The organism is Bradyrhizobium sp. th-b2 (assembly GCF_000426785.1).
In the GTDB taxonomy this organism is placed as follows: Bacteria; Pseudomonadota; Alphaproteobacteria; order Rhizobiales; family Xanthobacteraceae; genus Bradyrhizobium; species Bradyrhizobium septentrionale.
This window is the reverse complement of the sequence record NZ_AUGA01000047.1, coordinates 1-56,179: the sequence shown is the minus strand read 5'-3', so window position 1 is coordinate 56,179 and position 56,179 is coordinate 1. Positions and strand designations below refer to the sequence as shown.

Sequence of the window (56,179 nt, the reverse complement as noted above, 5' to 3'; positions counted from 1 at the left end):
GCTCCGGCGTCGGCAAGTCGGTGCTGCTGTCGATGCTGGCGCGCAATGTCGATGCCGCGATCTCGGTGATCGGGCTGATCGGCGAACGCGGCCGCGAGGTGCAAGAATTCCTCCAGGAAGACCTCGGCGAGGAGGGGCTGGCGCGCTCGGTCGTGGTGGTCGCCACCTCGGACGAGCCGGCGCTGATGCGGCGCCAGGCGGCGTACCTCACGCTCGCCATCGCGGAGTATTTCCGCGATGAGGACCAGGACGTGCTGTGCCTGATGGACTCGGTGACGCGCTTTGCGATGGCGCAACGCGAAATCGGCCTCTCGGCCGGCGAGCCGCCGACCGCCAAGGGCTACACGCCGACCGTGTTCACCGAGCTGCCGAAGTTGTTGGAGCGGGCCGGGCCGGGTACCGGCGACGGTACCATCACCGCGATCTTCACCGTGCTGGTCGACGGCGACGACCACAATGAGCCGATCGCGGACGCGGTGCGCGGCATCCTCGACGGTCATATTGTAATGCAGCGGGCAATCGCCGAGCGCGGCCGCTATCCCGCGGTCAACATCCTCAAGTCGGTCTCGCGCACGATGCCGAAGTCGGCCGATCCGAACTTCCTGCCCTACATCAACAAGGCGCGGCAGGTGATGGCGACCTATGCCGACATGGAGGAATTGATCCGGCTCGGGGCCTACCGGCCGGGTTCCAGCCCCGAGGTCGACGAGGCGATCCGGCTGCATGAGCCGCTCGAGGCCTACCTGCGCCAGGCCAAGGAGGAGGCGACCAGCCTTGGCGACGGCTACCGGCAACTCGCTCAAATCCTGTCGGGTTTGGAAACGGAACGCTAACTTTGTCAGGCCATCATCTCCGGCACACCATAGCTATGCCGGCGGGGCCCAGGGGGGTGCCGGCTCTGTCCCGCGTTCAGAATTGGGACTTCTGGGGAGTATGAGTCGATGAAGTCACGTGAAACGCTGATCCGCCTGAAGAAGTTTCAGGTCGATGAAAAGCGCCGTCGGGTTACCCAGATCGAAGGCATGATCGCCGACTTCCAGCGCATGTCCGTCGAACTCGAGCGCGAGATCCAGACCGAACAGGAGCGCGCCGGGATCAACGACCCCACGCACTTCGCCTATCCGACCTATGCCAAGGCCGCGATCCAGCGCCGCGAGAACCTGACCCGCTCGGCCGACGAACTGCGCGCCCAGCTCGACGACGCCAAGGCGCTGCTGTCGGAGGCTTTCGAGGAGCTGAAGAAGGTCGAACTGCTCGACGAGCGCGATCAGGCGCGCGAACGCGCGGAGGAGAGCGCTCGCGAACAGGCCGACATGGATTCGATCGGCCTGATGCGGGCCCGTCTCGGCGTCATCGCCTGATATCTCGCTCCCTCCGCTGACCAGATTGAGAGCCCGGGCCGATCGCCCGGGCTTTTTGTTGGGCGCTGTCCACAAGCCGGCCACTTGGCGCCTACTTGGCGGATCGTGGTGTCCCAAAATATGCTACCACCGGTCCGGACCGGACGATCGGCGGCACGGTGGCAATGAGGCGATGGGGGATGCAGGCTTGATGCAGGCTTGGGGGGCGCAAGATGCTGACGCCGGCTGAGCTGGTCTGGCTAATCGCCGCCGTCGCGAGGGGGGATGAGGCCGCCTTTGAGCGGTTGTACGCCGCGACCCGCGCGAAACTCTTCGGCGTCGTGCTCCGTATCTTGCGGCGACAGGACCTCGCAGAGGAGGTCATTCAGGAGGCTTACGTCAAGATCTGGAACAGCGCCGGGCAGTTCAACCCAGCCCTGTCGTCCCCGATCACGTGGATGACGTCGATCGCGCGCAACCGCGCCATCGACGTTGTGCGCAAGCGAGGCGAGTCCTCGCTGGAAGATGAGCCGGCCGCGATGGAAGTCGCCGCCGACTCACCCGATCCGCTGGCGCGACGGGAAATGACGGAAGAGTTGAAGCGGTTGTTGGAGTGCGTCGGTCGTCTGGAGCCGGATCGTCAGAAGCTCGTGCTGCTCGCCTATTACAACGGCTGGAGCCGCGAACAGCTCGCCGCAAAGTTCGAGACGCCGGTGAACACGGTGAAGACCTGGCTGCGCCGCAGCCTGATGGATATCCGGGAGTGTCTTGGACTCTGATTGATGGCCACTAGTGAAGACCATATCGCGCTCGCCGCGGAATATGCGCTCGGTACGCTCGACGCCGAGGAGCGCGCGCAGGTCGAGACCATGATGGCCGTCGACAGCGAGTTCGCAGCCCTCGTGCAGGCCTGGGAGTTCAGGCTCGGGCCGCTCAACCAGATGGTTGGCTCGGTCGAGCCGCGCCCGGTGGTCTGGGACAACATCAAGGCGGCGATCGGCCATGCGAGCGCGCCGCAGGCGCCGCTGGTGCTGCCCGAGCCGCCGGCCGCGACGGTGACACCGCCGCCACCGAAGCCGATCATGGACGATTCCGAATTCGGCTCAGCGTTCGATCCGGACGAGCCGCAGCAGCCGCGGGCGATACCGCAGCCAACCGAGATCCGGCGGCCACGGGTCAGCTTCGGTGACAGCAACGTGGTCGCGCTGACGAGCCGCGTGAAGCGCTGGCGCGGCATCGCGTCGGCTGCGACTGCGATCGCGGCCGCGTTGCTGGTGACGCTCAGCCTGCAGATCTTCCGGCCCGACGCCTTGCCGAACGCGATCCGGCCGAAGCCGCGCATCCAGACCGTGGAAGTGAAAACGCCGGCGCCGGCATTCGCGCCGTCCGCGCAATATGTCGCGCTGTTGCAGGGGCAGAATGGCGGACCCGCCTTCATCCTTACCATCGACGGCGCGACCAAGAACTTCACGGTCCGCAAGGTCGGCGCCCCGTCGGAGCCCGGCAAGAGTTTTGAGCTGTGGCTGATCTCCGACAAGCTGCCGCAGCCGCGATCGCTCGGCGTGATCGGCGCCGATGATTTCACCGCGCGCCCGGTGTTGTCGGGCTATGACCCCGACGTGATCAACGGCGCCACCTATGCGGTGACCGTCGAGCAGGCCGGCGGTTCGCCGAACGGCCAGCCGACTTCGGCACCGATCTTCACCGGCAAGCTGATCGAGACCGTGCCAGGCGCGTCGGGTTCGACGCCGCGGTAAGCCCAGCGCAATATCGGTGTTCTCCGTCATGGCCGGGCGCGTCCCGGCCATCCACGTCTTTGGGCCGCCGAGGTGAGCAAGACGTGGATGCCCGGGACAAGCCCGGGCATGACGAGTTGAAGTGTTCTTGCCGATTCAGCGATCAGCACAATCTCGAACGGCGCTGTTGCCATCCGCACAAAAAAGAAAACGCCCGTGGGGAGCGGGCGTTTTCGGTAGTCAACTTGGGGGTAGTTGGGGGTCTTAAATATCCACGCAGCGACTTTGGGGGGCTGTAAAGAACACTACGTGAATTCGTGAAACTCTCCTGTTAGCGAGCTGGCTGATCAGCGGACCAGCGAGTTGCTCGAGCTTGTGATCGCGACCGGCTTGCCGGCCTTCATGACCCGCGCCGTCTGCGTATAACCCTCGTCCGACGAATTGTGCGCCGCGATGCCGAAACCGGCGACCAGGATACCGGCGAACAACGCCACGACCACAATCTTCAGGTGCGTCATACGATCGGCGCTGTAGATCGAGTGGTTCATGGAAGTCTCCTGCCGCCTTCCTGCTCTGTTAATCTGTCGGTCTGCTCTGTTGCCCGGTTCAACGTCTCGTGCCCCACCAACGTAGGATTTGCCGATTCCGTTCCCTAGAGGTCATCACAAGCTGGTGATGAGACGTGATCCGCCGCGATCGAAAGTCGCCTCGAGTCACCGAGATAAACATTAATTACTCGTAATATCAGTATCTTGCTGGAGTGTCGGGCGCCGATCACCAAGATAGGCCCGTTCCAGACAGTTCCGCACAAATCAGTTGCCTGTGGCGAGAAAACACAGGCGAAAACGCGAATGATTTGCGCCCGCTAGAGCGTTTTCGAGCGAAGTGGACGCCGGTTCGCGTGAAGAAAACGCGTCAAACAAGAAGCTCTACACGCTGCCGACCGTCTTCAGCCGGGCTCGGGGATGGATCTCGGCCTGCGACAAAACGGTGGTCTGCGAGCGGAAACGTTCCACCAGGGAGCGAACGAACGGCCGGATCGCGGCCGACGTCACCAGCACCGGTGCCTCGCCTTCGCGCGCCGCTTGTTCGAAGGCGTTGCGCACGGCGGTCATGAACTCCGATAGCTTTGAAGGCTGCATCGCCAGGCTGCGGTCGTCGCCCTGACCGACGATCGACTCGGCAAACGCCTGCTCCCAGCGCGCCGACAGCGCGATCAGCGGCAGATAGCCGTTTGGCGAGGTGTTCTGGGCGCAAATCTGCCGCGCCAGCCGGGCCCGGACATGCTCGACCATGGCGGACGGATTGCGCGAGAACGCCAGCGCGTCGGCGATGCCTTCGAGGATGGTCGAGAGATCGCGGATCGAGATGCGCTCGGCGAGCAGCAGCTGCAGCACGCGCTGGATGCCCGACATCGTGACCTGGCTCGGCACGATGTCCTTGATCAGCTCGCCCTGCTCCTTCGGCAGGTCCTTCAGCAGCTTCTGCACCTCGCCATAGGACAGCAGGTCCGCCATGTTGGTCTTGAGCAGCTCGGTCAGATGCGTCGACAGCACGGTGGCGGCGTCGACCACGGTGTAGCCCTTCAGCGCGGCCTCTTCCTTCAGGCCGGCATCGACCCAGGTCGCCGGCAGGCCGAAGGTCGGCTCGATGGTGTGGATGCCGGGCAGCTGTACCTGGTTGCCGGCGGGGTCCATGACCATGAACTGGCTCGGCCAGATCTTGCCGGTGCCGGCGTCGACTTCCTTGATCTTGATGACGTAGCTGTTGGCCTCGAGCTGCACATTGTCGAGGATGCGCACCGCCGGCATCACAAAGCCCATCTCGATCGCGAGCGAGCGGCGCAGCGCCTTGATCTGCTCGGTGAGGCGGTCGGTGCCGTCGGGTCCGTTGACCAGCGGCAGCAGCGCGTAGCCGAGCTCGATCTTGAGGTCGTCGATCTTCAGCGCGGCGGCGATCGGCTCCTCCGCGGCGGCGGCTGCCGCGGCCGCGGCCGCAGCGGGGGCGGCGGCTTCGGCGGCCTCGGCGGCCTTCGCCGCCCGCTTGTGTTTGCGCGCGTTCCAGGCCAGCGCCGCGGCGCCGGAGCCCAGCGCCAGGAACGGCAGCGTCGGAATGCCCGGCAGCAGCGCCAGCATCAGCATGACGCCGGCCGACATGCCGAGCGCCTGCGGATAGCCGGAGAGCTGGCGCATCAGCGCCTTGTCGGCGGCGCCGGTGATGCCGGCCTTGGAGACGAGCAGGCCCGCGGCGGTCGAAACGATCAGCGCGGGCACCTGGGTGACGAGGCCGTCGCCGACCGTCAGCACGGTATAGGTGCGGGCGGCTTCGCTGAAGGAGAGGCCCTGCTGGGCGACGCCGATGATGATGCCGCCGACGATGTTGATGCCGACGATCAAAAGGCCGGCGATGGCGTCGCCGCGGACGAATTTCGAGGCACCGTCCATGGCGCCGAAGAAGCCGCTCTCGTCTTCCAGCGCCTTGCGGCGTTCTTTGGCCGCTTTCTCGTCGATCAGGCCGGCGGACAGGTCGGCGTCGATCGCCATCTGCTTGCCGGGCATCGAGTCCAGTTGAAAGCGCGCCGCGACTTCGGCGATGCGGCCCGAACCCTTGGTGATGACCACGAAGTTCACGATCACCAGGATCGCGAACACGATGATGCCGATCACGAAGTTGCCGCCCATCACGAAGTTGCCGAACGCCTCGATGACGTGGCCGGCCGCCGCCGTGCCCTCATGACCGTGGCTCAGGATCAGCCGGGTCGAGGCCATGTTCAGCGACAGCCGCATCATGGTCGAGATCAAGAGGATGGTCGGAAACGACGAGAATTCCAGCGGCGCCTGGATGAACAGCGAGGTCATCAGGATCAGGATCGAGATCGTAATCGAGACCGCCAGGAACAGGTCGAGCACGATCGAGGGCAGCGGCAGGATCAGCACCACCAGGATGGTGAGGACGCCGATCGCCAGCGCGATATCGCCGCGCTTCAGGATCTCGCCGATCTCGCCGAGGCTCGGCAATCCGCTCTTGCCTGCCGTGCCCTGACCCGCCGTGACGTCGACCATGGTAGCCGCTCTCCCCCGCGACTGGCGGCCGCGGCCGCCAAGCGTCTGCGCGACGGCCGCAGGGCCGCCGTTCCGAAAGTGAGGCACCGCGCTGGCGTCCACGGGGATCTCCACCCGCTATACGCGTTCGACGACACTCGACTTCACTGGGCAATTCTTGCCGGGTGTATGGTTAGCAAAGGGTTAATAAGTGCCTCTGCGGGGCCGCGCGGGTCGTCGCAGGCGCCGGGCATGGCGGATTTCCGGCCGGGAGCGCGGGCGGACGGCTCGGCCGTTCGGGGACGGGGTTCGCAGCCTCTATCTGAAAGCACCGAGCATGACGCCTGATGCGGCGATCAGGCCGAGGGTGATGACGCTGGTGCGCCACAGCAATTGCTGCCGCGCGGCACGCCGGTCGTGGAAGGCCAGCCAGTCGCGGACAAAGCCTGCGGGAACATCGAATACCACCGCGAGCTCGTCGCGATGGTGGGTCTCATGCTCGCAATACATCGTCCGGACTGTCGCCACGCCCAGCCGCTCGAGCTCGCAATGCCACTGCCAGGCATGCTTGCCGTTGGTCCAACGATTTTCGAAAGGGATCACGTGTGATTCCATGACGAGCCTCCTGGCCCACCCTTGAACCTCACGCGGCAATTCTAGCTCAAGATGCGGATCGGTGCGAGATCGGCGTCGGCCGTCCCGGACCGATCATGACGGCGCTAATTTGCCGGACGCATCCAACTGCGCCAATGCGTCGGCTGGATATCGAGGTGCTTGCTGCTGGCATGATCGACCCATTCGGCGCCGTCCCGGTGGCACGGGAACATGAGCGCGTGGACCATGCCGTCATAGTCGATGACACAGACCTCGAGCTCGCGGTCCGCTGGTGCTGACGCAACGGGCAACCACTCTGCAGACGACGAATGCATGATGACCCTCCGACAGTATGCGCTTCGATCCTTTATCTTGCGAACTGCGTGATATCCCGGCGAAATGATAGTTCGGGTTGCGCGCCGCCAGTGTGAACCGGTTCGCATTATAGCAGCTTTCTTCATCAGCATGGATCACCGTTCGACCAGCGATATTCCCGAACCGGCGGAGCCGGAGAATTGAACTTGCCGGACCCGGCGCCGACCAAATGCAACGTAAAGGTCATTGTGGATGCCGAATGCCAAACCAGATGCGCCGCACCATTGCGATGATTGACAGGCGCGGGTTCGTGAGGCGCGGCCTTGTCGCGGCCATATCCCTTTGCGTTGCGACCGCGGCGTTCGCGAAACCGCCCGGTGCCGAGGCCGTGATGATCCGCATGATCGCCTGCGAAGGCGAGGGTGTCCGGATGGAGGTCTATCTGCCGCTATCGGTCGATCGCCATATGCGGGGCGGACAATCGGTGATTGGCTACTACACGCTGGACCTGACGGATGTGAACAAGGGCAAGCCGCTCGAGCCGGTGCGCGTCACCCTGAGCGCCGACGAGAAGACCGTGACCGTCGATCAATACCTCCGTGGCCTGCCGCCGACCCGGATTCCCGTCGCCGGCGGCACCGTCGACTTCGACCAGCGGTTCGCCAGGCACGCGAAGTGCGGCGCATTCCAGTCGCAGGATCCCAATTTCGGGAACTGATCCGTCTCACATGCCGGCGCGGGTGCGCGTCCCGTTGCTGGCGCATGCCTAATCTCTCGGCAATGTGGCTTGACCCGGAGGCAAATGCCGACGAAGTTCCGCTTGCCGTGGCAATTTCTTCTGAATTTTCCCCTGAAGTCGCAACGTTCATTCCCGACTCGCGCCGGGCGTGGCTGCGCCTTGCTGTGGCCGTGGCGATCGGCTCGCTCGGCAGCGTCGGCATGTGGTCCGTGGTGGTGGCGCTGCCGGTGGTGCAGACCGACTTCGGCGCCACCCGCGGAACGGCCTCGCTCGCCTTCACCATGGTGATGCTCGGCTTCGGCATCGGCCAGGTCGTGACCGGCAAGATCAGCGACCGCTACGGCATCGTCGCGGCGATCGGCGCCGGAATCGGCATCCTCGGCCTCGGCTATGTCGGCGCCGGCTACGCGCCGTCGATCTGGGCCTTCATCCTGCTGCATTTCGCCATCGGCCTGTCGTCGGCCGCGACCTTCGGCCCGCTGATGGCGGAGGCGTCGCACTGGTTCGAGCGCTACCGGGGGCTGGCGGTCGCGATCGCCGCCAGCGGCAATTATGTCGGCGGCACGGTGTGGCCGCCGCTGGTCAATTTCGGCATGCAGAGCGTCGGCTGGCGCACCACCCATGTTGCGATCGGCATCTTCACCGCGATCGCGATGACGCTCGCGCTAATGGTGCTGCGGCTGTTGATGGGCGCGGCTGTCAGGCGCAGCCATGTCAACGCGGCGCCGCCGCGGGTCGATCTGCGGCTTTCCACCAACGCGCTGACCGCGATCCTGGCGCTCGCGTCGATCTCCTGCTGCGTGGCGATGTCGATGCCGCAGGTCCACATCGTCGCCTATTGCGGCGATCTCGGCTACGGCGTGGCGCGCGGTGCCGAGATGCTGTCGCTGATGCTCGGCTTCGGCATCATCAGCCGGATCGGCTCCGGCTTCCTCGCCGACCGGATCGGCGGCATCCGCACCTTGCTGATCGGCTCGATCGCGCAGGGCTCGGCGCTGTTGTTCTATCTGTTCTTCGACAGCCTGACCTCGCTCTACGTCATCTCCGCGATGTTCGGCCTGTTCCAGGGCGGCATCGTGCCGAGCTATGCCATCATCGTGCGCGAGGCGATGCCGGCGTCGGAGGCCGCGACCCGGATCGGCATCGTGATCTTCGCCTCGGTGTTCGGCATGTCCTTTGGCGGCTGGATCTCAGGCGTGATCTTCGACGCCACCGGCTCTTACGCCGCGGCCTTCACCAATGGCCTCGCCTGGAACCTGCTCAATGTCAGCATCATCCTGCTGCTTCTGATGCGGGCGCGGCAGCGGCTGGCGCTGGCGTAGCTTTGCTGCATCAGATCACACCGCCTGGCCGGCTTTCAGCAGCGAGCAGCCGGTGATCTTCAAACTGCCGTCCGCCTGCCGCTCCAGCGTGTAGAGTGCCTCCCACGCCTCGCCATTTGCATCGACGATATGGACGCGTTGCGCGATCCGGTCGCCGTCGCTCTGCGCCGCGCCGAACTCGAAGCTCCTGTGGCGATAGACCGGCGCGTACTGGCTCTGCACCATCGACATGAAGATGTCGGGCTGCGGAAAGATCTGCCGGATCGCGGGCGCGGCATAGGAATAGGCGGAAGCGGCATCGTCGCGGCCGAACGCCTGCTCCTGGGCGCGGATCACGTCCTGCGCGGCACCAACGTCGTCGGCGGCAACTGATGAGACGAGGGCGAACAGAATGGCGGCAATGAGTGCGATCGCGCGCATGCGGGGTTCCATCTCGGATACCTGCTGTTACGCATGACACCCCAGGCCGGTTTCCGCTGCAAGCGACAAAGGTGTCGCGTGCGTCAGCGCGGGACGCCGCGCGGCGGCCTGGCCGCTAGTCCGGCATCCCGTGCAGGCTCGGTTTCCCTGGCCACCGCTGGCTCGCCGGAAAAATAGAACCGGTCTGCGATCGGCGAGGCGGCGACCCAGGGCAATTGCCGGCCATGGGTTGCCTTCTCCACCGCAAGCCCGACCTCGTTGAAGGTCCTGAACAGGCCATAGCCCTGATGCCGCATGGTGGCGGCCAGCGCGCGCGTATAGGGGCTGTGGCCGTTGTCACCATCGAGCGCGACGCTGCGCGGCTGGGTCGCAAACGAGATCAGCGTGCCCGCCGGCGCCTGCATCTGCGCCAGCCCGCCGGTGGCGGAGCGCACGCCGCGATCGCGAAACGGATTGTTGCGGCAGGCATCGAGCAGCACGAGATTGATCCTGGCGCCGGATTTCTCCATCTGGTCGAGCACGCCGGCCATGGCGATGCCCTGCATGAACACGTCACCCTCGTTGGCGGGATCGGCGTCGACCGGCACCAGATAATTCAGGCCGTGGGTCTCGACGCCGTGGCCGGCATAATAGAACAGCGCCACGTCGGCGCCGACCAGTTCGCGGCCGAAAGCCTGCAGCACATCGTCGAAGCCGGTTTTGGTCAGGTCGACCTGCGCGCCGCCGCCGACCACGAGGAAGCCGAGCGACGACAGCGTGTCCGAGACCAGCCTGGCATCGCCGGCCGGGTTCGGCAGCTTCGGCGCGCTCCGATAGGCGGAATTGCCGATCACCAGTGCGACCCGCTTCTCGGCCTGAACGGCGGTGCCGATGCACAGCACGAATGCCGCGACGATCAGGCGCGACAGGATGCCGTTTCGGCCGGACATGGTGATGCACTCCGCGGGGCGGGACGTCGGGCTGTTATGGATTGGTCTTTCCGGATCGCCTCCGGTTCGAACGAAGCTGCCGCCCGTTATCGGGCGTGCACCCATCCAGATTGAGGAGCGATGTCAGTTGACGCGCCGGTTGCGGCGCAGCAGCGCCTCGGCGGTCGGGCATCCGGTCCGCCGCGCTGAGGGCGTCGCGAAGGGCCGCTCTATGGTGACGATCTGGCAGCCGTGCTGCGCCGAAACGTCGGCCACGACGCTCGACACCGCGTCGTCGATCCGTGAGCCGGGCAGATGGGCGACGATCAGGTCGCTGATGCTGAGCCGCTTGCGGACGCGCAGGTCGCTATCGACGCGGTAGCTGAACAGGGCATGGATGACGCCGCGGCGATCGCGGATCGCGATCAGCCCGGTCTGGAGCGAGCTGCCGCGGCTGCGCCGGCGCACGAACCGCAGCCATTGCTGCGTGGTAATACTGGCATCATGCATGAACACCAGCGGATAGGCCGCGATGGCGTCCTGATGGTCGATCGGAAGTGCTTGGAAATGCTCGTTCATCGTCGGTTTCCCCGAACACGGACGAAATTGCTGGGGAACGGGCGGCGCAGCATTGATCTGCATCAATGACCCCGGCGGTTGATCCAGATCAAATCGCGGCTGATAGTGTCGACATCGAAACCATGCGGACCCCCGAAGCCATGAGCATCGCCGAACCACTGCAGGATTCGTGTGCCGGCACGACGCCGTGCGACTGCATGCACGGCCGCGCCACCAATGGCTGCGAGGACTGCAAGGTCAGGCTGTTCAGCGTCTGCGCTGCACTGGAGCCGTCCGAGCTCGAGGAGCTCGACCGGATCAGCCAGGCCAAGCAGGTCCCGGCAAGAACGACGCTGTTCGAGCAGAGTGCGCCGGCGGGGAGCGTGTTCAACGTCACCGACGGGGTCGTGCGGCTGTACAAGTCATTGCCCGACGGCCGCCGCCAGATCGTCGGTTTCGCACTGCCGGGCGACTTCCTCGGACTTGCGCTGCAGGACCGCTACGGCGTCACCGCGGAGGCGGTGAGCCAGGTCGCGGTGTGCCGTTTCGCGCGATCGACGTTCCTTGCCTATGTCGACGGCAAGCCGCATCTGCTGCGCCGCCTGCATGAATTCGCCGGGCACGAACTCAGCCTGGCGCAGGACCAGATGCTGCTGCTCGGGCGGCGCAGTGCCGAGGAAAAGATCGCCGCGTTTCTGCTCAACATGCAGACGCGACACGCCCGGATCGGAAGCATGTCCGTCACCGTGCCGCTGCCGATGAGCCGGCAGGACATCGCCGACTATCTCGGTCTCACCATCGAGACGGTGAGCCGCACCCTGACCCGGCTTGCGCGCGAGAAGGTGGTGCTGATCGTGCCCGATGGTGTGCGGCTGCTCGACCTCGAACGGCTCAAGCTGAGCGGCGCGAGCTGACGCTGCGGCGCCGGCTTTTTGATCCAGCACAAGGCGATGCGCGCGTGAGCGCGCTAGGTCTCTCCATCATATGCAGGAGACGACCCATGCCCCTCGACACCATCCTTGTCATGATCGCCGTCACCGCGATGTTCGCCACTATTGCAATCGTCATTGCGTGGGGCGACCGGCAGACGCGCGATCTGTGACGCTGTCCGCGCTTTAGCGGATCGCGCCCTTGAATTTGTCGATGTCCGGCGACGGGCGGGCGGGAAACAGCCGCGCGGTCGAGGAGATGTCGAGCCGGCGCCGGCATTTTGCCTCGTCGGCGCTATCCTCGGCGCCGTCCTTGCCGGTGCGCTTTTTGGCGAAGACGTCGTCCATCCGGTTGACGATCAGCATGGCGTGGTCGCGCTCGAGCGTATCGGGGTTCTTGCGCCGCTCGTCGGAGCGAAACACGCCGGCCACGATCTTGCCCGTCATGTCGTAGTCGCAGCCGGCCTTCCAGTCGCCCTGGTCCCACTTCCATCCCGTGGCGCTCAGGGTGCCGTCGCTGTCGGCGGTGACCTTGATGACGGCGTTATAGGCGAGCCAGATGCCGGCGAGCCCATTGCGCTTGTCGTCAAAGCCTTCGAGCAGCGCGAGGCGTTCGCGCTGCAATCCGTCGACATGGTCGCGGGCACCGACGGTGTCGTGCACCTGCGAGGTCTGCTTCTCCCAGGCGGGATGCAGGAATTCCGGATACTCCTCAGTCTGGCTCTTCACCCAGTTGCGCTGGTCGTCGATCAGCGCGCGCCGCGTTGGCTCGTCGAGCCGCGGCTGCAAAGCTTTCCAGGCCCGGTTCAGGCGCTGGTCATTGTCGGCCAAATCAGGGTCGGCGCAGATTTCCTCATCGGTCGCGGTCTCCGGCCTGGTGCAGTCGAAGGTCGGGGTGACGAAAGTGGTATCGGCCTTGTCGGATGCCGCGTCCTTGCCGGCGGCAAAATAGCTGCCGGTGATCTGCCCCATGGATTCGCATGCGGCGAGGCCGCCCTCGTCGTCGCCCAGGATCGCAACGATGCGCAAGCTCTCTCCCTGGCGGCGGACCTTCAACGACGGTGGCTTTGCGGTTTCGGCGGTCTTGGCCGGGTCGGTGAGTGCGGGGCCGGACAGCCAGCCGCTCGCGGCAGGCTTGACCAGCGCGGTCAGCTTGCAAGTCCGCCGCCGGTCGCCGCCATAGTCGCCTCGCAGATCGGCGGCGAGGCGATAGGCGCCGGCTTCGGCCGGCGTCAGCGTGATGTTGCCGAACGCGTTGACCCAGCTGCCGGCGAGGCCCGGCCGGCCGGATGCCATTCCGTCAAGCGCTGCGGCGCGGCGGCGCAGGGCCTCGGCGAAACTCTCTTTTAGCTCGTCCGCATCGGCGTCGGCCATGACCTCCGCGGCGTCGATGATCATCTCGTTGAACCAGGCCTGGTCGCGCTTCAGCAGCGGCTTGATGTTGGCCGGCATCTTTGCCAGCGCCGCATCGAATGCCTTGTCGATCTGCGCCACGAGCTTGTCATAACCGGCCTTCGTGCAGTCGGCGGTCTTGATCGTGCTGTCGCCGGTATCGCCGCACAGCCTGATCGCGGTCGGCGCGCTGCTCGATGCGCGCAGATAATCGTCCATCGCAATGGACGGACTGGACGCCAGGACCGTGATGGCCGCTGAGATAGCTACGAGCCGTGGGGAGCAAGGCATGGGCGATAACCTGCAAGGCCGCGGCATGCGGCCCTTGCGCCTTGGGTCGCCGGCCGCCCGCGCCCGGTTCAAAATGTCGGCGGCGTGCAGGCCGAGATCACCTCGCACGGCTTGGCGCCGATGCAGCGGAAGCGGTGCGGGCGGCGGCTTTCGAAATAATAGGCGTCGCCGGCGTTGAGTACCCGACGCTCGTCGTCGACCGTGACCTCGAGCCGGCCCGACACCACGATGCCGCCTTCCTCGCCCTCATGCACCAGCGGCACCCGGCCGGTGTCGCTGCCTGGCTCGTAGCGCTCCTTCAGGATCTGCAACGCCCGGCCGAACAGGCTGTCGCCGATCTGGAGGTAAGAGATCGGCTTCTTGCCGATCTCGGTCAGCTCGTCGGCGCGGTAGAATGCCTTGCGCGGCCGCTCCGGCTCGATCGCGAAGAATTCGGCGAGCCCCATCGGGATGCCGTCGAGGATGCGCTTCAGCGCGCCGACCGACGGGTTCATCTGGTTGGATTCGATCAGCGAAATCGTCGAATTGGTCACGCCGGAGCGCTTGGCGAGTTCGCGCTGCGACAGCTTGTGCCGCGCACGGATGAATCGCAGCCGCCCGCCGATGTCGACGCTCATGACAGTCCCTTTGGCAAAATCGCTGTTGCAGGTGTTGCGGATCGAACAAATCTTCGCAGACCGCCTCAACAAGATCAATGGCTTGCCGTGCGACAGAAAAGGACTTGTTGAGTGCCGGGAAGAGTGGTCCGACTAGGCATCGTCAGCAATGGAGCGCGCCGTGACCGTTCATCAGATTCCGAACACCATCAAGACCGAATCGCTCTGGATGCCGTTCACGGCCAACCGGCAGTTCAAGAAAGCGCCGCGGCTGTTCTCCTCCGCCAAGGGCATGTACTACACCTCGGTCGACGGCCGGCAGGTGATCGACGGCTCCGCCGGTCTCTGGTGCGTCAACGCCGGCCATGGCCGCCCGCAGATCGCGTCCGCGGTCGAGCGGCAGCTGACCACGCTGGACTTCGCGCCCTCCTTCAACATGGGCCACCCGCTGGCGTTCGATTTCGCCGAGCGCCTCGCCGAGATCGCCCCGAAGGGGCTGGATCGCATCTTCTTCACCAATTCGGGCTCTGAATCGGTCGACACCGCGCTCAAGATCGCGCTGGCCTATCATCGCGCCGCCGGCCAGCCGACCCGTACCCGCCTGATCGGCCGCGAGCGCGGCTATCATGGCGTCGGCTTCGGCGGCATGTCGGTCGGCGGCATGGTCGCCAACCGCCGCCAGTTCGCGACCCATCTGCCTGGTGTCGACCATATCCGCCATACCCATGATATGGCGCGCAACGCCTTCGCCAAGGACATGCCGGATCACGGCGCCGAGCTTGCCGATGACGTCGAACGAATGGTGGCGCTGCATGGCGCCGACACCATCGCCGCCGTGATCGTCGAGCCGGTGCCGGGCTCGACCGCGGTGCTGCCGCCGCCGAAGAATTATCTGCAGCGGCTGCGCGAGCTCTGCACCAAGCACGGCATCCTCCTGATCTTCGACGAGGTCATCACCGGCTTCGGCCGCCTCGGCACGCCGTTCGCCGCCAACTTCTTCGGCGTGACGCCCGACATGATGACCACCGCCAAGGGCATCACCAATGGCAGCGTGCCCTGCGGCGCGGTGTTCGCAACCCGTCAGATCCATGACGCGCTGATGACCGGCCCCGAGGGCATGATCGAGCTGTTCCACGGCTACACCTATTCGGCGCATCCGGTGGCCTGCGCCGCCGGTATTGCCACGCTCGACATCTACAAGGATGAAGGCCTGCTGACGCGCGGCGCGCAGTTTGCCGATTATTTCCGCGATGGCCTGCATTCGCTGAAGGGACTGCCGAACGTCGTCGACATCCGCAATATTGGCCTGATGGGCGCGGTCGAAGTCGCGCCGCGCGATGGTGTCGTCGCCGCGCGCGGCTACGACCTCATGGTCGACTGCTTCAACAGCGGGCTTTATCTGCGCATGAGCGGCGACTCGCTCGCGGTGTCGCCGCCCTTGATCGTCGAGAAGAAGCATATCGACGACATGGTCTCGATCCTGAGCGATGCCATCAAGCGCGTGGCCTGATAATTGCTAGCTATTCGTCGCTAGCTCTACAAATTGCTGTCGCCGTTGCGGAGCAGAGTGGTTTCGCAGCGGCGATTGCGTTTGTTGCTGCAGGATGTGAGGAAAAGTGAAGGTTCTTGTTCTCGGCAGTGGCGTGATCGGCGTCACCTCGGCCTATTACCTTGCGCGCGCCGGCCACGAGGTGACGGTGATCGACCGTCAGCCGAAGCCCGCGCTGGAAACGTCGTTCGCCAATGCCGGCGAAGTGTCGCCGGGCTATTCGTCGCCCTGGGCCGGTCCCGGCGTGCCGGTGAAGGCGGTGAAGTGGCTGCTGATGAAGCACGGCCCGCTGGTGATCCGCCCGAAGCTCGATCCCGTGATGTGGCTGTGGCTTCTGAAGATGCTGCGCAACTGCACCACCTCGCGCTACGCGGTGAACAAGAGCCGGATGATCCCGATCGCGGAATACAGCCGCGACTGCCTGCAGGCGCTGCGCAATGACATCGGCATCCGCTATGACGAGCGCGCACGCGGCACGCTGCAGCTGTTTCGCGAGCAGGCCCAGCTCGATCATACCGGCGATGACATCGCGGTGCTCAAGCAATATGGCGTGCCGTTCGAGGTGCTCGACCGCGAGGGCTGCATCAAAGCCGAGCCTGCGCTCGGCTCTGTGAAGCAGAAATTCGCCGGCGGGCTGCGGCTGCCGCATGACGAGACCGGCGACTGCCACATGTTCACGCAGGCGTTGGCGCTGGAAGCCGAGAAGATCGGCGTCCGCTTCAGCTTCAACGTCGGCATCGACGGTCTGAATGCGGACGCGACCCGCATCACCGGCGTTGCGACCAGCGCCGGCATGATGACCGCCGATGCCTATGTGCTGGCGCTCGGCAGCTACTCGCCGCATCTGGTGCGGCCGCTCGGCATCTCGCTGCCGGTCTATCCGGTGAAGGGCTATTCGATCACGGTGCCGATCAAGGACGCCGCCGGCGCGCCTGAATCGACCGTGATGGACGAGAGCTACAAGGTCGCGATCACTCGGCTCGGCGATCGCATCCGCGTCGGCGGCACCGCCGAGATCTCGGGCTATTCGACCAAACTCTACGCCGCGCGGCGCGCGACGCTGGACCATTCGCTGACCGATCTGTTCCCGCGCGGCGGCGATCTTCCCAAGGCCACCTTCTGGTGCGGCCTGCGCCCGATGACCCCGGACGGCCCGCCGGTGATCGGCGCGACGCGCTTTGCCAATCTGCACCTCAACACCGGCCACGGCACGCTCGGCTGGACCATGGCCTGCGGCTCGGGCCGGGTGCTCGCGGACATGCTCTCCGGCAAGAAGCCCGAGATCGACACCAAGGAGCTGTCGATCAAGCGCTACGATCACCGGTTCGGGTAACGGCGTTTTCCAGACGCCGTCCCACGCGCGGATACCGGTATTGCCGGTGTGCCGGCTTCATCGAAGGAAGCAAAGTGAATGCAGACGCAGCAGACCGTTGCCGGATACGAGATGTCGACCGATGCACGCCGCCTGAACCTGGATGTGATTCATACGTTCCTGGCAGAGCAGAGCTATTGGTCGCCGGGCAAGATCGATCGTCGAGCGCGCGATCGAGAATTCGCTCTGCTTTGGCGTCTATCACGGTGCTGCGCAAGTTGGCCTTGCGCGTGTCGTCACCGACAAATCGACTTTCGCACTGCTTGCCGACGTGTTCATCCTGGAGGGACATCGCGGCAAGGGTCTGTCGAAGTGGCTGATGCGTTGCGTTGTCGAGCATGAGGACCTGCCAGGCCTGAGGCGCCTCCTGCTCCTGACGTCGGACGCGCACGGATTGTACCGCCAATTCGGCTTCGAAGCGCTCGGCAATCCATCCCGTTTCATAGAAGTTGTTCGCCCGGATATCTATCGGTCGCGTTGACGGCCTCGTCAGGGCGGTGCATCAGCCGCCCCCGTCCGGTCGAATGCGAACGAATCCGCATGGTCACAGGCGCCCCGTCTCGAGCGGGGCTTCTTGTTGCATCATCGCGAAACAGCCCGGCACGACGGCCGGGCTGGATCATGAATATTCACTAGTTTGCAATACCGGCATCAAACGAGATTATCGCCGTCCAGTCTGTTCACTTCAGCACACTTGTGCGGGCTTATGCGGTTCATATGCGGCGGAGCTTGCAGCGCTCTCGAATTCATATCCCGCTCTGAAGATATTGAGCCCGATGCAAGCGCCCCGCGGACGCCAGGCCGCCGAGGCTCGGCCGCACGTGCGAGCGCGAACGGGAACAGGTGATGTCGTCTTCGCTTCAGATTACCGCCGGCGACCGGATCATCGAGCCGATGATCGCGCTGGCCGGTTGCACGACCCAGCAGCGCATTGTCGTGGCCGGCTCGAAGAGCATGGAGTTGATGTTCGAGCTGCAACGGCGCGGCTATCTGCGCGCCGCAGCGACCGGCAATTGCGGCCGTCCGGCCGGCCAGTACGATGCCGCTTTGGTCGATTGGCGGCGCCGCACCCTTCCTGCGCTTGAGCCGGCACTGGACTGGCTGGCGAATTTCCTCAACGCCCGTGCGGTGCTGGTGGTCTGGGTCGACGCACAGAAGGCCGCGGCCAACCAGAGCCTGCGCGCCTCGCTGGAGCGGCGCGGCTTCGTCGTCGAGCAGGGCATCGTGCATCAATACGGTTGCGCGCTGTCGGCGCGGAGGTCGCAGGCCCATCCGTTGCAGCTGGCGGCCTGACGCGCTGCTGATTGCGCAACGGCAAACGCCGCTAGAGCATGATCTGGAAAAGTGTGTAGCGGTTTTCCGAAAAGATCATGCTCAAAGCAAAGAGATAGAGCGGGATGACGATTCGAAGAAGAGTCATCCCGCTCGGGTCCCGAAGGGAAACTCCGATGTCCAAGGTACGACGCGCGGTTATTCGCGAATGGATGACGCTGGCGCGCGAGAAACGGCACTCCGGCGAGCAGGCAGCGGCCTTTGCAACGGCGGCGCTGCAGCGGCACGATTTGCCGCGCAGCCGGCGAACGCCGCACGCGATCATCATGCGGTGGCTGTGGCCGCGCACCGGGCGTCCTTGAGCGCCGCCACTTGCAATCAACAGCAGAGCGATCGATGCGTGGCCCGGAGTCTGAACTGTCCCCGCGTGAACCCCGCGGCGCGGACGATCTTGTCGCCGAAATCGCGAGGTCAACGTCCGACGCTGCGGCACGCAGCGCCGCGGCGCTCGCGCTGGTGTGTTGCGACATCATTGCCGGCGAGGGACCCACTGTGGCCGGCCGGGCGCATTTCTCGCGAACGATCGACGCCGCTGACGCCGCGTTATGCGCGCGCATTCTCTGCGTTGCCGGCCGCACCGGGGATTCGGTCAGCCGCGCCGAAGCCGACGCGCTGTTTGCGATCGATGCCGCGGGGAGCGAGCGGTGCGATGACGGATGTTTCGATGACCTGCTCGCGAAGGCGGTGCTGCATCATCTGATGGGCGTGGCCGGCGCCACCATTCCCGGCCGTGAACAGGCGCTGGCTCGCGACAATCCGCTTGCTACCTGGGTAACGGCGATCGCGCTCGCCGGGGAGCCGCGATCCTGGCTCGCGGATCATCTGGACTGGATGAAGCCGTCATCCCCGGCCGCACGCACGATCGATGCCGTGCTTCATATCAATCCGGCAGGACCCCGGCTGCCGCTCGGCGTTCTCTTCAATATGGCGGCGTGAACGTATTTCGTGGCCCCACGGGCGTAGCCCGGATGCGCGCAGCGATATCCGGGGCCGCTCGTCCCGCATGTCGCTTCGCTCATGCGATCGCACCAGCAACTAGCGCGATGTTTTGAGGCTGGCTTTCTTTCGTTCCGGTTTCGGCTTGCGGGATTCCGTCATCGGCCGTACCCGCAACCCGTCCACGAACACATCAAGCAACCTGAGCGCCGTGGTCTGCCAGCCCGGCTGGTCGTGCATGTAGCACATGCCGATCAGCGCGCGCAGCACGTCCTCGGCGCTGATGTCGTTGCGGATCGCGCCGGCCGCGACCGCGCGCGCCAGCAGGGTGCCGATGGCCTTGGTCAGGCGGTCGAACGAATAGGCGTGCAGCTCGCTCGAGCCGGCCGCGACCAGCGCAAGTGCTGCGACCATGCCTTTTTTGGTGGCGACGAATTCGACATTGGCGCGCAGCCAGCGCCGCAGCGCGTCGACCGGCTCGGGCGCGCTCTGCAACTGCTCGGCAAGGTCGCCGAGCTGCTCGACCTCGCGGCGATAGACCGCCTCATACAGCGCCTCGCGGGTCGGGAAGTGGCGATACAGCGTGCCGATGCCGACGCCGGCATGGCGCGCGACGGCCTCGAGGCTCGCCTCGCTGCCGCCGGCCGAGAACACGGCCTTCGCCGCCTCCAGCACGCGCTCGCGATTGCGCACGGCGTCGGCGCGCGGCTTGCGAGCAATTTCTGTTGATGGACCGGCCATTGTTTTTTCTTCTCGCCCTCCCTTGTAAACGGAGGGCGCCTCCGTATATGGCGACCAGCACCCGGCCTGACAAGGCGCGCCGATCACCGATCGGCGGCCACGGGACGGCGTTGCCCTGATTCAACCGACCATACACGGATCGGAGCCCCGCATGAATCTCCCACTCAGTCTCACCATCAACGGTGTCCGCCGGGAAATTGTCCTCGACGACCCCCGCGTCACCCTGCTCGACCTGTTGCGCGAGCGGCTCGACCTCACCGGAACCAAGAAGGGATGCGACCGCGGCCAGTGCGGCGCCTGCACCATCCTGGTCGACGGCCGCCGCATCAATTCCTGCCTCGCGCTCGCCGTCAGCCATGACGGCGCCGAGATCTTGACCATCGAAGGCGTCGCGCGCGGCGATCAGCTGCATCCGGTGCAGGCCGCCTTCATCGCCCATGACGGCTTCCAGTGCGGCTTCTGCACGCCGGGCCAGATCATGAGCGGCATCGGCCTGATCCAGGAGGGGCAGGCCGGCGATGATCCGGAGCGCGTGCGCGAATGCATGAGCGGCAATCTCTGCCGCTGCGGCGCCTATCAGGGGATCACCGAGGCCGTGCTCGAGGCACAGAGCAGTATGACCACTGCAAAACAGAGGCGCTCCGCATGATGAATTTCGATTATGTCAGGCCGGCCAGCGTCGCCGATGCGATCGCGGCGGCCTCCGAAAACGGCGCGACCTATCTCGCCTCCGGCACCAATCTGCTCGACCTGATGAAGGGCGGCGTCAGCCGGCCGAGCCGCCTGGTCGACGTCACGCGGCTGCCCGGGCTCGATCGCATCGAGCATCTGGCCGATGGCGCGTTGCGCATCGGCGCACTGGTGCGCAACGCCGAACTCGCGCACGACGCTGGGTTCGCGCGCAATTATCCCGCGGTGGCCGAAGCGCTGCTGTCGGGCGCATCCGCCCAGCTTCGCAATGCCGCGACCGTCGGCGGCAATCTGATGCAGCGGACCCGCTGCGCCTATTTCTACGACGCCGGCAGCGCCTGCAACCGGCGCTGGCCGGGCGCCGGCTGCGAAGCCTTGAAGGGCGAGAACCGCCTGCATGCGGTGCTCGGCTGGAGCGAAAGTTGCATCGCGACCCATCCGTCGGATTTCTGCGTGCCGCTGGTCGCGCTCGACGCGGTCGTCGAGATCGAGGGCAAAAGCGGCCGGCGCGAGCTGCCGCTCGAGGCGCTGCACCGCTTGCCCGGAGAGACACCGGAGCGCGAGACTGCGTTGGACCGCGGCGACCTGATCGTCGCGCTGCGCCTGCCGGCCGGAGCACAGGCTTTTGCCAAACATGCCCGCTACATCAAGGTGCGCGAGCGCACGTCCTATGCTTTCGCCGTGGTCTCGGCCGCGGCGGCCTTGCGCATCGAGGATGGCAAAATCCGGGACGCGCGGCTCGCGCTCGGCGGCGTCGCGGCAAAGCCATGGCGGACGCGCGAGGCCGAGCAGGTGCTCGCAGGTCGCGCGGCGGATGCGGCCAGCTATCGCGAGGCGGCGCGTGCCGCGCTCGCCGACGCAAAACCGTCCGGCGACAACGCCTTCAAGATCGAGCTCGCGCAACGCATCGTCGTGCGCGCGCTCACCCTTGCTGCCGCAGGCACGCCGGATCGTATCCCCGCGCTGCCGGGCTCTCCCTTCTCATCCGTTGCAGGAGCGTGACGCATGACAGCTGAACTCAATCTGACCCGCGACCCCGCCCATCTCCGCCATGGCTCGAATATCGGCCAGCCGCTGACCCGCACCGAGGGCGTGCTCAAGGTGACCGGCAAGGCCCGCTATGCCGCCGACAATCATCCGCCCGGCATGGCCTATGCGGTGATCGCGACCAGCTGCATCGCGCGCGGCCGCGTCACCGCGCTCGACGTCGCCGCCGCCAAGCGCCACCCCGATGTCATCGACGTGATGACGCCGGCGCACAAGCCCGAGCTGGCGGAAGACCCGGACGCCAAGGGCAATCCGTTCGCCTTCCGCATGGAGCTGTTGCAGAGCGACGAGGTGCGCTACGCCAACCAGGCGATCGCGGTCGTGATCGCCGAGACGCTGGAGGCCGCGACCGAAGGCGCTGCGCTGCTGTCGCCGCGCTATCAGGTCGAGATCGCGCGCGTCGGCCTCGACGCCGGCGAGGCCTATGCACCGCCGGTGGTCGGCATCGGCAATCCCGCCGAAGTTCGCCACGGCGACATCGATGCCGGCCTCGCCGCGGCCTCGAAGCTGACAGATGCAACGTATGAGACGCCGGCGCAGTATCACAACGCGATGGAGCCGCATGCGATCGTCGCGGTGTGGGACGGCGACCGTCTGTTCATCGATACGCCGAGCCAGGGCATGGCAATGGCGCAGATGCGGATCGGTGGGCTGTTCGGCATTCCGCCGGCGAATATCCACATCAATAGCCCGTTCCTCGGCGGCGGTTTCGGCTCCAAGGGCCTGGTCTCAGGCCCGCAGGTGCTCGGCGTCATGGCGGCGAAGCTGGTCGGCCGTCCGGTCAAGCTGGTGCTGCGACGGAGCCAGATGTATGGCCCGGTCGGCCATCGTTCAGCGACCCGGCAGCGCATCCGCATCGGCACCGACGATGCGGGCCTGTTGACAGCGCTTGATCACGAGGCGCGCATTGCGACCTCGAGCTTCGACGATTTCTACGAGCCCGCTGCGGACGCCTCGCACACGCTCTACGCCAGCCCTGCGATCCGCACCGCGCATGAAGCGGTGCGCGTCGACACCGGCACGCCGCTGTTCATGCGCGCGCCGGGCGAGGCCACCGGATCGATTGCGCTGGAGAGCGCGATCGACGAGGCGGCGTTCGCCTGCGGCATCGATCCGCTGGAGTTCCGGCTCAAGAACTACGCCGAGGTCGAGCCGACCACCGGCAAGCCGTTTTCCTCCAAGGCGCTGTGGCAGTGTTACGCGAAGGCCGCCGAACGTTTCGGCTGGGCGGGACGTCCATTGCAACCGAAGCAGATGCGCGACGACAGCGGTTTTCTGGTCGGCTGGGGCATGGGCACCGCGACGTTCCCCGCGCTGATGTTCCAGGGCAATGCCCGCGCCGTGATCCGCGCCGACGGGCGCGGCGTGATGGAGAGCGGCGCGCATGACATGGGGCAGGGCGCCTGGACCGCGCTGACCCAGATCTCGGCCGACGCGCTTGCCCTCGACCTCGATCAGATCGCGTTCCTGTCGGGCACGTCGGACCTGCCGGATGCCGGCATCGCCGGCGGCTCGGCGCATACCGCAACGGTGGGCGCCGCGATCCACAATGCCGGCGCGGCCGTGATCGCAAAACTCGCCGAGCTCGCCACCTCCGACCAGCGCTCGCCGCTGTTCGGCGCCGGCAATGCCGGCGTGGTGGCGCGCGCGGGGCGACTCTATCGCCGCGACGACGATGCGCGCAGCGAAAGCTATGCCGACATCCTGACGCGCGCCGGCGTTGCCGAGGTCGAGGCCAGCGGCACCGGTGCGGCCGATCCCGCGGCGCAATCGCGATATGCGATGCACGCGCATGGCGCTGTCTTCGCCGAGGTCAAGGTCGATCCCGAGCTCGGCCAGATCCGCGCCACCCGGCTGGTCGGTGCGTTCGCCGCCGGCCGCATCATCAATCCGTTGATGGTGCAGAGCCAGCTGCGCGGCGGCATGATCTGGGGCCTCTCCTTCGCGCTGCATGAGGAAGCGGTGATGGACAAGCGATCAGGCCGCATCCTCAACGCGAACCTCGCCGAATATCATGTGCCTGTTAATGCCGACGTGCCGCCGATGGAGGTGATCACGGTCGACGAGCACGATCCGCACGTCAATCCGCTCGGCATCAAGGGCGTCGGCGAGATCGGCATCACCGGCAGCGCTGGTGCAGTCGCCAACGCCGTCTGGCACGCGACGGGGATCCGCGTACGGAATTTCCCGATCAAGATCGAGGAGCTGGTGATGGGGTTGGGAAGTTAGCGGACGTTCCGCGAGAATTGTCCTCGGCGTCGTCCCGGCGTAGGCCGGGACCCATAACCACAAATGTAAGTTGTGACGCGGCGCTGGGGCCTCAGCCTTCTTCAACAACACGACCCTGTGGTTATGGGTCCCGGCTCCCGTGCGCAATTGCGCACTAGGCCGGGACGACGAACGGAGAGAGCGAAGCCTTACCCCGCCGCGGTCACGCAATTCACCCACAGCACCACGGCCTTGGCATCATCAGCCGGGTTGGAAAACCGGTGCGGGCGGCGGCTGGCGAATCTGAAACTGTCGCCCTGCTTCAGCGTCCAGGTTTCGGTGTCAACTGTGAGCGTCATCTCGCCCTGAAGCACGAGGCCGGCCTCTTCGCCGTCATGGGTGTAGAACTCGTCGCCGGTGTTGCCGCCGGGCTCGAGATGCACCAGGAACAGGTTGAGCCGGCTCTCGCTGCCGGCCGGGCTCAGCAATTGCTTCGAGATTCCGGTGCGCCACAGTTTCAGCTCGGCGCGCTGGACCTCGCGGGTCACGACGCCGCCGGCGCCGTCGTCGCGCGGCGTCGCGCCGAACAGCGCGGCGATGCCGACGCCGAGCACGTCGGCCAGTGTTGCCAGCACACGCAGCGAGGGCGACGACAGGCCGCGCTCGATCTGGCTGATGAAGCCGATCGATAGATCGGTGCGTGCGGCGACCACCTCCAGCGACATCTGCTTGCTGCGGCGCAGGTCGCGGATGCGGCGGCCGACCGCAAGATCCATCGCCGGCTCGGCCGGTTTCCCGACCGGTTTTTTGGCGGCGCGGCGTGCCGTCGCGGGCTTGCCTGCCGCGCCTTTGCGCATTCTCTTGCCGCCGCTCACGTCAGTCCGCTTCCTTCATGTGCATGAAAACCGCTTGCATTGGCCGCGGTTTCGTGACCACAATTTCATATTGGTGAAAATAGGCCGGAACGGCGTCGCCCGCAACCAAAACCGCTCTACAGCGGACGACGCGGCGCCGGCGGCCAGCTTCGGGAGGTGTTGCGATGTCGTTTCAGCGTCTCGTCCAGGCCGCGGTCGCGGTGCTCGCCCTTGCCTTGAGCGCACCGTCGCAGGCGCAGCAGGTGCTGAAGGTCGGCTCGACGCCGACCGGCATCCCCTTCACCTTCCTCGACACCAAAACCAACTCGATCCAGGGCATCATGGTCGATCTCGCCACCGAGATCGGCAAGGATGCCGGCTTTTCCGTGCAGATCGAGCCGATGCAGTTCTCGGCGCTGATCCCCTCGCTGACCGCGAACAAGATCGACATCATCGCGGCCGCGATGTTCGCCACCGCCGCGCGCAAGGAGGTGATCGATTTCTCCGATCCCGTCTATAGCTATGGCGAGGGTCTCGTGGTGCCGAAGGCCGACACCAAGGCTTACACCTCGCAGGAAGATCTGAAGGGCACTGTGGTTGGCGCCCAGGTCGGCACCGCCTTCGTCGACGCGCTGAAGAAGACCGGGCTGTTCAGCGAGGTCAAGGTCTACGACACCATTCCCGATATCCTGCGAGACGTGAATGCCGGCCGCCTCAAGGCCGGCTTTGCCGACTATCCGATCCTCGCCTACAATCTGCAGCAGGGCAATTTCGCCGACGTGCGGCTGGTCGACGGCTACAAGCCCGTGACGGTGGGCACGGTCGCGATCGGCGTCCGCAAGAGCGACACCGAGCTGCTCGCCAAGATCAACGCCTCGCTGGCGAAGCTGAAGGCCAACGGCACGATCGCAAAGATCCTCGAGAAATGGGGCCAGAAGGCCAGCGCTTCGTGAGAGCGTGTGTGCTCCGAAGTGATCCGTCATCCTGAGGTGCGAGCGGAGCGAGCCTCGAAGGGTCGACGGCCACCAGCCGGGCCGTGCATCCTTCGAGACGCGGCGAAGACGCCGCTCCTCAGGATGACGGTAGTAATACTCGAGCACGTGACGGGACTGGATACGACTAGTCGATGCAAAAATTCTTCCATGACGCCGTCGAGTTCGTGCCGATCCTGCTGCAGGGTGTCTGGCTGACCATCGTCGTCACGATCGGCTCGCTGGTGCTGTCGACCGTGCTCGGGCTGGTGTGGGCCTTGATGCGGGTGTCCGGCATTCGCATCCTCACAGGCCTCAGCGCCGTGCTGATCAACGTGATCCGCGGTATCCCGATCATCGTGCTGCTGTTCTACATCTATTTCGTGATGCCCGATTTCGGTATCGCGCTCTCGGCGCTGCAGGCCGCGATCATCGGGCTCGGCATCGCCTATTCGGCCTATCAGGCGGAAAACTTCCGCGCCGGCATCGAGGCGATCGACAAGGGGCAGATCGAGGCGGCGCAGACCATCGGCATGGGCTGGTGGCTCACGATGCGCCGGGTGGTGCTGCCGCAAGCGGTCAGGATCATCCTGCCGCCCTACGGCAACATCATGATCATGATGCTGAAGGATTCTTCGCAGGCCTCGACGATCACGGTCGCCGAGCTCGCGCTGCAAGGCAAGCTGATCGCCTCCTCGACCTTCAAGAACACCAGCGTGTTCACGCTGGTGGCGCTGATGTACCTCACCATGAGTATTCCGCTCATCCTGCTGGTTCGGCACTTCGAGAACAAGGCGAACCGCAAATGATCGAGCTTCGCGACGTGCACAAGAGCTTTGGCAAGGTCGAGGTGCTGAAGGGCATCACCGCCTCGGTCGCCAAGAGCGAGGTGGTCTGCATCATCGGCCCGTCCGGCTCCGGCAAGTCGACCATCCTGCGCTGCATCAACGGGCTCGAGAGCTATGATCGCGGCGAGATCAGCGTCGAGGGCGCGCGCGTCGACCAGGGCGACCGCTCGATCGTGGCGATCCGCACCCAGGTCTCGATGGTGTTCCAGCGCTTCAACCTGTTCCCGCACCGCACCGCGCTCGAGAACGTCATCGAGGGGCCGCTTTATGTGAAGAAGGAGCCGCGTGAGGCGGCGATCGCGCGCGGCCGTGCACTGCTCGCGCAGGTCGGGCTTGCCGACAAGGCCGAGGTGCACCCGCCGCAATTGTCCGGCGGCCAGCAGCAGCGAGTCGCGATCGCGCGGGCGCTGGCGATGCAGCCGAAGGCGATCCTGTTCGACGAGCCGACCTCGGCGCTCGATCCGGAGCTGGTCGGCGAGGTGCTCTCGGTGATGCGCAAGCTCGCCGACGACGGCATGACCATGGTGGTCGTCACCCACGAGATGGGCTTCGCCCGCGACGTCGCCGACCGCGTGCTGTTCATCGACGGCGGCGTCATCGTCGAGCAGGGCGCCGCCAAATCCGTTCTCAACCAACCGCAGCACCCGCGCACCCAGGACTTTCTGCGCCGCGTGCTGCATCCGCTGTGATCAGCCGGAGTTCCAACGCATGGGCTTTGCCTCTATTGTCTCCGCACAAGCGGTCCACCTCTCCCCTTGTGGGAGAGGTCGGATTGCATCGTCAGATGCAATCCGGGTGAGGGGTGACGCTCTCTCGTGGGACCTGAACCCCTCACCCGGCGCTGCGCGCCGACCTCTCCCTATGGGAGAGGTCAAACGCCGGTCCCGACCATGACCTTACCGACCCGCCTGCCGCTGCCACCGAGCCTCTACGCCGACACCGCGGTGGAAGCGACACCAACGCCTCCGCTTACGACCGACAAAAGCGTGCCGGTCGCGATCATCGGCGGCGGCTTCACCGGTCTCTCCACTGCGTTGCATCTCGCCGAGCAGGGCGTGCTTGCGACCGTGCTGGAGGCGCAGGAGCCGGGCTGGGGCGCGTCCGGCAACAATGGCGGGCAGACCAATCCCGGGCTGAAGCACGACCCCGATCAGATCGAGCAGGATTTCGGCGCCGATCTTGGCCGCCGCATGATCGACTTCTCCTACGGCACCACCAATTTCACGCATGAGCTGATCCGCCGCTACCAGATCCCCTGCGAGGCGCGGCAGAACGGCACGCTGCGCGCCGCCTACAATGAGGCCAGTGCGGCGGCGATCGCGACGACGGCACAGCAATGCATCCGGCGCGGTATGCCGGTGAAACTGCTCAACGCCGCCGAAATGCGCGAGATGACCGGCAGCGATCGTTATCTCTGCGCGATGCTGGATGCGCGCGGCGGCGACCTGCATCCGCTGAGCTATGCGCGTGGCCTGGCGCGTGCCGCGATCGGCGCCGGCGCCGCCGTCCATGGCGAGACGCCGGCGCTGTCGTTGCGCCGCGACGGCGGAAGCTGGCGGATCGAGACCCCGCGCGCGGTCGTGCATGCCGACAAGGTATTGCTCGCGACCAATGGCTTTACCGATGATCTGTGGCCGGCGCTTCGCCGCACCATCGTGCCGGTGTTCTCCTCGATCGCGGCGACTGCGCCGCTGTCTGAGGCGGTCGCAGCCGCGATCATGCCGACGCGGCCGGTGCTCTACGAGAGCGGCCACATCACGGTCTATTACCGCATCGACCAGCACAATCGGCTCTTGATGGGCGGCCGCGGCCCGATGCGCTGGATCATGGGCCCGTCCGACATCTCCTATCTGATCCGCTACGCTGAGCGGCTGTGGCCGCAGCTCAAAGGCGTCAGCTGGACCCATGGCTGGAACAGCCGCCTCGCCATCACCGCCGATCATTATCCGCATGTCCACGAGCCCGCCGAGAACTTCTTGATCTCGCTCGGCTGCAACGGCCGCGGCGTCGCGCTTTCGACCGCGATGGGCGCGCAGCTTGCCCGCCGCCTGATCGGCGGTTCCAAGGCCGAGATCGACATGCCGATGACGGGCATCAAGCCGATCCCGATGCATGCGTTCTGGCGCGTCGGCGTGACTGCGGCGGTGCTGACGGGGCGGGTGCGGGATAGGCTCGGGGTGTAGCTTCGCGCTATCGCGTTCCAGCATTGCCCAGATGCGCTCTGAAGAACGCAACGGCTTCCGCGTACAAGCGCTGATGAAACGCGACCCGATCGAAGCCCGGCGCGTCGGTGCAGATGCGGGCACTCTCCTTCGTCTCTCTCGGCGTGCAGACGGCAAGGAATGAGAAGTGTTTTGCATCCCCCACAAAATGATAGTCGGGCTTGGACGGAAGCCTGTCTTTGACATCAGCAGCGCAGCAGCCGGATAGGCCGTCGGCGTTCTGTGCTGGGTCGGAACTCCACAACTGAACCGGGATCGCCACGCTCTTGAGGTTTTCCGTCGGGAAGACGAACACCGGATAGGGATCGATGATGACCGCGGCCTTGATGCGTGGATCATGGACGACCGGCCCGCTCGGCTTTTCTCCCTCTTCGAGTTCCTTGCAGGCCCGCAAGCTCGACGTCTGGCAGTTCGGCAGGCCCTTGCGGAGATCGGGCTCACCGCCCATCGCGGCGAGGCCAGTGTAGCCACCCCACGAAAAGCCAAACAGACCGATGCGGCCGGCGTCAATGTGTGCCGCGTCCGGCCAGCCTCCGAGCGCGTAGTCGATCGAACGCTTGATGTCGGCGGGGCGCTCGACCATGACGGCAAGGCTGTCGGTGCCGCTGGTGTCGCGCTCGGTGTCGGTTGGATGATTGATCGTCACAACGATGAAGCCGGCATCCGCCAGAGCCTCCGCGGCGTCATGATGACCACCGAGCCATCCGCGCCGGCCGTGCGAGATCACAATCAGCGGCAGTCTGTCTCCCATGATCGGACAGTCGTTCACGCCGAAGAAGGATCTGCCGTCGCGAGCATCGATCTCGTGCGGGGGCTCGGCGCAGGGATGCCATGCCACCCCTCTGATCGCAGGCCCGTCAGCGCCGGCGGGAACATCGAAGTGTCGTAGCCCGGCCGCCTGCGCCGTGGAGACCGCAAGCAACAACAGGGCTGAAAACGCGAAAGAAGGGCAACGCATGGCTATCGCTTGTCGAGAACCCGCAACTCGGCCGTGGCGCTGGCGACCGTCAAATTGTCAGCGTCGATCAGGTCGGCCTCGACGATCATGTCGCGGTCGGTCTGCGAGACGACCTTGGCCTTGGCCGTGATCGGGCCGACGCGCGCCGGCTTGAGAAACCGCGTGGTGAGCGTTTTGGTCACCACGGTCTTGGTTGTGGGAAGCGCTGCGAGGGCGCCGAGGCCTGTAGCCGAATCCAGCATCGCCGCGAGGAAGCCGCCCTGGATCGTTCCATGCCGGTTCGTGAACAAGGGCTGCGCCGCGAAGCGGATCGAGGAGATTTCGCCGTCGAAGCCCAGCCACTCCCGTCCAAGGAGTTGAGCGCCGGGCGGCACGTCTGCACTTGCATCACTCAAGCCGGTCACCTCGGTTGTTGTCCGGCCAAATGTATCAGCCCGCTTGCGGCCTGCAATGTCTCCCGGCGCGCCCGTCGCGAAATGCCAATCACTGAGTTGCGCGACGGCGCAAGCCCGCCACGACGTCGGTGCGATCCAAGGTCGGGAGGAGCCGGGAACCATCTTTGATGTGGACAGCGGTCGAAGTTTCGGGCCATCTTGAGATTGTTGACTATCCCTTAGTGTGCGACCCGCGATGGGGCATTTTCTGTTCCCGGCGTTTGCGTGGAGTGAGCCCGAATTTCCGAATTGATTGCAGCGGACTTGAAAGATTCGTCAGCCGCCGCGACGAACGAACTCCCCGCTGACCTGAAGGCCGACATCCTCGCGATCGGCCGGATTGATGCGGTTCCGACCATCCTCGACGTCGTGTGCCGCACCACGGGCATGGGCTTTGCCGCGGTGGCGCGGGTCACGGAAAGCCGCTGGATTGCGTGCGCGGTCCGGGACAACATCTCGTTCGGACTTGCGCCCGGCGGTGAGCTGGAGGTCCAGACCACGATCTGCGATGAGATAAGGGCGAGCGGACACGGGGTTGTCATCGACCACGTTGCCGAGGACCCGGCTTTTCGCGACCACCGCACGCCGGCGATGTATGGATTTCAGAGCTACATCTCGATTCCGATCGTCCTCGCCGATGGCACATTTTTCGGGACGCTCTGTGCAATCGATCCGCATCCGGCGAAAGTGAACACGTCGGAAGTCGTCAACATGTTCAAGTTGTTCGCTTCGCTGATCGCATTTCACCTGCAAGCGCAGGAGAGGGGCGCGACCAGCGAGGCGGCGCTGCTAAGCCATCGACAGACGGATGAGCTTCGCGAGCAGTTCATCGCGGTGCTGGCGCACGATTTGCGCAATCCGCTCGCCTCGATCGACGCCGGCATGAGGCTGTTGCTGAAGGAGCCGCTCAACGAAAAGTCGACGACCTATGTCGGGCTGCTTCAGAACAGTGTGAAGCGGATGGCGACCCTGATCGACGATGTCATGGACTTCGCGCGCGTCCGTCTCGGCGGCGGCTTCAAATTGAAGCGCAGCGCCGACGCGCAATTGCTACCGGCGCTTGAGCACGTCGTGAATGAATTGCGGGCGGCGTGGCCTGATCGCGTGGTCCAAACCGATTTCGTCATCGATCGGGGCATCAACTGCGATCCCGCCCGGATCGCGCAATTGTTGTCCAACCTGGTCGGCAATGCCCTGAAGCATGGCGATGGCAATTCACCGATCACGGTGTCTGCCGTAACCGACAGCGAGGGCTTTGAGTTGTCGGTCGCGAATGGCGGGGCACCGATCTCTCCAGCTGTCATCGAGAAGTTGTTCCAACCTTTCTTTCGCGTTGCGCACCAGTCCAGTTACGAAGGGCTGGGTTTGGGCCTCTACATCGCCACGGAAATTGCGCGCGCCCACGGCGGCACACTTGAGGTGACGTCCTCCGCCGCCGAAACACGATTCACGTTCCGGATACCTCGCTGCTGATCCGACAGCGTCCGGCCACCTGAGCCGGCTCGCGCGTGAGACGCCATCGCGAAAACGCCAATCACTGAGTTGCCCGACGGCGCAAGCCCCTGCGGCAAAAATATTTCTATTTATCGGAATTGCAACTCGGTGTATGGTCCGTCCGTCTCACCCGATCGAGGGGCGGCTCGCGATCGTCACGAACGTGGTGTGAGATGCGGTGGACGCCGAGCGTGCAACTGACGAGAGCACGCGAGGCGGACGGTGAAGTCGTGTGGTCCTGACGCCCTTGCGGCCGGTGTCTCGTCGCAACACGCGAAGGCGTGATGCGGGGGCGGTGACAAGCAAGCCCAGTCTCGCCGGGGAGAGCACGAAGTAAGCCGTAACCCATCGCGCAGGGAAAGCCGGATTGCTCCGGTTACACCTGTGGTCCTACCCCCGAGCTTTCTACCCTTTGCTCGGGGCCCATGGGTGCGATCGGCACCCGGCTTTCCCTGCGCCCTCTGTTCAAGAGAGGGCGGAACGAGAAGCAAGGCTCGGGCAGAACATGTCGCGAGAACGCGGAAGTTTGTCTCACAAGCGGCACCACACACTCAGTGTCGTCCCGGCCTTGAGCCGGGACCCATAACCACGAATGCGAATTGGCTTGCCGAGCTGAGGCCACAGCTCATCTTAACAACACCTGTGGTTATGGGTCCCTGCTTTCGCAGGGACGACAATTTCAGTGAAGCGTCCGCGATCTCACCCCTCCGCCACGGCATCGCCCCACGGCTGGAACGGTTCGGTGGCGCCAAAGTTGGTGGTGCCGTCGCGCAGCACGAGGCTCGGGCAGGCGAACTTCATCGGCAGGGTCTGGGTGCGGGCCTCCTCGAAGTCGAAGCGGCCGCGCAGCGCGTCGCGCACGGCGGCGGGAAGCCTGACGTTGCCGGTCACCACATTGCCCTCGCTGGTGTCGATCCGCGGGTGATGGATCGCGGCGTCGAGATCCATGCCGAAATCCATCACGAAGGAGAGCAGCTGCGACACAGCGGGCAGGATGCGGCGGCCGCCCGATGCGCCGGCGGCGAGACGGCGGCCGTCGGCGGCCTCCGCCACGACCGGCGTGTAATTGGTCAGGCAGCGCTTGCCGGGCGCCAGCGAGTTCGGTGCACCTTGCGTCGGGTCGAACCACATGATGCCGTTGTTCATGGTCAGCCCGGTGTTCGGCGTCACGAATCGCGAGCCGAAGTTCGACAGCAGGGTCTGTGTCACTGCCGCCATGTTGCCGTCGCGGTCGACCGCCGAGAAATGCGTGGTGCAGGCCGGTGCGATCGCATCCGCCCCGAGCGCGCGGCGGCCGTCGACGTCGCCCATCTCCTTCAACCGCTCGCGATAGGCGGCCCGCAGCGCCTCGGCGTAAGCCGTATAGGTCGCCGCATCCGGACCGCCTTGTGCAGGTTCGAACGCCTTCTGCAGCAGGCCGAGCGTGCGCGCCATGGTCGGACCCGCGGTCATCTCCGGCGTCGCATAGACCGTGCCGCCGCGATAGGGGATCCGGAGCGGCTCGCGCAGATGGGCGCGGAACGACGCGAGATCGCGCACCGACAGCGTGCCGCCTGCAGCCTGGATGTCGTCGGCGATGCTGCGCGCCAGATCGCCCTCGTAGAAATCGCGCGGGCCGGCCGCGGCAAGCTGTGCCATCGAAGCCTTGAGCTTGTCCTGCGGCATGCGGACCTCGGACTTGATGCTCCATTGCGCATTCGGCGGCAGTCCGTCCAGCAGATAGGCCGCGGCGCTGGCGGGATAGCGCCGCAGATCGGCGGCCGAGCTTGCGATCATCGCGGTGGTCCACCAATCGACCAAAAGGCCCTCGCCGGCGAGCTTGACGCTCGGCGCCAGCAGCTCCTTCCACGGCAGTTTGGCGTGGCGGCGATGCGCCTCCTCCATGCCGGCGACGACGCCGGGTACTGCGATCGAGCCGGGGCCGTGCAGATTGCGGTCGTCCTTGACCCGGGCCCAGGGGAACAGGTCGGAGGCCGCGCCGCCGGTCAGCGGATAATCCTCCAGGCGCAGGCCGCCGGGCGCGTGCATGCCGTAATCGATCACCTCGACGCGGTTCTCCTTGGCGCGGTACAGCACCATGCCGCCGCCGCCGCCGGCGCCGCTCATCCAGGGCTCCAGCACGCCGAGCGCGAAGGTGGTTGCAATCACCGCGTCGACGCAATCGCCGCCCGTTGCCAATACCTCCACGCCGACCTCGGCCGCCTTGCGCGACTGCGCCGCGACGATGCCGCCCTTGGCAGAGACGGCGGGCTTGCGGATCACTTGCGAGTTGGAGAACTGGTCGGACATGGCGTTGCTTTCGCTGTTCTTGTTGCGGGCGGGGCACGTTGGCGTAGCATGCCAAGCATGGCACAGTAAGCGCAAGAGAGTGGCACAAGAAGCTCAATAACAAGCAATTCCAGGGAGAGGAAAATGACCGCAGTGAAGCGCGAACGGGACGGCAAGGTCGGCATCCTGACGCTCAACGACCCCGCAAGCCTGAACGCCATGACACCGGAATTGCTCGGCGATCTCGCAGCCGCTGTCGGCGAGATGACCAGCGACACGGGCATCCGCGCGCTGGTCTTGACCGGGGAGGGGCGCGGTTTTTGCTCGGGGCAGAACCTCAAGGCGTTCCAGTCGCTCGGCAACGACATCGTGACCGGCGTGATGACGCATTACTGGCCGGCGATGCGCGCCTTGCGCGAGTGCAGCCTGCCGGTCGCGGTCGCGGTCAACGGCGTCGCGGCCGGCGGCGGCTTCAGCCTCGCGATGTCCGGTGACATCATCCTGGCGGCGCGCTCGGCGAGCTTCATCCAGGTGTTCAGCCGGATCGGCCTGGTGCCCGATCTCGGCTCGACGTGGCTGTTGCCGCGCCTGATCGGCCGCCAGCGCGCACTCGACCTGATGTTGCTGAACGAGCCGCTGTCGGCCGAGCGGGCGAAAGAGTGGGGATTGGTGCGCGAGGTCGTCGATGACGCAAGACTGCTCGATGAGGCGAAGGCGCTCGCCCGCCGCCTCGCCGATGGCCCGACGCGCGCGCTGGTCGCGACCCGCCAGCTGCTCGAGGAGAGCGAGCATGCGAGTTACGCCGACCAATTCCGCCGCGAGATCGAGCTGCAGTCGGTGATCCGCGAAAGCGCCGACGCGAGGGAAGGCCGCCAGGCCTTTGTCGAGAAGCGCAAGGCCCAGTTCACGGGGCGCTAGGCTTTGGTGGTCCTACCCGATTGCAATCGCGACCTTGCCGAAATGCGCGCCGCTCGCCATGTGGGCGAACGCGTCCTTGACCTGGTCGAAGGCGAACACCTTGTCGATCACGGGCTTGACGCCGTGCATGCTGATGCCGTCGCACAGCGCCTGCAAATCTTCGATCGAGCCGACGGTGACGCCCTGCAGCCGCTGCTGCTGCATTACCATCAGCGGCAGCCGGGAGTCCGCCGTTGCCGGACCTGCGAGCACGCCGATGAAGGCGATGGTGCCGCCGATCCTGGTGGCGCGGATCGACTCGTTCAGCGTGCCGACGCCGCCGACCTCGACGACGAGATCGACACCGCGCCCGGTCAGCTCGCGCGCTTTCTTGCCCCAGTCGGGCGTGGTCTTGTAGTTGAGCGTGACATCGGCGCCGAGCTGCTTCAGCCGCACGATCTTGGCGTCGCTGGACGAGGTCGCGATGACACGGGCGCCGCACATCGTGGCGAATTGCAGCGCGAACAGCGAGACGCCGCCGGTGCCCTGGGTCAGCACCGTCTGGCCCGGCTTGATGTCGCCGAGCTTGACCACCGCGCTCCACGCCGTGAGTCCCGCGCAGGGCAGTGCGGCAGCCTCGATGTCGCTGAGATGGTCGGGCGTGCGCACCAGCGCATGCGCGGGAAATACCCGGTACTCGGTCAGCACGCCGTCGACGCTGCCGCCGAGCGCCGCGCGCATTCGCGTCTCGCTCGGTTCGCCGCCGAGCCAGCTTTCGAAGAAGCTGCCGACAACGCGATCGCCGGCCGCGAAAGTCTTCACGCCGGCGCCGACCGCTTCGATGATACCCGCGCCGTCGGACACCGGCACCAGCGGGAATTTCTGGCGCGAGCCATAGCCGCCCTTGACCGTGAGCAGGTCGCGATAGTTCAGCGTCGCGGCCTTCAGGCGTACCAGGACTTCGCCCGGACCGGCCTGCGGAACCGGCTTGTCGACCAGCGCCAACGCGTCGACGCCACCGGGGCCTTGCAACTCGTAACATTTCACGGAGCGTCTCCTGCCGGATGTTGTTGTGACGGGCAGCGCTCCCGGCGCCGCCGCGCATCCGCTCAGCATATGCCAGCCCTGTCATGCGTGGCCAGAGCGTGTGGCGCAGCCGATGGAATGGCGCCCATGTCCGGACGCGTTGGCGCTGCCGAAAAATACCACCAATCTGAGCCGATAATGACGTGACCGAGCGGAGGTGACCATGGCTGCCTTGCTTGAGACGAAGCACAATCTGATTGCCACGTTCGCACGCGGTGTGGTTCGAGCGCTGCTTGCTGTTGCATTGATCTGTTGCAGCGGCGCGATGGCTGCGGCGGACGACAACCTCTATCGCGCGCAGACCGTCGTCACCGGCGAGGGCGAGCCGAACCGGATCATCGGCTTCGGTGCGTGCCTCGAGGACGTCCTGATCAAGGTCTCCGGGCAGCCGATGCTGGCAGGCGACCGCCGGCTTGCCGCGTACAAGTCGAAGGCCAAGGAGTTCGTCAGTGGCTTCGACTATCACGACCAGTATGCCGGCAAGCCGCATCATGACGAGCAGGGCACCCGCGACCGGCCCTATGACCTGACGGTGGATTTCGACGACAAGAAGATCGACGGCATTCTCGGCAAGCTCGGCCTCAAGCCGTGGCGGTCGCGACGGCCGGTGCTCGGCGTGTTCACCGAGATGCAGCACGGCCCGAAGGATTACGTCGTCACCGCTGATGGAACGCAGTCCGATCTGCAGCGCGACGCGCTCGCAGCCGCGGCCGGCAAGCGCGGCATGCGCTTCGTGCTGCCAAGCGCGGCGGCGCTGACGAGCGCCAACGTGGCCGCAGCCGGGCTCCTCAAGGTGACGCCCGCGAAGCTGACCTCGATCGTCGCGCCGCAGGGCGGCGAGGCCACGCTGGTCGGACGGCTGGTTTGGGATGACAAGGATCTCGGCTGGGCGACGCAATGGCAGATGGCGTGGCGCGGCAAGGACTACAAATGGCAGGTCCGCGGGGTCACTTTCGACGAAGCCTTCCGCCGCGGCGTCGGCGGCGCCGCGCAGGTGCTGTCGGGTAACGGCGATCCGGGGCGATCAAAATGAGCTTGCGCGAGCCTGGCGCCGTCATCGCGCTTGAGCGCGGGCTGATCGTTCTACCCGGCGTAGCCGAGCGTCTGCGACGGGTATTCCCCGAACATCGCGCGGTAGTATTGCGAGAAGCGCCCGAGCTCGATGAAGCCTTGTTCGATCGCAACCCTGGACACCGTGGTCTGGTCCGGCGTGCTTTCGCGCAGGATCTCGCGGACCGTGCAAAGCCGCTTGTAGCGCAGGAACGTCACCGGGCCGACGCCGAACACCTCGTGGAAGGCGCGGTGCAGGCTGCGTCGCGACAGCCGAAGCTCGCCGCAGATCTCCGAGACATGGACGGGGCGGGCGCCCGCGGCGTGCAGGTAATCCTCGACGTGGCGTACCAGCCTCATTGCCGACGGCAGATAGCTCGATCCATCTGGAGGCAGCGACGTGATCGCCGTCGCCCTCACGCAGTCGACGATCGCGCGCTTCCAGAATTCGGCCGACGCATCCGACAGCGCGTCCGGATAGCGGGCGAGATGCGAGACGATCTGCGGCAGCCGGTCCGCCCCGACCATGCCGATCGCGGGGTCGGCGCGAAAGTGGTTCTTCGCCTGCCATGTTTCGGCATCGGCGAGCCGCGGGTCACCGCCGAATATGTCGGGCAGATCCGCCATGTCGAAGCGAATTGCGGCATAGGACGAGGCCTTGTGAAACACGCCGTCATGCTCGACCGATGGAGGAATCACCAGCACGTCGGCCGGCTGCATGTCGAAAGCCCAATGCGTGACGCGGTCGGTGGCGTTCAGCAGCATTCCGATGATCAGCTTGTCATCTGCGGACGTGCGCTGGGTGCGAACCCCGACATTGAACGCGCCGATGCTGAGCGAAAAATTGCCGATCCCGACATGAGACAGCGTGCCGCGCAGCCTGCCGCGCTCAAGCTGCATGACCTCGACATGCGAGCCTTTGACGGCGTCGTGAAGTCCCTCGAAGCCGTCGAGCTCGCCGGTGCTAACCGTCAGATGCTCGCCCATATCCACGCCCACAACTGTAGCGCGATTAGTTCACGAATACCAAGTATTCGACGTCAGAAGAAAGTGCGCCCGCGACAACTTGCCCAGATTGATTTGATTCGCGTGGCGAGACCATGATCTCGTTCTACAAACGTGCGGATTTTCGCTCGTTTTGCGCTGCGAGGCAATGCGGACGATGGCGCCGGATTGACGCGCTTGGCACGTCTTTGCGCCGGGACGGCGCCTTGAGGACAGGATTGGCGTCAAGATTGGCGAAGGGTGCGCGTCAAACGGGCAGCGCGTCAGGCAATCGCTTGATCTCAAAGCGAAATGCGATGCCCCGTCACGGGAGCGTGAAGCTCCGGTGGCTAGGCCGCCATCAGTTGCTCAAGCGCAACAGCCTGCTCACGGGTCTGGAATGCGATCGCGGTATGCGTAAAGCCGGACGAGGCCTGGGTCTGCGCAATGTGATTGAGGACCTCAGTGCCCTTGACCACGTGAAGGTCCATTCCGGGGCCGGCCGGGAAAATGCCCAGCACGACGTCGTAGGCCTCGACGATGGCCTTCAAGGCGCCGCCCTTGTCTTCCGAAGCGTCGATGAAGATACGAACATCCGCTGCGATACTACGAAGTTCGTCAAAGTCGATCACTGGAAGTCTCCCATACGCAACGCACTCATCGATCCTAGCTACAACTTGCTTACTGAAACATAAATTACGGCCGGTTCCTTCATGCACCCAGCGGTGGATGACCCGTATTTCGATCCGCGCGGCCGCCGCGCTCTCGGGCTGCCGCCGCTAGGCTCCGGTTGGCGGCCTGCGCCTTACAATGCGTTTGACCGGCGCATGGGCCGGCATGGCATTGTCCGACGGATCGCCCATGTGGGGAATGCGCTGCTCGATATGCGCCACGACGCGGAAGAAGGCATCCAGTGCCCTGGTGTCGAGGCCGGCCGTGAGGTTGTCATGCCGGCGCAGGATTTCGTCCAGGCTGCGGTCGAGCAGCGCCACGCCGAGTCTGGTCAGCCGGATCTCGGTCCGGTTCCGGGCGCTGCCGCGGACCGGCGTCAGCTCGATCAGCCCCTTCTTTCTGAGCGACGTCGTCTCGCGGCTGACGACCGCCTTGTCCAGTTGCGCGTTGGTCCAGATGTCATAGGCGCTGGCCGGCTCGTGCTCCCTGAGAAAGGACAGCACCCGCCATTCCGCGAGCGATACGCCGTAGGCTTGCGGAAAGAAGGCATTGGCATTGGCGCGCAGCTTCGCGACCAGGCTCGACAGCACCGTCGGCACGTAGCGCTCGAAGTCGATCACCAGTTCCGAGCGCGCGTTTTCGCGCGGGGCAGGGGCCTTGGTACGATGTTTGGCAGTCCGAGTTTTCATTCTTTCACGAGTTGAGAGCGTGCGATCAGGACCAGCACCGCCGCGACGAGCAGAACGCTGGAGACCACTAGGAATCCGGTGGTGAAGCTGCCGGAGGCGTCCTTGGCGCGTCCGATCACGATCGGGATCGTGGCGCCTCCGATGCTGCCGATGGTGCTGACCAGGCCGATCGCGCCCGGCGCGCTCTGCCGCGACATGTAGGACTGCGGGATGGTCCAGAACACGGCTTGCGTACCATAGACACCGACATTGGCAACCATGAAACCGACGATGATCCAGAGCGGCGACGTTGAAAAGGCGGCAATTGCGAAGCCCGATGCGGCGATCACGAAGGTCATCGCGGCATAATAGAAGCGCTCGCCGACATGATCGGAGTGCCGCGACAACACGATCATGCCGATCAGGCCGGCGACCGGCGGGATCGCGGTCACGAAACCGACCTGCGAATTCGGCAGGCCGAAGGATTTGATGATTTGCGGCAGCCAGGGAAACAGCGACGCCAGCCCGCAGAACAGGCCGAAATTACACAGGCCGAACAGCAGCACCATCGGCTTGGTGATGGTCCTGAGCACGCCCTCGGCATGCACCACGCCGGTTGCCTTGGCGTCGCGCTCGAGCGCGCCGATCAGCCAGTTGCGTTGCGCGGTCGACAGCCAGCTCGCCTGCTGCGGCCGGTCGGTCAGATAGAAGATGCCGACGATCCCCAGAGCGATGGGCGGCAGGCCTTCGAGGATGAACAGCCATTTCCAGCCGGAGATGCCGAACGTCCCATTCAGCTCGAGGATGGCGCCCGAGATCAGCGAGGCGAAAATGTAGGAGATCGGCACCGCATAATTGAACATCGCATTGTAGCGGGCGCGGTAGCTGAACGGAAACCACAGGCTCAGCAGCAGCATGACGCCGGGAAACAGGCCGGACTCGGCAATGCCGAGAAAGCCGCGGAATGCATAGAGGCTGAGCGGGCCCTGCGTGAAGGCCATCAGCACCGTGGCAATGCCCCAGAGGATCGCGATCCGCGTCAGCGTGACGCGTGCGCCGTATTTGCTGAGGATGAGGTTGCTCGGGATCTCGAAGATGGAATAGGTGAAGTACATGATGCCGACCGCGATGCCGAACATCTCGGCATTGAGCCCGAGCTCCTTGTTCATTTGCAGCGCGGCAAAGGAGATGTTGCCGCGGTCGAGGATGGCGAGAAAGTACATCGCCATCACGAACCACATCAGGCGCAGCGCAACCTTGCGGATCGTGGTGCGTTCGATCTCCGGATCGGCGGTCGTTATCGCCGCTTTGTCCATCACGACTTCGGTCATTCCGGTTTCCCCCGATTCTTTTTGTTGATAGTCGCTTTATGCGGGCAGGCAGACCTCCAGCCGGTCGCCTGCCACACGCACCGGATAGGTCTGGATGTCGATCTCGACCGGACTGGTCAGCGCCTCGCCGGTCTTGATGTCGAAGCGGCCCATATGCAGCGGGCATTCGATCTCGCAACCGTCCAGAACGCCGTCGGAGAGCAGCGCCTCCTCATGGGTGCAGATGTTGCTAGTGGCGTAATACTCGCTGCCGACGCGATAGAGCGCGATGTGGTGGCCGGCGATTTCGACGCCATATGGTTCGCCTTCGTTCAGCTCGCCAAGCGTTGCGGCCGCGTGCCAGGTGCCTTGGTCTGCCATTGTGCCCTCTCAAATGCTGTAGAAATCGAGAACGGTCGGGACGCGGTCATTGACCAGCGTGATGATCTTGCGCGCGATCTTCCAGGTCTCGCCTTCACGTCGCAGCGTGTGCTGATAGCGTCCGTGGCGCAGATGCTCCTTTGCCACGCGCGGGTCGTAGACGTGGACGGAAAACACCGCGTGGCAGATGATCTGTTCAGGTCCGGCTTCGGACGCTTCCAGGTTCGAGATCTGGTGCACCGTGCGCGGCAGCGGCAGCGCGGTGATCGATTTTCGCGACTCGATACGCGCGATCCGCTCTTCGAGCCCGCGCCGGGCATCGTGATAGAGCAGCGAGACCTGCGTGTTGGGATCATTGGTGGTGGTGTACTCGTCAAGCCACGCCGGCACCCAGTAGACGGCATCCTCGCTGTACATCGCGACCCAATCGGCCCATTCGCCGGCGTCGAGCAGGCGGGCCTCGCGGAAGATGGTCGCGGATGCGATCGCGTGGGCATCCGTTTCCCTGATTGCATCGGCAGCCATCACGCCGTCTCCCCCGCGGCGTGCCGCAACAGCCTGCGCCACTCGCGATAGCCGGGATGGAAGTTCGTCTCGCCGCCGAAGCTGGTGGGGCCGAACGACCATTCGGACGGGGTGATGCCGAGCTCGCTTGCATGCGCGCTCTCGCCGCGGCCGACGTCTGCAATGCCGCGCAGATAGCCTTGCGTCGGTGCCGCGGTCGCCGCGTCGTAGCCGGTCTGGCAGAACTCATACATCACGTTGTCGTCCGAGCTTGCGAGCCCGGAAGCGTTGAAGAAGTCCTCGTAATTGCGAATCCGAAGCGTGCGCGCCGCGGCGCTTTCGCCGACCGGAGCCAGGCAATGCGACACCATCTCGGTCTTGTCGGGCGCCAGCGGCCGCCAGGTCCGCACCTGCGCGGAAAGGATGTCGATGACCTGCAGGTTCGGAAAAATCGTGAGGTTGCGCTGGCGAAGCATCCATTTGGCGCGGGTGCTGCCGACGCGCTGCCGCACGGCGTCGAGACGCGCCGGATCCATGCCGAGCGGCCGGCCGTAGAGCTGGGTGCGCTTGATCGACCAGTTGACGGCGTGGCCGTAATCGAAGCTGAAGCTGCCTTGCCCCTCTTGCTCGCCCTCCGGCTCCCCGGTGAATCCGGCGTCCGGTCCGGCGGTGGCATTGCGCTTCTTCAGGATATCGACGTAGGAGCTGTGCGTGGTCGCGAAGTGATAGTAGTCGAGGCCGTTCTCGAATTGCAGCTTCCAGTTTGCGTCGAACGTATAGGTGCTGGCGCCCGGCACGAACTCGACTTCACCGCTGTCGCTCTGGTCGATGATCAGGTCGAGGAAGGCGCGGGTGTCGCCGAGAAACTCCTCCAGTTGCGGAACGTCGGCCGACAGGCTCGCGAACAGGAAGCCGCGATACGAGCCAAGGCGTGCAACCGGGAGCAGGTCATGGTTCTGGTTCGAGAAGGACGGCGGATACTGCCCGCTCGCTTCCTCCGTCACGGAGATGTTGCGGCCGCTCGAATCGTAGGCCCAGCCGTGATAGCGGCAGACGTGGAATTTCTGCCGGCCCTGTTTGAAGGGACAGACGATCGTTCCGCGATGCCGGCAGGTGTTGAGGAATGCGCCAACTTTTCCGTCGGCGCTCCGCATCACCAGAATGGGGTGCCGGCCGATATGGGTGGTGACGAAGTCGGTGGGCCGGGCGACCTAGGATTCCAGGCCGATGAAATTCCACGTGGCCTCGAAGATGTGGCGGAGCTCGGCGTCGAACACGGCGGGATCGGTGAAGATCCGGCGATCGACCTCGAAGACGCGCTCGGCAGGCCGGTCGACGACGAGCCGAGAAATCTCGCTCAGCCTTGCCGCATGGTTCTGCGAAGCAGTGCTCATCACGTCCTCCCTTCGACGTACCGCCGGCTGCGCAAGGAGCGGACGAACCCCGAGGGTCGCCCGCAGTATCTTTGCAGCTTCATGGCTCCCGTCCTTCGCGGCGGGAACAGCCGGCTTGATCGCCAATCTTGGAATGACTCCATAGTTGTCATGACAACTATCGTCAAGCCGATTGGTTCGCCGAGAGACCGGGCAGGACGTGGTGGTGCCAGACGGCCATCGGGAGTGGGGATTGGAACGCAGCAAATCCGGTCGGTGCGTATGGCTTGAGCTCGGAACGTTGGCTCCGTCAGCGTTCAGCTCTTGCGCGCCGGCGCGGTCAGGATAATTCCCTCATCGATCAGGGCGCGGCAGATCTTCTTCAGCACGGCAATCGCTTCACGCGTTGCCCGGCTGACCGGCCGCCCGCGCGGCAGCGCCAGCACGCGCTCGGCGCGCATCCACGGCAACAGCGCTGCCGACAGCGTTCCGGCAGCCACCTCCTGATGAATTCCGGAGAAGGGCAGCAAGGCATAGCCGAGGCCCGAGGCCACCATGCGCTTCATCGGCGTGCTGTTGTCGACCCGTACCGCGCAGAGCATTGTCGACGGGAACGGGTTGCGGCTGAGCGGGGCCACAGCGGATGGCAGGGCGTCGAACTCCTTTCGGCTGAGCTTGCCGCGCTTCAGCAGCGGATCGCGCGACGGTCCGATCAGGAACACCTGCTCGACAACCAGCGTTTCATAGTCGAGGTGATCGTTGGGGGAGGGCGTCGTCACGATCGCCAGATCGAGCTCACCCCGCAACAGGCGTTCGGATGCGTTCTCCGTCAGGCCCTCACTCAACTCGAGCCGCACGCGCGGAAACTGCTTCACGAATATCTGGGCAAGCGGTGCGTAGAGGATGTCGCCGAGACTCGGTGGCGCGCCGATCCGCACGGTACCGCTGGGCTCGCGGTTCTCCGTGCGCACTTCGGCCTTGATGTCGTCGATTGTGCCAAGCAGCCAGCGCCCTCGCGCGAGCAGCACCTTGCCGGATTCCGTGACGGAGACACCGCGCGCACCGCGCTCGAGCAACGCGCCGCCCAATTCGTCCTCGAGTTCCTTGACGTGGCGGCTGAGCGCCGACTGGGCGACATTCAGCGTGCTCGCTGCGGCGGCGAAGCCGCCACGCTCGGCGACGGCAACGAAATAGCGAATCTGCCGCAAGTCCATGATGGGGGCTCCATCTCAAATCGAGATGGATACCATATCAAACATATTCTTGTGAGATACCAAAAAGAGAGCAGTCTCTTGCCAACGATCAAACGGAGGAGAGACGAGGATGGGTATCGCCCCCGACGAGGCACGCCAGACGTCCGTATTCATCGCCGGTGGCGGGCCGGTCGGCCTTGCGATGTCACTGCTGCTCGATCGCTTCGGCATCGACTGCGTGGTGGTCGAGAAGAGCCCGACGACGACAGATCATCCCAAGTCGCGCGGCTGCTGGGTCCGCACCATGGAGATCTTCCGGCAGTGGGGGATCGAGCAGGCGATCCGCGACCGCGGCCTGCAGGACAATTCCGACATGTTCGTGTTCCTCGACAGCATCGCGGGTCACGAGTTCGGCCGCACTCGTCCCGAACCGAATGTCGGCCATACCCCAGCCTGGAAGAGCCTGGTCGCCCAGGACGCCGTCGAGGAAGAAATTCTGCGGGTGGTCGGGAAGTCCAAACACGCCACCGTCCTGTTCAACACCGCCTGTGAATCGTTCGAGGAGACCAACAGCGGCGTCAGCGTCACGACACGTTGCCAGAAGACCGGCGGCGTGACGCAGTGGACGGCGACCTATTTGATCGCCGCCGATGGCGCCGGCAGCCAGACCCGACGCAGCGCGGGGATCGATATGGTCGGACCGTCCACGCTGGCGGTGATGTCGAATGAGTACTGGCGGGCCGACCTGTCGCAGCTGCCAATCGCGCGCGAAGCCGCCGGCTTCATCATCATCCCGGACAAGCCCGATCTGCCGCGCGCCGGCATCCTGAACACCAATGGCAGGGATCGCTGGTTGACCGTGACCCAAATCGGCCAGACCAAGGACGATCGCGAGCGGCCGTGGACCGACCAGGAGTTCATCGAGATCGCGCGCGGTCATGTCGGCATTCCGGATCTCGATGTCACGCTTCTGAACCGCTCGATCTGGCGCGTCAGCATGCAGGTGGCCGAGAGCTTTCGAAAGGGCCGGGTATTCCTCGTCGGTGACTGCGCGCACCGCTTTCCGCCGACCGGCGGCTTTGGCCTGAACTCCGGTGTTCAGGACGCACACAATCTCGCCTGGAAACTTGCCTTTGTGCTGAAGGGCCTGGCGGATGAGAAGTTGCTCGACAGCTATTCCAGCGAGCGCCGCCCGATCGCGCAGTCCAATGCCAATTTCAGCTATGGGAACAGGTTGCGATTTGGCCTGACGGACGACGCCGTGCGATCGCGAAATCCGGACCGGATCAAGTTCTGGATCAACGATATGGACAATCATCTGCACAGCATCGGCCAGAACCTCGGCCACAATTACGAGGAGGGCGCGGTAATCCCCGATGGCACCGTCGCGAAGGCGCTGAACTCCCGCTACTACACGCCGACGGACCGTCCCGGCGCCCGCTTTCCGCATATGTGGCTCGAGCCGTCGCGCAAGAAATCGACGCTCGACTGGTTCGACAAGGAGTTCACCGTCGTCACGGGGCCGCTCGGCAACGACTGGCTGGAGGCGGGAAAGCAGGTATCCGAGAAGACCGGCTTGCCGCTGTCGTTGAAGCAATTGCCAGCGGCGGACCCGGCGGACGGATTCCAGTTGGGCATGCGCGGCGCCGTGCTGGTGCGCCCCGATGGGCATGTGGCGTGGCGCATGCCGTGGCTGCCGTCGGATCCGGCGAAGGAATTGGCCGGCGCACTTTCAACGTTGCTGCATTAGCGGGGGCTCCCATGCAATCGTTCGAATCCAACGGCGTCGTCACGGCGTATGAGAAAATCGGACGTGGCGATCCGCTCGTGCTGCTGCATGGCGGTGAGGCCGATCATGCGATGTTCGACGGCCTTGCGCCTCTGTTGGCCGCGCATTTCACCGTAATCGCCTATGATCAACGCGATTCCGGTGCCACCAAAAATTCTCCGTCGTCCTATTCGTTGGCCGATCTGGCCGATGATGCCGCGGCCTTGATCAAGGGGCTCGGCTACGATCGTGCCCATGTCCTGGGAACCTCGCTGGGCGGCCTGATCGCGCAAGTGTTGGCGGCCCGCCATCCCGACAGGATCGACCGCCTGATCCTGGGCAGCACCTGGAAGGTCAACAAGAGTCCACTGGACGTCAATGCGGCTGCGTTCCGCACGCTCGCGTCCTATCGGGCGGACACCGTCGCCAACGCACCGGAGATTGCGGAGTTCTTCTTTCCGCCGGATTGCCTGCGCGCGCGGCCCGAACTGATCGACATCTTCCGGGGCTCCAGCCGCGACGACGGCCAGAAGGCGCGGCGTGGCGCGATGCTCGCGCAGCCCGTCTCCGCCGATCTGGCCACCTTCGATCGTCCGACGCTTCTGCTGGCAGGCGGCGACGACCGGCTGATCCCGAATGCCGAGACATTTGCACTCGCTCGCGATCTTGCGTGTGTCGAGACGACAACCATCGCGAACGTCGGCCATGTCGCGTCGATCCAGGCCCCCGAGCGGGTGGCGGAGGCGGTGACGGCATTCCTGAATTCAAAAAAGAAGGCGGCTTGACAACGACAGGGGGAGACCATGGCAGAGCAAACGAGCGCAGTGCCGTTCGACGAGGCGCCGGTGACGACGCGCTATTGGCTATCGATCATCATCTTCGCCGTCACCGGCGTGGTCGATTTCTTCGATTTCTTTGTGGTCGGCTTCCTGGTCTCGGTGCTGGCGCCGAAATGGCACCTGACATTCGGGCAAACCTCGATCATGCTGATGAGCGCCGGGATCGGGGCGATGCTCGGGGCGTTCGCTTCCGGATCGCTCGCAGATCGCTTCGGGCGTAAGCCGCTGGCGGTTGCCGGCGTCATGCTTTGCGGCGTGAGTTCGGGCGCGATCGCGTTGATTCCGGAAGACGGCTGGGTTGCCTTTGCGATCCTGCGTTTCTTCGTGGGCTTCGGCCTTGCCGCCGGCGCGGCGGCGGCGGTTCCCGCCATCGTCGAATTTGCACCGACCCGTCACCGCACGCTGGTCACGAGTCTCGTGGTCGTTCCGGTCGCCTTTGGCGTACTCGCCGCGTCGGTCACGGCGAGCTTCCTGCTGCCGCTGGTGGGCTGGCGCGGATTGGCGGCGGTCGGCTTTCTGCCGATCATCCTCGGGATTCTGACCATGATCATCATGCCGGAATCGCCGCGCTGGCTCATCAGCAAGGGCCGCGTGCGCGAGGCACAGGCCAGCATCCGCAAACTCTATCGGGTCGGCGGCGATGCGTTCGTCCTGCCCAAGCTGCCGCCGGCCAACGCCGCGACATTTGCCGATCTCTTTGCCGAACAGCGGCGCTTCTGGCTGACGGTCCTGATCTGGTTCGGCGCCAGCACGGCGAACTACGGCGTGTTCCTGTGGGGACCGACGATCGTGGCGCTGCTGCTCGGCGTCGCGCCGCAGGATGCGGCGAAGATGTTCATTTATGTCAGCCTCGCCGGCGTCCTTGGTCGCACCGGCTTCGCGTTCCTGGCGCATCGGATCGGTCGCAAGCCGTGCGGCCAGCTGATGGGCTATGGCACCGCCGTCTCGTTGGCGCTGGCCGCCTATTTTCACAATGACTTTGCCGGCTCGATCCCGCTGTTCCTGGTGTTCCTGATCGTCGGCGCCGTGTTCTTCGACGGCGGGTTCTCGAACATCGGGCCTTATCCTGCGGAGATATTTCCGGTGCAGCTTTCGGGGCGTGCGGTCGGCCTTGCCCAGCTCGCAAACGGGGTCGGCAAGATCGTCGGGCCGCTGTGCCTCGCCTTGATCGCCGGTGCCGACAATCTGGTGCATCCGGGCGCGACCGCCTCGGCGGTGAGGCCGGCGTTCTTCTTTCTTGCCGGCGCCGGCCTCCTGATCGGGCTTGCCTTCAGCTTCCTTGGCGTCGAGCCGCATGGGCGCCCGGTGGCCCTGTTCGGCGACAACGCCGGTTCAAACGCTGCAGCGAAGTCGCTGGCGGCAAAAACCGCAGTGTGAGTGGAAGATGGAAGGTCAGACCATGGACAATGCGCTCGAACCGATCGCAACAACGGCGCCGTTCGACACCGCAAAGCTCGATCGACTGATGGAGGAGGCGGGCCTTGACGTGCTGATCGCAACCTCGCGGCACAATGTGCAATATCTCCTTGGTGGCTATCGTTTCTTCTTCTTCGATGTCATGGAGGCGATCGGCACCAGCCGCTATCTGCCGGTGTTCGTCTATCAGAAGGGACATCCGGATAATTCCATCTACATCGGGAACGGCATGGAAAAGTTCGAGCATGAACTTGGGCGGATAGCGGCGCCGATTGTCAAAACCGGCAGTTGGGGAACGATCGATGCGATCGGGCTTGCGATCGATCATGTGAGGAAGCTTGGTGGCGCTGCAAAGCGCGTCGGCATCGAGGCAGGCTTTCTGCCGGCTGACGCCAGGGATCATCTGATAGCCGGCCTCGACGAGGTCGAACTCCGCGAGGCCCACTTCACGCTCGAACGCCTTCGTGCCGTGAAGTCTCCCGCCGAACTCGCGCTGATCAGGGAAGCGTCCGAACGGGTCGTCGATGCGATGCTGACGACGTTCAAGAGCTGTGCACCAGATACGACCAAGAACGATGTCGTCGCTCGCCTGCGGCGCGAGGAACAGGAACGCGACCTCGTCTTCGAGTATTGCCTGATCGCCGCGGGAAAGAGCCACAACCGTGCGCCGTCGAGCCAGCGTCTCGCGGAGGGCGATGTGATCTCGATCGATTCCGGAGGAAACTACCGGGGATATATCGGCGACCTCAGCCGCATGGGCATCCTGGGGGAGCCCGACAGCGAGCTTCGCGAATTGCTGCAGGAGATCGAGGACATCCAGCAGGCCGCGCGCCGCATCATCCGGCCGGGCGTCATGGGGGGCGATGTGATTGCGTCAGGCGAGGCCGCCGTCAGATCGTCTCCCCATCGTGCCGTGCTTGACTTCACCGCGCACGGAATTGGGTTAGTCAGTCATGAAGCGCCGCGTCTGACGGCGACCGGCCCGATCCCTTATTCGCCGTACGATGCCGATCGGCCGCTCGAAAGCGGGATGGTGATTTCGGTCGAAACTGCGTTGCTGCATCCGGCGCGCGGCTACATCAAGCTGGAGGACACGCTGATCGTCTCCGAGACGGGCTGGGAAGCCCCCGGTGACCATGGCCGGGAATGGAATGCGACGCGTTCCAAAGCGTAGATGGCCGATCAGGTCATCTCGCCAGTCATTTGCGCGACTGTTTCGGTGCGATGCCGGGAGCGTGCGCCGCGGCTTCGAGGTAACCGTTGCGTTGCTTCTTGATCCCGTTCCAGAAACTTTCAGCCGCGTTGGTGAGGCGAGATCGGGAACGAAACAGGCAAATGCTGATCGCAATGTCCCATTCCTCCCCGCCTGCTCTTAGCAGCCGGCCGCTCTGGAGCTCGCGCTGAACGAGGCTGCGGGGTGCCCAGGTGATGCCACGACCTTCACGCGCCATGTCGACCAGCAACATCACTGGTGCCGAGAAACTCGGAACGAGAACGGCCGCAGGCTCCTTTGCCGCAAGGAACGAGTTGACGATCCGCCCCACGCCCGATCCTGGATGGTAGGCAAGATAGGGCAGCGGAGTCTTGGTGGAACCCGGCAACTGATAGCGAGCGACCGGCTTGCGTCGGCGGCCACCTCGCGGCGTGTGCTTTGAAGCCGGTGCGCTGATCGGAACAAGCACGTCGGTGTCCAGCTCGATGCGTTGAAAGCGATCCGTATCCAGTCGTGTGACGAGGGTTGGGTGATAGTGAGTCAGCAGGAAGTGCGCCTGTGCTTCGAGGAGGAGTCTTTCACACCCGCCAAAGTTGGATGCGACGAGTTGCACCGCCGAACCGGTCCGGGCACGATCCGTCTTTCGTATCCAGTCCGGAAAGAACGACTGCGAGAGCGCGTGCGTGGCGACGAACTGGATGGTTTCGGCTTTCAGGCGCGCCGCCTCCAGTGCCTCCTCCCGGCCGTTCAGGACTCTGCGCAGCACGTCCTCCGCGATCGGACGGAAGCCCTGCCCGGCGGAGGTGAGGGTCACGACATGGGTGCTCCGCTCGAACAGCGGTGTACCCAGCCAGCCCTCCAATGCCTTGATCCGGCGGCTCAGCGCCGGCTGGGTGACATGGCGGCGCTCGGCGGCGCGCGAGAACCCGCCCTCCTCGGCGATCGCAAGGAAATCCTCCAGCCAAATCAGGTCCATAATGACGTTTTGTCCTCAAATCATGCCGATACGGCATTAGCGCCGGACAGGCTGCTGGTCCAATGTAAGCGCCATCGCAAAACCAGAACAAGGCGCCATCCGGATCCGGCATGGCGCGAACACACCTTTGGGGGAAACGAATTGCAGGTCGCCACAACTCCGCTGTCCGAGTCTATCTCGGGGGCCGCGTCCGAGCGGCGGCGCAAGCCGCTCTGGCGCGAGCAGTATGTGCTCGTGGTGGCCGGTGCCGCGCTTGGCGCGCTGTTCGGCGCATTGTTCCCGGCTGTTGCCGTCGAGTTCAAGCCGCTCGGCGATATCTTCATCTCGCTGATCAAGATGACGATCGCGCCGCTGATCTTTCTGGTCGTGGTCACCGGCATTGCGCAGGTCGGCGACATGAAGGCGGTGGGCCGGATCGGCCTCAAGGCCCTCGTCTATTTCGAGGCCGTCACGACCCTGTGTCTGCTGCTCAGCTTCGTCGTGGTGCGCTGGGTCCAGCCCGGCGCGGGTGTGGCCCATGCCACCACGCAGCAGGCCGAGACGGTTGCGCGCTACGCGCAAGCCCATGTCGGATCGCTGTCGGCCTACATCCAGCATATGGTGCCGGAAAGCTTTGTCGGCGCGTTCGCGAGCGGCGACGTGCTCCAGGTGCTGGTGCTCGCGTTGTTGTGCGGCATCGGCCTCGTCCTGCTCGGCGACAAGGCGCCGCCGCTGCGGTCGGGCCTGGAGCGGGTGACCGAGCTCGTCTTCAGCGTCGTCCATGTCGTGGTCGCGCTGGCCCCGATCGGCGCCTTCGGCGCCATGGCCTTCACGATCGCGAAGTTCGGTGCCGCTACGCTGTATGCGCTGGCGCTGCTGGTCGGCACCGCCTGGGCGATGATGGCGTTCTTCATCTTCGTCGTTCTCGGCACGATCTGCCGCATTGCGGGTATTCGCCTGATGGACCTGCTGCGCCTGTTGCGCACCGAGCTGCTCGTCGTGCTCGGCACCTCGTCGTCGGAGACCGCCATCCCCGGGATGATGGAGAAACTGCCGAAGGCCGGTGTCGGCCGGGCGGTGGCCGGCCTTGTCATTCCTTCCGGCTATTCCTTCAATCTCGACGGCGTCGCGCTGACGCTGCCGCTGAGCACGATCTTCGTCGCCCAGGTCTACGGTGTCGAGCTGACGGCCGCGCAACAGCTCAGCCTGTTCGTGGTGATGCTGTTCACCAGCAAGGGGGCGGCCGGCGTCACCGGCGGCGCGTTCGCGGCGCTGGCGACGACCGTGGTCGCGGCCGGGTTGCCCGCGGAAGGACTGGCGCTGCTGCTCGGCATCGACCGCTTCATGTCGTTGGCGCGTGCCATCACCAATACCATCGGCAACGCCGTGGCCGCGATTGTGGTCGCGAAATGGGATGGCGAATTCAACAGGGAGGACTGGGCTCGGTCTTCCGCTCAAATCCAGACAGCAAAGTAAGGACCAATGGCTACCAATACGAACGACCTGCCGATCGTGGCGCTGACCCCGGGCGACTGCACCGGTATCGGTCCCGAACAGACCGCGCGCATTCTCTCCGACGACCGGCTCAGCGATGCTGCGCGCCTCGTCGTGATAGGCGACGCCCGTGTGCTGGAAATGGGCATGGCGCATGCCGGCGTGAAGCTTGACGTCGAGCGGATCAGCTCGCCCAAGGCGGCTCGCTGGGGACAGGGCACCGTGCAACTCGTCGATCTCGGCAACACCGATCCCGCGAAGTTCCCGCCCGGCAAGTCCAACGCCGAATCCGGCTGGCTGACCGGTGAGACGCTGTCGCGGGCGATCGAGTTCGCCAGCGCCGGCGAAATCGACGCCATCACATTCGCGCCGCTCAACAAGCGGGCGATGTTCGACGGCGGCTGGAAATTCCCCGACGAACACAAGATGTTCGCGAGCCTGCTCGGGCACAAGAGCTACTTCTCCGAGATGAACGTGCTGGACGGCCAATGGATGTCGCGGGTTACCGGACATCAGTCGCTGCGCGAGGCGCTGGACGGTATCAATGCGGAAAGCATCACCGATGCGATCGAGCTGGTCGACCGGATGATGCGCAGGGCCGGCGTCGCCAGGCCGCGCATCGCGGTGGCCGCGCTCAATCCGCATGCCGGCGAGGGCGGCCTGTTTGGCCGCGACGAGATCGAGTTGATCCGCCCGACGGTCGAAGCGGCCGCGAAGAGAGGGATCGCCTGCAGCGGACCTTATCCCGCGGATACCGTCTATGTCCGGGCCTTTGCCGGCGAATTCGACAGCGTGGTCGCGATGTATCACGACCAGGGCCAGATCGCGACCAAGCTGCGCGGCTTCAACCGCGGCGTCACCGTCACGGCCGGGCTCGAGACCGTATTCACCACGCCGTCGCATGGTACGGCATTCGATATTGTCGGCCATGGCGTCGCGAAGACCGGTGCCTTCGAAAGCGCCGTCCGTCTCGCGGCGCAGTTGGCCTCGATGAAATCCTCGACGAAGTCTTTGGAGACATCCCATGCACACTGATCGCAGGACCCTGATCCGGGCCGCCGCCGCGCTTCCGCTCTCGGCGGTCGGCAGCAGCGCGGCCTTCGCGCAAGCCACGGCTGCCGCGCCTGCACCCGCGGCCGCGCCGCCCAAGGAGGTCACGCGCGCACTCGCGCATTATCTCGTCACCGCGAGTTATGACGAGCTGCCGGCCAATGTCCGCAAGGAGGGGGTTCGGACGCTTCTGAACTGGGTCGGCGTCGCCATCGGCGGATCGCATCACGAGACGGTCGACATCGCTGTCGCTGCGCTCGGTCCGTTCTCGGGTCCGCAGCAGGCCTCGCTGTTCGGGCGCCGTGAGCGGTTCGACATCATGAACGCGGCCTTCATCAACGGCGTGTCGAGCCACATCTTCGATTATGACGACACGCATCTGAAGACCATCATCCATCCCGCCGGTCCCGTGGCCTCGGCGATCATCGCGCTGTCGGAAATGCAGCCGGTCTCCGGCAAGGAGTTCCTGAACGCGCTGGTGCTCGGCGTCGAGACCGAATGCAGGATCGGCAACTCGGTCTATCCGAACCATTATGATGTCGGTTGGCACATCACCGGCACCGCCGGTGTGTTCGGGTCGGCGGCCGCCGTCGGCAAGCTGTTGAAGCTGAACGAGCAGCAGATGATTTGGGCGCTCGGCCTTGCGGCGTCGCAGCCGGTCGGCCTGCGCGAGTCCTTCGGCTCCATGAACAAGAGCTTCAACCCCGGCCGCGCCGCGTCCAGCGGCATCTTCGCCGCCATTCTGGCGTCGAAGAATTTCACCTCGTCCGACGCGATGATCGAAGCCAAGCGCGGCTGGGCCAATACGATCAGCACCAAGCAGGATTACAACGAGATCCTGGTCGACCTCGGCAAGCGCTACGAGGCAGCGCTGAATACCTACAAGCCGTTCGCCTGCGGGATCGTGATGCATCCTGCGATCGACGCGGCAATCCAGCTTCGCAACGAGAACAAGGTGACCGCGGACCAGATCGAGCGCGTCGAGCTGAAGGTCCATCCGCTGGTGCTGGAGCTCACCGGCAAGAAGACGCCGCGGCAGGGGCTCGAAGGCAAGTTCAGCATCTACCATGCCGTTGCGGTCGCAATCGTCGAGGGTGCCGGCGGCGAGAAGCAGTTCAGCGATCGTGCCGTGACCGATCCAACCATCGTCGCGCTGCGGGGCAAGGTTGTGCCGGTGATCACGTCTGGCATCAAGCCGGAGCAGGTCGATCTGACCATCGTGCTCAAGGACGGGCGCAAGCTGAACCGCTTCATCGAGCACGCGATCGGCAGCGTCGAGGTGCCGATGAGCGACAAGCAGCTCGAGACCAAGTTCTCCGACCTCGCGGACGGCATCATTCCCGCCGCGATGATCCGGCGCGTCATGGATGCCTGCTGGAATGTCGAGAGCCTGCCGAACGCGGCGGACATTGCCAAGATGTCGGTTTCGGCCTGATCGCGGAGGACGCAGCATGCCGTCACGCCGCCGTTTCTTGCAATCCGCCGCTTCGGTTGCCGCGATGGCCGCCGCCGGCGGCCGCCCGGCGCGCGCGGTGGGCCCGGGCGTTACCGAACGGCTGGCGCGGTACATGGTCGCCGCGCGCGATCAGGAACTGCCCGAGCAGGTGGTGCTGGCCTGCAAGCACCGCATTCTCGATACGCTCGGTGCCATGGTGTCGGGCTCGCGCATGAATCCGGGCATCATGGCGCTGAAATATGTCCGAAGCCTCGGCGGCGATGCCCAGGCCTCCGTCGTCGGATCCGATTTCCGGACCACGGCGGTCAACGCGGCGCTGGCCAATGCCATGTGCGCCCATGCCGACGAGACCGACGATTTCGAGCCCGTCACCAAGGCGCATCCGGGATGCTCGGTCGTGCCGGCAGCTTTCGCCTTTGCCGAGCGGGAACATCGCAGCGGGCAGGACGTCGTGCGCGCCGTCGCGCTCGGCTACGACCTGTGCTGCCGCCTGCTGATGGCGCTGGGGCCGGATCTCGTGCGTGGCTCGCATCGAAGCGCCGAAGGAACGTCGTCGACCTTCGGTGCGCTCGGCGCCGCAGCGTCGCTGGCGCGGCTTGACGAGAGGGGGATGCGCTATGCGATCTCCTATTCGGCGCAGCAGGTCTCCGGCCTGTGGAGCTGGGTTAGGGATCGCGACCATGTCGAGAAGGCGTTCGACTTCGCGGGCATGGGCGCGCGCAACGGCGTGATGGCTGTCGACATGGTCCGCGCCGGATTGACCGGCGTCGATGATGTGCTCGACGGCACCCATAATCTCTTCATCGCGCTCTCGACCGATCCGAAGCCGGAGGAGATGGTGAAGGATCTCGGCAGCCGCTTCTACGTCACCGAGACGGCGATCAAGACTTTTTCGGTCGGCTATCCCATTCAATCGCCGCTGGATGCCACGCTGACGCTGCGCAAGCAGCATGCCCTCACGCCGGACAACGTGCGCAGCATCCTGGTCAAGCTTCCGACCGATGCGATGGGAATCGTCGGCGAGAGCGCGATGCCGGACGTCAATTGCCAGCACCTTGTGGCCGTCGCCCTGGTGAAGGGGGCGGTGTCGTTCAACGACAGCCACGACGTCGCGCTGACGCATGATCCGAAGATCCTCGAGCAACGCGCCAAGGTGACGTTGGCCGGCGACAAGGCGCTGATGGACCCGGCCGCGCCGCGCGGCGCGGTTGTCGAGGTGACGCTCAACGACGGCAGGAAGGTCGATCACTTCACCAAGTATCCGCCGGGCACCAGGGAGAACCCGCTGAGCACGGAAGCCGTGGCGGCAAAGACGCGGGACCTGATCGCGCCGGTGCTGGGCAACGAGAAGACCGAGAAACTGATCGAGCAGATCGGCAATCTCGAGCGGATCGGCGACATCGGTAAGCTGAGGCCATTGATGACGGCCTAGGTGTTTAGTCCCGGCATTTGCTGGAGCGGATTGAGGGTGAATCGTTCGGGCTCCTTTGTCCAGGCTTTGCAGATATATTCGTAGGGCGTGAGGCCCTTCAGGGTCTTCAGCCGCCGAGCGTAGTTGTATGCGTTAATGAAGTCAGCAAGGTGTGCTTCGAGCTGATCGTGTCGATCGTAATGATAGCGTTGGACGGTCGCTTCCTTGATCGTGCGGTTCATGCGCTCGACCTGCCCATTGGTCCAGGGATGCTTGATCTTGGTCAGCCGATGTTCGATGCCATTCTCTTGGCAGCGCATATCGAACATATGTGTCACGTATCTTGCCGTCGGG

At 65.0% G+C, this 56,179-nt stretch carries 57 protein-coding genes and 1 pseudogene (1 of these 58 cut by a window edge); 31 read left to right on the top strand and 27 right to left on the bottom strand.

The features are described from left to right. The 4 genes from fliI to K359_RS0136465 form a co-directional block, all read left to right on the top strand. Positions 1–833, top strand: the 3' portion of a protein-coding gene (fliI, locus tag K359_RS0136480) for a flagellar protein export ATPase FliI (protein ID WP_029083681.1). 493 nt of this gene lie to the left of the window's left edge; only the last 833 of its 1,326 coding nucleotides appear in the window; its start codon lies beyond the left edge, outside the window; it ends in the stop codon at positions 831–833. Positions 834–941: 108 nt separating this feature from the next. Then, positions 942–1,361, top strand: a complete 420-nt coding sequence (gene fliJ, locus K359_RS0136475; RefSeq protein WP_016848565.1) for a flagellar export protein FliJ — start codon at positions 942–944, stop codon at positions 1,359–1,361. Positions 1,362–1,573: 212 nt separating this feature from the next. Next, on the top strand, positions 1,574–2,119 hold the full coding sequence (locus K359_RS0136470) for a sigma-70 family RNA polymerase sigma factor (RefSeq protein ID WP_029083680.1): 546 nt from the start codon (positions 1,574–1,576) through the stop codon (positions 2,117–2,119). A 3-nt stretch (positions 2,120–2,122) separates the two neighbouring features. After that, on the top strand, positions 2,123–3,097 hold the full coding sequence (locus tag K359_RS0136465; protein ID WP_029083679.1) for an anti-sigma factor domain-containing protein: 975 nt from the start codon (positions 2,123–2,125) through the stop codon (positions 3,095–3,097). A 326-nt stretch (positions 3,098–3,423) separates the two neighbouring features. On the opposite strand, the gene K359_RS0136460 is transcribed toward K359_RS0136465, so the two are convergent. The 4 genes from K359_RS0136460 to K359_RS61930 all read right to left on the bottom strand — a co-directional run bounded on the left by K359_RS0136460 (position 3,424) and on the right by K359_RS61930 (position 7,046). Continuing rightward, a complete protein-coding gene (locus K359_RS0136460) occupies positions 3,424–3,624 on the bottom strand; it encodes a hypothetical protein (protein WP_016848568.1) in 201 nt (66 codons plus the stop codon). Between the two features lie 381 nt (positions 3,625–4,005). After that, positions 4,006–6,138: a flagellar biosynthesis protein FlhA gene (flhA, locus tag K359_RS0136455; RefSeq protein WP_029083678.1), complete on the bottom strand. Its 2,133-nt coding sequence runs from the start codon at positions 6,136–6,138 to the stop codon at positions 4,006–4,008. Positions 6,139–6,435: 297 nt separating this feature from the next. Next, entirely contained in the window at positions 6,436–6,732 is a 297-nt protein-coding gene (locus tag K359_RS0136450; protein WP_029083677.1) for a hypothetical protein, read from the bottom strand. 104 nt (positions 6,733–6,836) lie between these two features. Beyond that, positions 6,837–7,046 (bottom strand): hypothetical protein, encoded by a 210-nt coding sequence (locus K359_RS61930; protein WP_156928846.1) that lies wholly within the window; start codon positions 7,044–7,046, stop codon positions 6,837–6,839. Between the two features lie 239 nt (positions 7,047–7,285). Here K359_RS61930 and K359_RS0136440 point away from each other — a divergent pair, with 239 nt between their 5' ends. Continuing rightward, positions 7,286–7,744, top strand: a complete 459-nt coding sequence (locus K359_RS0136440) for a hypothetical protein (protein ID WP_245284824.1) — start codon at positions 7,286–7,288, stop codon at positions 7,742–7,744. Positions 7,745–7,806: 62 nt separating this feature from the next. Next, entirely contained in the window at positions 7,807–9,087 is a 1,281-nt protein-coding gene (locus K359_RS0136435; protein ID WP_371261228.1) for an MFS transporter, read from the top strand. A gap of 15 nt (positions 9,088–9,102) precedes the next feature. Here the strand turns inward: K359_RS0136435 and K359_RS0136430 are convergent, their stop codons facing one another. The 3 genes from K359_RS0136430 to K359_RS0136420 all read right to left on the bottom strand — a co-directional run bounded on the left by K359_RS0136430 (position 9,103) and on the right by K359_RS0136420 (position 10,994). Then, positions 9,103–9,507: a DUF4864 domain-containing protein gene (locus tag K359_RS0136430; RefSeq protein WP_029083674.1), complete on the bottom strand. Its 405-nt coding sequence runs from the start codon at positions 9,505–9,507 to the stop codon at positions 9,103–9,105. 83 nt (positions 9,508–9,590) lie between these two features. Further along, positions 9,591–10,436, bottom strand: a complete 846-nt coding sequence (locus K359_RS54075; protein ID WP_051346608.1) for a caspase family protein — start codon at positions 10,434–10,436, stop codon at positions 9,591–9,593. Positions 10,437–10,559: 123 nt separating this feature from the next. Continuing rightward, positions 10,560–10,994 (bottom strand): hypothetical protein, encoded by a 435-nt coding sequence (locus K359_RS0136420; protein ID WP_029083673.1) that lies wholly within the window; start codon positions 10,992–10,994, stop codon positions 10,560–10,562. Between the two features lie 140 nt (positions 10,995–11,134). Between K359_RS0136420 and K359_RS54070 the strand changes: the two genes are divergently transcribed. Then, positions 11,135–11,887, top strand: a complete 753-nt coding sequence (locus K359_RS54070) for a helix-turn-helix domain-containing protein (protein ID WP_051346612.1) — start codon at positions 11,135–11,137, stop codon at positions 11,885–11,887. Between the two features lie 201 nt (positions 11,888–12,088). Here K359_RS54070 and K359_RS0136405 read toward each other — a convergent pair whose 3' ends face one another. Then, entirely contained in the window at positions 12,089–13,513 is a 1,425-nt protein-coding gene (locus K359_RS0136405) for a lysozyme inhibitor LprI family protein (RefSeq protein ID WP_029083672.1), read from the bottom strand. A gap of 140 nt (positions 13,514–13,653) precedes the next feature. Continuing rightward, positions 13,654–14,202, bottom strand: coding sequence for a cupin domain-containing protein (locus K359_RS0136400; protein ID WP_018273259.1), 549 nt, complete (start codon positions 14,200–14,202; stop codon positions 13,654–13,656). Between the two features lie 148 nt (positions 14,203–14,350). Between K359_RS0136400 and K359_RS0136390 the strand changes: the two genes are divergently transcribed. The 6 genes from K359_RS0136390 to K359_RS54060 all read left to right on the top strand — a co-directional run bounded on the left by K359_RS0136390 (position 14,351) and on the right by K359_RS54060 (position 19,370). After that, positions 14,351–15,691: an aspartate aminotransferase family protein gene (locus K359_RS0136390; protein ID WP_156928843.1), complete on the top strand. Its 1,341-nt coding sequence runs from the start codon at positions 14,351–14,353 to the stop codon at positions 15,689–15,691. Between the two features lie 106 nt (positions 15,692–15,797). Further along, positions 15,798–17,063: a D-amino acid dehydrogenase gene (locus K359_RS0136385; protein ID WP_029083670.1), complete on the top strand. Its 1,266-nt coding sequence runs from the start codon at positions 15,798–15,800 to the stop codon at positions 17,061–17,063. A gap of 151 nt (positions 17,064–17,214) precedes the next feature. After that, positions 17,215–17,583, top strand: coding sequence for a GNAT family N-acetyltransferase (locus K359_RS66335; protein WP_198031227.1), 369 nt, complete (start codon positions 17,215–17,217; stop codon positions 17,581–17,583). 365 nt (positions 17,584–17,948) lie between these two features. Further along, positions 17,949–18,395 (top strand): hypothetical protein, encoded by a 447-nt coding sequence (locus tag K359_RS0136375; RefSeq protein WP_029083669.1) that lies wholly within the window; start codon positions 17,949–17,951, stop codon positions 18,393–18,395. 155 nt (positions 18,396–18,550) lie between these two features. Beyond that, positions 18,551–18,736 (top strand): hypothetical protein, encoded by a 186-nt coding sequence (locus tag K359_RS61925; RefSeq protein WP_156928842.1) that lies wholly within the window; start codon positions 18,551–18,553, stop codon positions 18,734–18,736. 34 nt (positions 18,737–18,770) lie between these two features. After that, positions 18,771–19,370, top strand: a complete 600-nt coding sequence (locus K359_RS54060) for a hypothetical protein (protein ID WP_051346607.1) — start codon at positions 18,771–18,773, stop codon at positions 19,368–19,370. Between the two features lie 99 nt (positions 19,371–19,469). Here the strand turns inward: K359_RS54060 and K359_RS0136355 are convergent, their stop codons facing one another. After that, positions 19,470–20,111, bottom strand: coding sequence for a TetR/AcrR family transcriptional regulator (locus tag K359_RS0136355; protein WP_029083668.1), 642 nt, complete (start codon positions 20,109–20,111; stop codon positions 19,470–19,472). A 151-nt stretch (positions 20,112–20,262) separates the two neighbouring features. On the opposite strand from K359_RS0136355, the gene K359_RS0136350 reads away from it, so the two are divergent. The 3 genes from K359_RS0136350 to K359_RS0136340 are packed head-to-tail and all read left to right on the top strand — an operon-like array spanning position 20,263 to position 24,077. Further along, on the top strand, positions 20,263–20,760 hold the full coding sequence (locus K359_RS0136350) for a (2Fe-2S)-binding protein (RefSeq protein ID WP_029083667.1): 498 nt from the start codon (positions 20,263–20,265) through the stop codon (positions 20,758–20,760). After that, the gene (locus K359_RS0136345) at positions 20,757–21,803 is read left to right on the top strand and encodes a xanthine dehydrogenase family protein subunit M (protein ID WP_029083666.1); all 1,047 of its coding nucleotides are present in this window, start codon (positions 20,757–20,759) and stop codon (positions 21,801–21,803) included. The genes K359_RS0136350 and K359_RS0136345 overlap by 4 nt, the downstream gene beginning before the upstream one ends. A 3-nt stretch (positions 21,804–21,806) precedes the next feature. Further along, complete coding sequence (locus K359_RS0136340) at positions 21,807–24,077, top strand: xanthine dehydrogenase family protein molybdopterin-binding subunit (RefSeq protein ID WP_029083665.1); 2,271 nt, start codon at positions 21,807–21,809, stop codon at positions 24,075–24,077. A 188-nt stretch (positions 24,078–24,265) separates the two neighbouring features. Here the strand turns inward: K359_RS0136340 and K359_RS0136335 are convergent, their stop codons facing one another. After that, on the bottom strand, positions 24,266–24,913 hold the full coding sequence (locus K359_RS0136335; RefSeq protein WP_035977743.1) for a cupin domain-containing protein: 648 nt from the start codon (positions 24,911–24,913) through the stop codon (positions 24,266–24,268). Between the two features lie 182 nt (positions 24,914–25,095). On the opposite strand from K359_RS0136335, the gene K359_RS0136330 reads away from it, so the two are divergent. The 4 genes from K359_RS0136330 (at position 25,096) to K359_RS0136315 (ending at position 28,912) form a co-directional block, all read left to right on the top strand. Beyond that, the gene (locus K359_RS0136330; RefSeq protein WP_029083663.1) at positions 25,096–25,863 is read left to right on the top strand and encodes an ABC transporter substrate-binding protein; all 768 of its coding nucleotides are present in this window, start codon (positions 25,096–25,098) and stop codon (positions 25,861–25,863) included. Positions 25,864–26,036: 173 nt separating this feature from the next. Continuing rightward, the gene (locus K359_RS0136325; protein ID WP_029083662.1) at positions 26,037–26,690 is read left to right on the top strand and encodes an amino acid ABC transporter permease; all 654 of its coding nucleotides are present in this window, start codon (positions 26,037–26,039) and stop codon (positions 26,688–26,690) included. After that, positions 26,687–27,418 (top strand): amino acid ABC transporter ATP-binding protein, encoded by a 732-nt coding sequence (locus K359_RS0136320; RefSeq protein WP_029083661.1) that lies wholly within the window; start codon positions 26,687–26,689, stop codon positions 27,416–27,418. Before K359_RS0136325 ends, K359_RS0136320 begins: the two co-directional genes overlap by 4 nt. 201 nt (positions 27,419–27,619) lie before the next feature. Beyond that, positions 27,620–28,912, top strand: a complete 1,293-nt coding sequence (locus K359_RS0136315) for an FAD-binding oxidoreductase (RefSeq protein ID WP_029083660.1) — start codon at positions 27,620–27,622, stop codon at positions 28,910–28,912. Positions 28,913–28,919: 7 nt separating this feature from the next. Here K359_RS0136315 and K359_RS0136310 read toward each other — a convergent pair whose 3' ends face one another. Both K359_RS0136310 and K359_RS0136305 read right to left on the bottom strand, forming a co-directional pair. Next, entirely contained in the window at positions 28,920–29,789 is an 870-nt protein-coding gene (locus K359_RS0136310; protein WP_245284822.1) for a dienelactone hydrolase, read from the bottom strand. A gap of 122 nt (positions 29,790–29,911) precedes the next feature. Further along, entirely contained in the window at positions 29,912–30,313 is a 402-nt protein-coding gene (locus K359_RS0136305) for a PaaI family thioesterase (protein ID WP_245284821.1), read from the bottom strand. Between the two features lie 294 nt (positions 30,314–30,607). On the opposite strand from K359_RS0136305, the gene K359_RS0136300 reads away from it, so the two are divergent. Next, on the top strand, positions 30,608–31,816 hold the full coding sequence (locus K359_RS0136300) for a GAF domain-containing sensor histidine kinase (protein WP_051346606.1): 1,209 nt from the start codon (positions 30,608–30,610) through the stop codon (positions 31,814–31,816). Between the two features lie 720 nt (positions 31,817–32,536). Here the strand turns inward: K359_RS0136300 and K359_RS0136295 are convergent. Further along, complete coding sequence (locus K359_RS0136295; RefSeq protein WP_029083656.1) at positions 32,537–34,126, bottom strand: gamma-glutamyltransferase; 1,590 nt, start codon at positions 34,124–34,126, stop codon at positions 32,537–32,539. 123 nt (positions 34,127–34,249) lie between these two features. On the opposite strand from K359_RS0136295, the gene K359_RS0136290 reads away from it, so the two are divergent. Further along, complete coding sequence (locus K359_RS0136290; RefSeq protein WP_029083655.1) at positions 34,250–35,023, top strand: enoyl-CoA hydratase-related protein; 774 nt, start codon at positions 34,250–34,252, stop codon at positions 35,021–35,023. A gap of 12 nt (positions 35,024–35,035) precedes the next feature. Here K359_RS0136290 and K359_RS0136285 read toward each other — a convergent pair whose 3' ends face one another. Beyond that, positions 35,036–36,049 (bottom strand): NAD(P)-dependent alcohol dehydrogenase, encoded by a 1,014-nt coding sequence (locus K359_RS0136285; RefSeq protein ID WP_029083654.1) that lies wholly within the window; start codon positions 36,047–36,049, stop codon positions 35,036–35,038. Positions 36,050–36,251: 202 nt separating this feature from the next. Between K359_RS0136285 and K359_RS0136280 the strand changes: the two genes are divergently transcribed. Next, a complete protein-coding gene (locus K359_RS0136280; protein ID WP_035977733.1) occupies positions 36,252–37,121 on the top strand; it encodes a DUF2066 domain-containing protein in 870 nt (289 codons plus the stop codon). A 50-nt stretch (positions 37,122–37,171) separates the two neighbouring features. Here K359_RS0136280 and K359_RS0136275 read toward each other — a convergent pair whose 3' ends face one another. The 10 genes and pseudogenes from K359_RS0136275 to K359_RS0136240 form a co-directional block, all read right to left on the bottom strand. Beyond that, complete coding sequence (locus K359_RS0136275; protein ID WP_029083652.1) at positions 37,172–38,125, bottom strand: helix-turn-helix domain-containing protein; 954 nt, start codon at positions 38,123–38,125, stop codon at positions 37,172–37,174. 347 nt (positions 38,126–38,472) lie between these two features. Beyond that, positions 38,473–38,754, bottom strand: a complete 282-nt coding sequence (locus K359_RS0136270) for a hypothetical protein (RefSeq protein ID WP_029083651.1) — start codon at positions 38,752–38,754, stop codon at positions 38,473–38,475. 147 nt (positions 38,755–38,901) lie between these two features. Continuing rightward, the gene (locus K359_RS0136265) at positions 38,902–39,414 is read right to left on the bottom strand and encodes a MarR family winged helix-turn-helix transcriptional regulator (protein WP_198031226.1); all 513 of its coding nucleotides are present in this window, start codon (positions 39,412–39,414) and stop codon (positions 38,902–38,904) included. A gap of 65 nt (positions 39,415–39,479) precedes the next feature. Continuing rightward, positions 39,480–40,793, bottom strand: a complete 1,314-nt coding sequence (locus K359_RS0136260) for an MFS transporter (RefSeq protein WP_029083649.1) — start codon at positions 40,791–40,793, stop codon at positions 39,480–39,482. A 36-nt stretch (positions 40,794–40,829) separates the two neighbouring features. Next, positions 40,830–41,153 carry a non-heme iron oxygenase ferredoxin subunit gene (locus tag K359_RS0136255; protein WP_029083648.1) on the bottom strand — a complete coding sequence of 108 codons (324 nt, stop codon included), beginning with the start codon at positions 41,151–41,153 and terminating at the stop codon, positions 40,830–40,832. A 9-nt stretch (positions 41,154–41,162) separates the two neighbouring features. Beyond that, on the bottom strand, positions 41,163–41,678 hold the full coding sequence (locus K359_RS0136250) for an aromatic-ring-hydroxylating dioxygenase subunit beta (RefSeq protein WP_051346611.1): 516 nt from the start codon (positions 41,676–41,678) through the stop codon (positions 41,163–41,165). Continuing rightward, positions 41,678–42,661 carry an aromatic ring-hydroxylating dioxygenase subunit alpha gene (locus tag K359_RS54055; protein WP_371261229.1) on the bottom strand — a complete coding sequence of 328 codons (984 nt, stop codon included), beginning with the start codon at positions 42,659–42,661 and terminating at the stop codon, positions 41,678–41,680. The genes K359_RS0136250 and K359_RS54055 overlap by 1 nt, the downstream gene beginning before the upstream one ends. Then, positions 42,662–42,844, bottom strand: a pseudogene (locus tag K359_RS65915) (Rieske 2Fe-2S domain-containing protein); the annotation flags it as partial. Between the two features lie 24 nt (positions 42,845–42,868). Beyond that, positions 42,869–43,177: a hypothetical protein gene (locus K359_RS64795; RefSeq protein WP_245284820.1), complete on the bottom strand. Its 309-nt coding sequence runs from the start codon at positions 43,175–43,177 to the stop codon at positions 42,869–42,871. Positions 43,178–43,347: 170 nt separating this feature from the next. Then, positions 43,348–44,244 (bottom strand): LysR family transcriptional regulator, encoded by an 897-nt coding sequence (locus K359_RS0136240; protein ID WP_029083646.1) that lies wholly within the window; start codon positions 44,242–44,244, stop codon positions 43,348–43,350. 109 nt (positions 44,245–44,353) lie between these two features. Between K359_RS0136240 and K359_RS54050 the strand changes: the two genes are divergently transcribed. Genes K359_RS54050 through K359_RS0136220 form a run of 4 tightly spaced genes read left to right on the top strand, consistent with a single transcriptional unit; the run spans position 44,354 to position 49,420 of the window. Beyond that, positions 44,354–45,973, top strand: coding sequence for an FAD-dependent monooxygenase (locus K359_RS54050; RefSeq protein WP_051346603.1), 1,620 nt, complete (start codon positions 44,354–44,356; stop codon positions 45,971–45,973). An 11-nt stretch (positions 45,974–45,984) separates the two neighbouring features. Further along, a complete protein-coding gene (locus tag K359_RS57580) occupies positions 45,985–46,776 on the top strand; it encodes an alpha/beta fold hydrolase (protein WP_051346602.1) in 792 nt (263 codons plus the stop codon). An 18-nt stretch (positions 46,777–46,794) separates the two neighbouring features. Beyond that, complete coding sequence (locus tag K359_RS0136225; RefSeq protein ID WP_029083645.1) at positions 46,795–48,207, top strand: MFS transporter; 1,413 nt, start codon at positions 46,795–46,797, stop codon at positions 48,205–48,207. A 7-nt stretch (positions 48,208–48,214) separates the two neighbouring features. Next, positions 48,215–49,420, top strand: coding sequence for a Xaa-Pro peptidase family protein (locus tag K359_RS0136220; RefSeq protein ID WP_245284819.1), 1,206 nt, complete (start codon positions 48,215–48,217; stop codon positions 49,418–49,420). A gap of 25 nt (positions 49,421–49,445) precedes the next feature. On the opposite strand, the gene K359_RS54040 is transcribed toward K359_RS0136220, so the two are convergent. Beyond that, on the bottom strand, positions 49,446–50,435 hold the full coding sequence (locus K359_RS54040; protein ID WP_051346601.1) for a LysR family transcriptional regulator: 990 nt from the start codon (positions 50,433–50,435) through the stop codon (positions 49,446–49,448). A gap of 141 nt (positions 50,436–50,576) precedes the next feature. Between K359_RS54040 and K359_RS0136210 the strand changes: the two genes are divergently transcribed. Genes K359_RS0136210 through K359_RS0136195 form a run of 4 tightly spaced genes read left to right on the top strand, consistent with a single transcriptional unit; the run spans position 50,577 to position 55,846 of the window. After that, on the top strand, positions 50,577–51,890 hold the full coding sequence (locus K359_RS0136210) for a cation:dicarboxylate symporter family transporter (protein WP_051346600.1): 1,314 nt from the start codon (positions 50,577–50,579) through the stop codon (positions 51,888–51,890). Between the two features lie 6 nt (positions 51,891–51,896). Next, the gene (locus K359_RS0136205; RefSeq protein WP_029083642.1) at positions 51,897–52,943 is read left to right on the top strand and encodes a PdxA family protein; all 1,047 of its coding nucleotides are present in this window, start codon (positions 51,897–51,899) and stop codon (positions 52,941–52,943) included. Continuing rightward, complete coding sequence (locus tag K359_RS0136200) at positions 52,933–54,393, top strand: MmgE/PrpD family protein (RefSeq protein ID WP_029083641.1); 1,461 nt, start codon at positions 52,933–52,935, stop codon at positions 54,391–54,393. The genes K359_RS0136205 and K359_RS0136200 overlap by 11 nt, the downstream gene beginning before the upstream one ends. A 16-nt stretch (positions 54,394–54,409) precedes the next feature. Beyond that, positions 54,410–55,846, top strand: a complete 1,437-nt coding sequence (locus K359_RS0136195; RefSeq protein ID WP_029083640.1) for an MmgE/PrpD family protein — start codon at positions 54,410–54,412, stop codon at positions 55,844–55,846. Here K359_RS0136195 and K359_RS0136190 read toward each other — a convergent pair. Then, the coding region (locus tag K359_RS0136190; protein ID WP_156928841.1) for an integrase core domain-containing protein at positions 55,843–56,179 on the bottom strand (337 nt) is incomplete at its 5' end. The genes K359_RS0136195 and K359_RS0136190 overlap by 4 nt on opposite strands.

Bases quoted from the DNA above. Each gene is read 5' to 3' on its own strand.
- fliJ (WP_016848565.1), top strand. From the start codon at position 942: ATGAAGTCACGTGAAACGCTGATCCGCCTGAAGAAGTTTCAGGTCGAT.
- K359_RS0136470 (WP_029083680.1), top strand. From the start codon at position 1,574: ATGCTGACGCCGGCTGAGCTGGTCTGGCTAATCGCCGCCGTCGCGAGG.
- K359_RS0136465 (WP_029083679.1), top strand. From the start codon at position 2,123: ATGGCCACTAGTGAAGACCATATCGCGCTCGCCGCGGAATATGCGCTC.
- K359_RS0136460 (WP_016848568.1), bottom strand. From the start codon at position 3,624: ATGAACCACTCGATCTACAGCGCCGATCGTATGACGCACCTGAAGATT.
- flhA (WP_029083678.1), bottom strand. From the start codon at position 6,138: ATGGTCGACGTCACGGCGGGTCAGGGCACGGCAGGCAAGAGCGGATTG.
- K359_RS0136450 (WP_029083677.1), bottom strand. From the start codon at position 6,732: ATGGAATCACACGTGATCCCTTTCGAAAATCGTTGGACCAACGGCAAG.
- K359_RS61930 (WP_156928846.1), bottom strand. From the start codon at position 7,046: ATGCATTCGTCGTCTGCAGAGTGGTTGCCCGTTGCGTCAGCACCAGCG.
- K359_RS0136440 (WP_245284824.1), top strand. From the start codon at position 7,286: ATGCCAAACCAGATGCGCCGCACCATTGCGATGATTGACAGGCGCGGG.
- K359_RS0136435 (WP_371261228.1), top strand. From the start codon at position 7,807: ATGTGGCTTGACCCGGAGGCAAATGCCGACGAAGTTCCGCTTGCCGTG.
- K359_RS0136430 (WP_029083674.1), bottom strand. From the start codon at position 9,507: ATGCGCGCGATCGCACTCATTGCCGCCATTCTGTTCGCCCTCGTCTCA.
- K359_RS54075 (WP_051346608.1), bottom strand. From the start codon at position 10,436: ATGTCCGGCCGAAACGGCATCCTGTCGCGCCTGATCGTCGCGGCATTC.
- K359_RS0136420 (WP_029083673.1), bottom strand. From the start codon at position 10,994: ATGAACGAGCATTTCCAAGCACTTCCGATCGACCATCAGGACGCCATC.
- K359_RS54070 (WP_051346612.1), top strand. From the start codon at position 11,135: ATGAGCATCGCCGAACCACTGCAGGATTCGTGTGCCGGCACGACGCCG.
- K359_RS0136405 (WP_029083672.1), bottom strand. From the start codon at position 13,513: ATGGACGATTATCTGCGCGCATCGAGCAGCGCGCCGACCGCGATCAGG.
- K359_RS0136400 (WP_018273259.1), bottom strand. From the start codon at position 14,202: ATGAGCGTCGACATCGGCGGGCGGCTGCGATTCATCCGTGCGCGGCAC.
- K359_RS0136390 (WP_156928843.1), top strand. From the start codon at position 14,351: ATGGAGCGCGCCGTGACCGTTCATCAGATTCCGAACACCATCAAGACC.
- K359_RS0136375 (WP_029083669.1), top strand. From the start codon at position 17,949: ATGTCGTCTTCGCTTCAGATTACCGCCGGCGACCGGATCATCGAGCCG.
- K359_RS61925 (WP_156928842.1), top strand. From the start codon at position 18,551: ATGTCCAAGGTACGACGCGCGGTTATTCGCGAATGGATGACGCTGGCG.
- K359_RS54060 (WP_051346607.1), top strand. From the start codon at position 18,771: ATGCGTGGCCCGGAGTCTGAACTGTCCCCGCGTGAACCCCGCGGCGCG.
- K359_RS0136355 (WP_029083668.1), bottom strand. From the start codon at position 20,111: ATGGCCGGTCCATCAACAGAAATTGCTCGCAAGCCGCGCGCCGACGCC.
- K359_RS0136350 (WP_029083667.1), top strand. From the start codon at position 20,263: ATGAATCTCCCACTCAGTCTCACCATCAACGGTGTCCGCCGGGAAATT.
- K359_RS0136345 (WP_029083666.1), top strand. From the start codon at position 20,757: ATGATGAATTTCGATTATGTCAGGCCGGCCAGCGTCGCCGATGCGATC.
- K359_RS0136340 (WP_029083665.1), top strand. From the start codon at position 21,807: ATGACAGCTGAACTCAATCTGACCCGCGACCCCGCCCATCTCCGCCAT.
- K359_RS0136335 (WP_035977743.1), bottom strand. From the start codon at position 24,913: ATGCGCAAAGGCGCGGCAGGCAAGCCCGCGACGGCACGCCGCGCCGCC.
- K359_RS0136330 (WP_029083663.1), top strand. From the start codon at position 25,096: ATGTCGTTTCAGCGTCTCGTCCAGGCCGCGGTCGCGGTGCTCGCCCTT.
- K359_RS0136325 (WP_029083662.1), top strand. From the start codon at position 26,037: ATGCAAAAATTCTTCCATGACGCCGTCGAGTTCGTGCCGATCCTGCTG.
- K359_RS0136320 (WP_029083661.1), top strand. From the start codon at position 26,687: ATGATCGAGCTTCGCGACGTGCACAAGAGCTTTGGCAAGGTCGAGGTG.
- K359_RS0136315 (WP_029083660.1), top strand. From the start codon at position 27,620: ATGACCTTACCGACCCGCCTGCCGCTGCCACCGAGCCTCTACGCCGAC.
- K359_RS0136295 (WP_029083656.1), bottom strand. From the start codon at position 34,126: ATGTCCGACCAGTTCTCCAACTCGCAAGTGATCCGCAAGCCCGCCGTC.
- K359_RS0136290 (WP_029083655.1), top strand. From the start codon at position 34,250: ATGACCGCAGTGAAGCGCGAACGGGACGGCAAGGTCGGCATCCTGACG.
- K359_RS0136280 (WP_035977733.1), top strand. From the start codon at position 36,252: ATGGCTGCCTTGCTTGAGACGAAGCACAATCTGATTGCCACGTTCGCA.
- K359_RS0136275 (WP_029083652.1), bottom strand. From the start codon at position 38,125: ATGGGCGAGCATCTGACGGTTAGCACCGGCGAGCTCGACGGCTTCGAG.
- K359_RS0136260 (WP_029083649.1), bottom strand. From the start codon at position 40,793: ATGACCGAAGTCGTGATGGACAAAGCGGCGATAACGACCGCCGATCCG.
- K359_RS0136255 (WP_029083648.1), bottom strand. From the start codon at position 41,153: ATGGCAGACCAAGGCACCTGGCACGCGGCCGCAACGCTTGGCGAGCTG.
- K359_RS0136250 (WP_051346611.1), bottom strand. From the start codon at position 41,678: ATGGCTGCCGATGCAATCAGGGAAACGGATGCCCACGCGATCGCATCC.
- K359_RS0136240 (WP_029083646.1), bottom strand. From the start codon at position 44,244: ATGGACTTGCGGCAGATTCGCTATTTCGTTGCCGTCGCCGAGCGTGGC.
- K359_RS54050 (WP_051346603.1), top strand. From the start codon at position 44,354: ATGGGTATCGCCCCCGACGAGGCACGCCAGACGTCCGTATTCATCGCC.
- K359_RS57580 (WP_051346602.1), top strand. From the start codon at position 45,985: ATGCAATCGTTCGAATCCAACGGCGTCGTCACGGCGTATGAGAAAATC.
- K359_RS0136225 (WP_029083645.1), top strand. From the start codon at position 46,795: ATGGCAGAGCAAACGAGCGCAGTGCCGTTCGACGAGGCGCCGGTGACG.
- K359_RS0136220 (WP_245284819.1), top strand. From the start codon at position 48,215: ATGGAAGGTCAGACCATGGACAATGCGCTCGAACCGATCGCAACAACG.
- K359_RS54040 (WP_051346601.1), bottom strand. From the start codon at position 50,435: ATGGACCTGATTTGGCTGGAGGATTTCCTTGCGATCGCCGAGGAGGGC.
- K359_RS0136205 (WP_029083642.1), top strand. From the start codon at position 51,897: ATGGCTACCAATACGAACGACCTGCCGATCGTGGCGCTGACCCCGGGC.
- K359_RS0136200 (WP_029083641.1), top strand. From the start codon at position 52,933: ATGCACACTGATCGCAGGACCCTGATCCGGGCCGCCGCCGCGCTTCCG.
- K359_RS0136195 (WP_029083640.1), top strand. From the start codon at position 54,410: ATGCCGTCACGCCGCCGTTTCTTGCAATCCGCCGCTTCGGTTGCCGCG.